The organism is Luteimonas sp. 3794 (genome assembly GCF_031456825.1).
In the GTDB taxonomy this organism is placed as follows: Bacteria; Pseudomonadota; Gammaproteobacteria; order Xanthomonadales; family Xanthomonadaceae; genus Luteimonas.
Genome location: NZ_JAVDVJ010000007.1, coordinates 115344 through 158180, shown reverse-complemented (window position 1 = coordinate 158180; position 42837 = coordinate 115344). Strand labels below are relative to the sequence as shown.

Below are 42837 nucleotides of genomic sequence, written 5' to 3'. Positions count from 1 at the left end.
CTGCGCGTGCGAGTCCCTTTTGGATGGACCCAAAAGGAACCAAAAGGTCCCTTCGCCGGACGCGAGCCGATGCGATGAAGCCGCATCGGTGCCCTGTGCTCCTCGCCTGACGCGGCACGCAGCCCAAACTCGCTACGCTCAGACATGGGCTGCTCTTCGGCCACGCCAGGCTCCGGTGCTCGGCTCGCTCTACGGCTCGATTCAAGTCAAAAGCTGAGTGCCAAGCCAAAAGCCAAAGCCAGGAGCAAGAGCAAAGGCAAGGCAAGGCAAAGAGTAACGGCAAGGGCAAAAGTCAAAGCCAACGGCAAAGGCAAAGCGGAAGCAGAAACTGAAGCCGTCACTCAGATCTTGAAACCCCAGTCCACGCCAGTCCCAGGCAGCGCGCTGCAACACCCATCGAATCGAATCAAAGAAAAGGCCGCGTGCAAACACGCGGCCTTTTCCGATCAAATCAACCGACGCGTGAGATCACCACGCCAGCACAGCCCCGCACATCCGCCCCGGGGCCATGCGCCCTCAGCGCACCACGCTGAGGAAGTGCATGTGGCGCTGGTACTGGTCGAGCACGTCGTGGATCAGTTCGTCCTTGCGCCAGCCCATGACGTCGTAGTCCTGCCCACCTTCGCGCAGATGCACCTCCGCGCGATAGAAGCGGTCGTCGTCGCGACGCTTGCGGCGCGGATCCTGCAGCATGAAGGTCGGCGGCTCGTACGGGATCGGGCGGACCGAATAGAAGAAGTCCATTTCTGCGCCATGTCCCACTTCCACCCAGACACGGCCGTCCTCGCCCTCCTCGACACGGACTTCGAGGCCCTGCTTGCGCAGCTCCGCGGCCACATCCTCCAGTGCGGGCTTCACCTGGCCGGACAGGAACGCGAGCACTTCCTTCTGTGGCGGGTTGTGCGACAGCGCGCGCAGTCGCACCTTCCAGTCGCCGCCACCACCGATACCGACCGGCGCGATGCGCGCATCCCGCATGCTGTTGCGCTTGACCATTTCGAGCCGCATCGCCCGCACCATGCCCCAGCACATCAGGATCATGACCACGGTGAATGGCAATGCCGAGGCGATCGTGCCGGCCTGCAGCGCACTCAACCCGCCTGCGATCAGCAGCGCGATCGCGATCGCGCCGACCAGCAGCGCCCAGAAGATCCGCTGCCATACCGGGGACTCTTCTTCGCCCTTCGACGACAGCATGTCGATGACCAGCGCGCCCGAGTCGGCCGAGGTCACGAAGAAGATCACCACCAGCAGCGTCGCGATACCCGAGGTCAGCGTCGACAGCGGGTAGTCTTCGAGGAACTGGAAGATCGCCACCGAGCTGTCGGCCGACACCGCGGCCACCAGTTCCGTCGAGCCCTCGACCATGACCTGGTACAGCGCGCTGTTGCCGTAGATCGTCATCCACAGGAACGTGAAGCCCAGCGGCACCAGCAGCACGCCGACCACGAACTCACGGATCGTGCGGCCACGCGAGATGCGCGCGATGAACATGCCCACGAACGGCGACCAGGCGATCCACCAGCCCCAGTAGAACAGCGTCCAGCCACCCAGCCATGTCGGGCGCTGATCGTAGGCGTAGAGGTTGAACGTCATCGAGAACACGTTGGAGATGTACATGCCGGTGTTCTGCACGAAGGCCTGCAGCAGATACACCGTCGGTCCCATGACCAGCACGAACGCCAGCAGGGCGACCGCCATGATCATGTTGAACTCCGACAGCCGGCGCACGCCGCGGTCGAGGCCGGTGAATACCGATCCGGTGGCGATCAGGATGATGCCGGCGATCAGCACAACCTGGACATTGGTGCTCACCGTGACGCCGAACAGGTAATTCAGACCGGAATTGATCTGGATCACGCCCAGACCCAGCGACGTCGCCAGGCCGAAGATCGTGCCGAGCACCGCGAACGTGTCGACCGCATGGCCGATCGGGCCGTAGATGCGATCACCGATCAGCGGATACAGCGACGAGCGGATGCGCAGCGGCAGGCCGTGGCGGTAGGAGAAGTAGGCCAGCGACAGCGCGACCACCGCATAGATCGCCCATGCGTGTACGCCCCAGTGGAAGAAGGTGATGCGCATTGCCTGGCGCGCCGCCATCACCGTTTCCGCATCCCCGACCGGCGGATCGGCGTAATGCATGATCGGCTCGGCCACACCGAAGAACATCAGTCCGATGCCCATGCCGGCCGCGAACAGCATCGCGAACCACGTGGGATAGCTGTAATCGGGCGTGCTGTGATCCGGGCCCAGCTTCAGCCGACCGAAGCCGCTGACCGCCATGCCGATGATGAAGACCAGGAAGCCGGCGACCGCGAGGATCGTGAACCAGCCCGCGTCCACGGCCACCCATTCCTTGGCGGCGTTGAATGCGGTCTCCGACGCATCCGGGGCGATAAACGACAACGCGACCAGGATCAGGATGATCAACGCGGACGGATAGAACACGGGTCCGAGGATCCGCGCGTGCCAGGCTTCAGGCGGCGGGACGGAGTCGGGAGCAGTGCCGGGGCGCTGCGTGGGATCGTTCATGGAATTTCCTCATGACGGAACGACGATGCCGTGACAGAAGCTGCCGCAGCCCCGGAAATGTCCGGGTGATGCAACGCCGCACACGCGACGCGTGGCAGCCAAGGCGCGGACGCCCCGGCCGCGGATCAGAAATAGAACCCGATGTTGACGTTGAGCCGCGAGTGCCAGCCATCGTTGGCCGGGTCGCGCACGCCGATGCCGGGACCACCGGCGAACCACATGTTCTTGCCGGCAATCCAGTCGACGTAGGTCAGCATCACGCCCTTGCCGAAACTGCAGCCGGTGACGTTCTGGATCGAATCACGCAGACCGGGATCGTGGCCGACCGGCAGCGTCGCGCTGGCGTTGTTGTAGCAGGTGATGCTGTCGAACCAGCCGGTGCGCTGCACCTCATATGCAACGTTGAAGGTCGGCACATCGGCCTGTGACGCGATCTCGAACGGAAACATGAAGGCCGACATCGCGATGCGCGATTCCGGATTGTCGTAGCGGTAGCGCGCCCACTGCGCCTGCAGCGTCAGCGGACCGCGGACCCATTGCCCGTGGACGGCACCGCCGGTGTGATCATGCTTGCCGCCGTCGACGCGGTTTTCGATGCGCCCGGCGAATGCCGATGCACCCCAGGTCGTTTCCCATCCGCCCGCCTCGCTGCTGTGCTCGTAGCGCACGATGCCGCGCTCGCGTTCGCGATAGGGCAGATCGTCGGTGGTCGCGACGTCGAAAGAATAGCGGTCGAAATTCGCACCGGTGCCGTATTCGTCGCCCGCGAACACGCCCGCGTGCCACTGGTGCGCGCCGGACTGGCGCTGCCAGACCACGCCGAGGTCGTAATCGTCCTCGAGCCCCAGGTAATAGCCCGAGCCGAACCAGAAGCTGTGCGAGGCGGTCGGCAGCAGACCGAACGGCACCTGCTGGATGCCGGCGCGGATGTCCGAAGTGGCGCCGTCGCTGCCGTCTTCAAGCTTCCAGCCCGCGTAGGCGTGGTGCACGGCGTCGAAACCGTCGTACCAGCGGTACTGCAGCGAGAAGAACGCGGGACCGGCGTTGCCGCGTGCGTCGATGCGGGCGAGCTCGGGCTCGAAGCCGCTGCTGGGCCCGTAATCGAGCCACCCGTAATTGAAGCGGACCGCGCCGCCGAGTTCGAAACCGGGTGTTTCGTCGGCGCTGTCCTCAGCCGACACTGCAGGCGCCGCAGTCGCAAAAACACCACACAACAACCATTTGAAACCGCGCGAAATCACGACGGGTCGGCCCTCCTCGATTAACTCGTATATGCGATGCAGACCGGCCATCTTAACGATTTCTGCACGAACCCCCAAATTGACGAAGTTTCGAAACGGCAGAAATTGGCTTGAAAACAGGGGTTTCCACGCGTCCATAGAAATGCAACGCGCACGCGCCTGCACTCGCCGGACGCAGTATCTGCAGGCGAAGGTGCAGCGGTGACCAGAATTCGATGGCAGGCGCAAAGCCCAATGCATGCGTCGCCACATGCGCCGGTTATCATCCGTGCACGGCGATGATGCCGATGTGCAGGCGCGGTCATGACCGTATATGTCGACGATGCGGTCCACCCTTGGCGCGGCGAGCGCTGGGCGCATCTGCTCGCCGACACGCTCGACGAACTGCATGCCTTCGCCGCACTGCTGGGCATACCGCGACGCGCCTTCCAGGACCGGACCAGCGGTGCGCATTACGATGTGACCGCGGCGATGCGCGAACGCGCGATCGCGCTGGGCGCGCTGCCGATCTCGCGTCACCACGATCGCGCGCTGGTACGCGCGGTGATCGCGAACGCGCGTCGGCAGGGGCGCGGCGAAGCGCCCTAGGTGAAGCCTGCTCGCGCGGGCGGTATCCTGCGCGCAGTTTCCATACGCATCCCGACGCCATGACCGACGCACCGCCCGACCGCCTGTCCAATGATCCACGCAGCCCGCACTACAACGAGGCGGCGATGAATCGCGGCATCGGTATCCGCTTCAACGGCAATGAGCGTCGCGACGTCGAGGAGTATTGCGTCAGCGAAGGCTGGATCCGCGTCGCCGCCGGCCGTGCGCTCGATCGCCGTGGCCAGCCGCTGACCGTCAAGTTGCGCGGCACCGTGGAGCCCTACTTCCACCTGGAAGCCTGACCCGCCCATCCGAGGACGCGCCCGATGCAGTATCTGCTGCTGATCTACACCGACGACACCCTGCTCGACGGTCTGGCCGAGGGCGAGTACGACACGATGATGCGCGGCTGCCTGCAGCATGCCGATGCGCTGCAGGCCGAGGGCACGTTGCTGGGTTTCCAGCAGCTGGAACATGCGTCCACCGCGAAGACCGTGCGCACGCGCGGCGGTCGCACGCAGGTGTTCGACGGCCCGTTCTCCGAGACCAAGGAAATGCTCGCCGGCTTCAACCTGATCGAAGCCGACAGCGAGGAAGAGGCGCTGCGCATCGCCCGCGAGTTCCCGTGGGCCCGCACCGGCAGCATCGAAGTTCGGCCGGTGCGTGATGTCGGCGCAGTGCGCGCCCGCGTCGGCGCCTGAGACGGCGCGCAACCACACAGCGCGCAGCGACGCCGCCTGCCGCGATCAGCCGCCGCGCGCCTCCGCGACAATCTGGTCAGTGATCGCCTGCACCTGCTTGACCGTCATCGGCGCAAAGATGCCCTGCCACGCACTCGATGTGGTGTCGTAGGTCCGCGTGGCCGCGACCTTGCCGCCGGGCACTTCGATGAACTGCGCGTTGGCCTTGATGTGCGCGTTGCCGGTCATTACGCCGAGGCCGTAGCGGGCGCCGGTGGAGACGTAACGATAGCTGTCGACGCGCACGACCACGACCACACCCGACGGGTCCAGCGACGCAGGCCGGCTGTCGCGCACGCTGCCCTGGATGCCGGCCGCGGTGGCCGAAGCGCGGATCGCGTCGTTCCACAGCGCGCGAAATTCGGCCCAGTCTTCCTGCGCGCGCGCGGTGTCGCTGCCCTCCACCACCAGCACGACCTGGCCCACATCGCCATTGATCGCGACCGGATCGACCGGCGCGGCATTGGGCCGCTGCACCGTTGCCGCGCAAGCGGACAGCAGCGCTGCGGCGGAGAGCAGGGCGAGCGAACGGAAGATGCGCGGCAGACGCGCCGCGGACGGAACCACCGGGGTACGGATATGCATGGCAAGGCCTCATCAATGGATGGCATTGCGCGACCCTGGGACGCTCCCCCTGCGCGGCGTCCGTTGCGCGCTGTTCGGTTCTAGCCTTCACATCATTCAGTTCCGGTGAAAGCGTCAGGCACTTGGCGCGCCTGCCGAGACTGTGGAGACTCGACGCTTCGATCACCGACACAGGACGTCGTCATGGATCCAGACTGGCTCAACGGCGTCATCCGTAATTTTCGCGATTCCGGCGCCGTTTTGCCGGCATTCGACCGGCGTCTGGATGCCCTCACCGGCGACACGGATCAGCACGAATCCGTTCCTGACGACAGCTCCGATCACGAGATCCGTGCCGAGGCAGCGAGCTTTGTTCTTCATGCCATTCGCGACTCGCTTCATGACCACATCCTCTCCGAAACGGAGGCGGATGCGATCGAGGCGCTGAAGTACGGTCTTGGCCTTGACGAAGGTGACTTGCAGGCGCTGCAGCACGTGCGGACGCGTGATTTCCTGTCGTCGGAGATCGAATCGATGCTCGCCGATGGCGCGATCGACGATTCGGAATCCTTGCGGAAATCTGGTCTACAGCGCGCACTTGGCTTGGGCTACGACCAGTTCCTGTTTCTGGCGCAGGACGGAATGCGACCTGCGGTCGAGCGGATTCTGGAAGACGCGCGACACGAGCGTCGACATGGCGGCGGCAGTCCTTCGCTCGATCGCCTCAAACGCTTGCGCACGTTCGTGCGGATTGATTTCGACGCGCTCGAAGCAATCTGGCCGAATGCACCCAGAGGCTGAGCCTCTTCATTTCGCAACTCGCGCGCTGGCGCCTTCCCCGCGTGCGGTGGAAGGGCCATTCGACGCCCGGCTACGCTGACCCCTCAGAGCAATCCGTCGCGCTTCACCGCCAGGTAGCGCTCGACCAGCGCCGACGGCAGTTCCGCACCCGTGACATCCAGCACGGCGACGCGATGATTGCGCAGTGCATCGTGGGCGGCCTTGCGCTGGGCGAGGTAGCGTGCGGTGGCGCCGGCGCGGACCGCGTCGTCGTGGTCGAGGACGTCGCTCGAGAGCACGTCGTCGAGTGCGCGTTCGCGCAGGGACGCGACGACGACCAGATGCCGCTTCTGCAGCATGCGCACCGCAGCCAGCACGTCCTCGATGTCCTCGTCGCGCAGGTTGGTCACCAGCATCAGCAAGCCGCGGCGGCGCTGGCGCAGCGACAGTTCGGTCGCCGCAGCGAGATAGTCGGTGGCGACGGGCTGCGGCTGCAGGTCGTGGCTGATGCGCAGCAATGTGTCGACCGCGCCCATGCCGCGCTGGGGCGCCATCCAGCGGCTCTCGCCGCCGGTCGCGAACAGGCCCACCGCATCGCCCTGGCGCAGCGCGAGATAGGACACCACCAGCGCCGCATCGAGCGCGTGGTCGAAGTGCGACAGCGCGCCATCCTGGGCGAGCATGCGGCGGCCGGTGTCGAGCACGACGACGAGCTGCTGGTTCTTCTCGTCCTGGTACTCGCGCGAGATGAGCTTGCGGGCGCGCGAACTCGCCTTCCAGTCGATCTGGCGCAGGCTGTCGCCGACGCGATACTCGCGCATCTGGTGGAAATCGGTGCCCTCGCCGCGACGGCGCTTGATGTGCGCGCCGACCAGACGCGAGGCGCGGTCAGCGCTGAGCAGGGCGAAGCGGGTCAGCGGTGCAAAATTCGGAAACACGCGCACCTGGTGGCGGGTGCCGGCCTCGCGCCGCTGCCGCCATAGCGCGAGCGGTGAGCGCAGCCGCAGTTGCACGCCTTCGAACACCGCCGCGCCACGCATGTCGGGCTGCAGGGTGTAGTCGACGCGCGACACGGTATCCGGCGTCAGCCGCAGACGTCGCGGCAGGCCGTCGACGCGCCAGCCCGGCGGGTGCAGATCGAACACCTCGACGTGCTGGACCTGGCGGCTGCCTTCGATCTGCAGCGACACGGGCCGCGCGATGCCGATCGGCCAGGCTTCGGCCATCGTGCGCACCACGTCCGGCGTCGGGCGCCGCAGCAGCAGCACGAGATCGACGATCGACAGCAGCAGCAGCGCCGTGCCGAACGCATTCCACGGCAGCACTGCCGCAGGCCACAGCGACGCCGCCACACCGCCCAGGCCCCAGACGACCAGCAGCACGACGAGGACGATCGTCGGCCTCATGCGCGGCGGCTCGCGTGCGGGCGTCGCGACGGACTCACTTGCGCGGCGCTTCCACGCGCGCGAGCAGCGCCTGCAGCACCTGGTCGGCATCCTGACCTTCGATCTGCAGTTCCGGCGCCAGCGCGATGCGATGGCGCAGCGCCGGGGTCGCGATCTCGCGGATGTCGTCGGGCGTGACGAAGTCGCGACCCGACAGCACCGCCTGCGCCCGCGCCGCGCGCACCAGCGCGAGGCTGCCGCGCGGCCCGGCGCCGAGTGCGATGCCCGGCCATTTGCGCGTGGCCGCAGCGATGCGCACCGCGTAGTCGATCACCGCCGCATCGACGACGGTCGCGGCGGTGCCCTGCTGCAACGCGACGATCTCGCCCGGCTGCAGCACGGTCTCAAGTTGCGACAGGTCGAAATCGGCCGCGACCTTGCCGCTGCTGATCGCGGTCACCATCGCGACTTCGTCCGCGTGCTCGGGATAGTCGATCAGCACCTTCAGCAGGAAGCGGTCGAGCTGCGCTTCCGGCAGCGGATACGTGCCTTCCTGCTCCACAGGATTCTGCGTCGCGAGGGTCATGAAGGGCGGCGGCAATTCGAAACTGTGGCCTTCGATCGTGACCTGCTGTTCCTGCATGGCTTCCAGCAGAGCGGACTGGGTCTTGGCCGGCGCGCGGTTGATCTCGTCGGCGAGCAGCAGGTTGGTGAAGATCGGACCGCGACGGACCACGAAGGTCTCGCTCTTGGTGTCCCAGACCGCATGACCGCTGACATCGCTGGGCATCAGGTCGGGCGTGAACTGCACGCGCGCGAAGTTGCAGCCGAGCACCGCCGACAGCGCGCGCACCAGCAGCGTCTTGCCGAGGCCGGGCACGCCTTCGATCAGCACGTGACCGCCCGCGAGCAGCGCGACCAGGATCTGGTCGAGCACTTCGGGCTGGCCGATGAAGGCCTTGGAAACTTCGTCGCGCACGGCGGCGACACGCGCAGCAAGGGCGTCGCCGGTGAGCGGTGCGGACGGGGGCGCGGGCAGCTCGGTCATGTTCCAGCTCTCATGGGATGGGTCTCACAGTTGGTTTCGCATCTGGACGAGTCGGGCGATGCGCTGGCGGAAGGCCTTCGCATCCTCGGGCCGGGGCGCCTGCAGCGCGTGGCGGACCTCGTGCGGCGACAGGCCGGTGCTGGCGGCGATGGCCTCGATGCCGGCCTCGCCTTCGAGCGCGGCGGCGAGCGGATCGCGCCGGCGCAGTCGGTCGAGGAAGGCGGCGCGCACCGCGTCGTAGAGCAGGGGCGCGCGACCGTAACGCACGAGATGTTCGCCGCTCGCGGTCACGTGTTCGAGCAGCGCGCGACGCGCGACGGGGGGCGCCGGCAGCACCGGGCCGAGTCGCTGGGTGCGCATCCACAGCCATGCGAGCAGCGCCAGCAGCAGGGGGCCCCATGCCATCCAGCCGCGGGTGAGGATCTGGTACCACAGCGGCGGCACGCTGGCGGCATAGACCAGGTGCACGGTGCCCGCGCCCCAGTTCGGCGCCAGCAGTTGCCGGGTCAGCAGCGCGTGCGGCACTTCGCGCAGATCGGCGTTGCGCATGAAGTCGAAGTCGGCAAGCACGTCGATGGTGCCCGCGCCATGCGCCAGACGTGCGAACACCAGTCCCTCTTCATCCCCATCACCCCATTCCAGCAGCGGTTCGTCATCGACCAAGAACCGGCGCCCGTTGCAGAACTCGACATGGCCACCCTGCCCGGTCACCAGCAGGGGCTCGCAGCGCGTACGACCGTCGACGACATGCACACCGACACGTTCGAGCAGGTCTTGCGCGCGCACGGCCTGCTCCGTGCGCTTGCGCGGCAGCGGCGTGCGCACCAGCAGATGTCCGCCGCCATCGACCCAGCCCAACAGGGTCTCGACCTCGGAAGGCAGCAGGGTCCGCGGTTCGTTGTAGAGCAGTACGGTATCGCGCGGACCCAGCGCGACACTGGACAGCTGCAGGCGTTGGCGCGAGACCGCCTCGACGCCATCGGCGCGCAACGTTTCGCGCAACGCGTAGAGCGGGTTGTAGGCGGCCTCGCCGCGCGGCGGCAGGTCGACGGTTTCCGGTACGCGCTCGTGCGTGTGCAGGAACCAGCCGACGCCCAGCGCGATGACCAGCGCGCCCAGTGCGGCGAGTGCGATGCGGACAGGCCAGCGCATCAGGCCGACCATCCGAAACGCGGCGCCAGGCGCGTCAGCAGCGCGTCGAGGCCGGCGTCGTCCGGTAGCCGCTGCCCGTATGCGGCGCGCTGCCACACACGCACCATCTCGGCGAACGCATCGCGGTCTTCGACCTCGGGCAGGCGACGCGAGGCGCGCAGGACCTGTGCCTCGGTCGCACCCGGCACCAGCGTCACGCCGGCGCGCGCGACCATGGCCTCGACGCAGCCGCGATACAGCAGCGCCAGTGCCCGGCGATGCCGGCCCTCGGCCCACAGGCGGCGGACTTCCGACACCAGATCCTCGGGCAGCGCCTCGGGCGGCGGCGGCGCGGCTTCGACCACGATCTCGCTGGGCGCGCGCACCGGGCGCAGCGTGTCGCGCATCCACGGCCACCAGTGACGCGCGGTCCAGGCCAGCACGCCGACCACGATCGCAAGCACGATCCACATCCCGTACTCGGCGATCAGGGCGAAGGCCTGGGCGATGCCTGCGAGTAAGCCCGAGTTCGATTTGGCCCGGCTCTTCGCGTCTTCCTTCTTTTTCTCGTCGACGTTCTTCCGCTGCCAGCGCATGACCTCGCGCTTGTTGTCGAGCAGCGGATCCGCATAGGCACGTTCGATCGCCCGCTCGAAGGATGCCCCGCCCTCGACCTGTCCGAACACCTGCGGCAGGGTGGCGACCTGCGCCTGCCCGGCCGGATCGTCCCTGCGCGCGTCGGGACGCCAGGTCTTGGTCGGATTGATCTCCCGCGTGCCGTCATCGCTGGCGGTCGCCGGATCCTGCGCATGCCCGGATACCGGCGCCAGCATCAGTCCGGCGAGCAGCAGGCCGAGCATCAGCGTCGCCGCCGGCGCCAGACGCGTGCGCAGGCGCCGGAACGCGATCTCCAGATCCCAGGCTTCCAGCTGCGTGCGGCGGTTGAGATACAAACCGAAGCCTGCGCCGATGTAGAACGGCTCAACCAGTCCGATCGCCATCCAGAACGCGAGATTGCCCAGCACCTGCACCCAGCGCGGCGGCTGTTCGGAGACCAGCGCCCACATCGCGCGCGCCGATTCGGACAGCAACTCGGTCGGCACGAACATCAGCACCAGGGTGCTCAGCGACAGCAGCAGTGCGGTGACGAACAACTGGCAGGTGACGGTGAGCAGCAGCGCATGCCCGCCGATGCCGTCGGCCAGCAACCGACGCCGCTGCGCGAGCGGCGCGCCGGACAGGCCTTCGAGCAGATCCACCGGCAGCGTGGCCGCGCGCCAGGGACTGAAGCGGCGCCAGGTCAGATGGCCGATCAGCGGCCGCCAGCCCCAGCGCCACTGCGCCGCGAGCGTGGCCCGCACGCCAGGCGCCGCCCCGAACACTGCGCGCGACAGCACGAACAGCGGCACCCGGTCGAACACCGGCTTGAGCCACCACAGCGCGAGCGCCGCGAGCCACAGCTGGTCGATCGCCCAACCCAGCGCGTTGAGCGCCACGAACACCGGCAGGCCGAGCAGCAGCGAGGGCACCCAGATCGCACGCGCATGCCGGCGCACCAGCGCATTGCCGAGCTCCATCGCTTCCCAGGCCGAGCGTGGTCGCAGTTCCACCTGCACCGTCTCAACGCGCATCGACCACCCCGCGACCGCCGCGCCACAGCCACAATCCGGTCAGCAGCCACAGCCCGCCGCCGACGCCGAACTTGATCGGATCTGGAATCGCGCCGGTCGACGACCAGAACGCCTCGACGAACGCCGCGAACACCAGCATGAAGAGGATGCCCAGGCACAGCCGGCCACCGTCGCGTCCGGCCTGCACCAGCGCATCGATCCGGCGCAGCTGGCCCGGTGCCACCAGTGCCAGTCCCAGGCGCAGCCCGCCGGCCCCGGCGATGACGATCGCGGTGAGCTCCGGCGCTGAATGGCCGACGACGAAGCGCCAGAACGGACCGCCATGGCCGATCGCCTGCAGATGGCCGGCGACGGTGCCGATGAACACCCCGTTGAGGAGCAGCACGAAGATCGTGCCGATGCCCGCCAGCAGGCCGCTGGCGAAGGTGCGGAAGCCGATGCTGACGTTGTTCCAGATGTAATAGCCGAACATCTCCATGTCGCTCTGGCTCTCGCGCGTGAAGCGCTCGGCTGCGCGCGCCGGGTCGTACATGGCTTCCATCTGCGCCAGCTGGGCGGGCGACATCACCCCGTATGCGAGCTCGGGCCAGAACTGGATCAAGGTGTACATCAGCACCAGCGGCAGCGCGAACAGCACCAGCGAGGCCCATAGGCAGCCGCGTTGCGCACGCACGAGATGCGGGAAATCGGCAAGTAAAAAGCGCAGCACACGCCGCCATGGCGGCGGTGGCGGGCGATAGAGCACGTTGTGGCCGCGCTGCATCAACGCCTGCAGCCGCGCGGTGACCTGCGGGCTGTACCCGCGACGGCGCGCGAGTGCCTGTTGCTGGCACAGGCGGCGATAACGCGAGGGCAGATCCTCGTCGCCCAGGCCGTCCCATTCGCGACGCGAGGCGCGCGCGCGTCGCGGACTGCCTGCGCGGGCATCAAGCCAGCGCTCGAACGCATCCCACTCGGGCTCATGGCGGGCGACGAAGGCGTCCTGCCTCATGCGCGCCGTCCCAGCAGCCAGTTCGCCACGCCCAGCAGCCGCAGCACGCCGGTCTCGCCAGCCGCGCCGGTGACCGGGGTGACGATATCGGCCAGTTCCCGCTGGCGCTCGCCGGTCAGTGCATGTGCGCGTTCGGCGAACGCGATCACTGCGAGCTGTTCGTGCGCCTGCAACGGCGCTGCCGGCACCTGCGGCGCGATCTGCAGCGCGTCGATGCGCGTGCGCTCGCGCGATGCGTGGATCACCAGCGTGCCGGCGACCATGTCACCCAGGCGCCGGCTCCAGGGATCGGCGAGGCTTGCGACCAGACCGGCGCCATAGCCGAACGGCAGCATGTCGACGGTGCGCATCAGGTTGCGCACGAAGCTCGCCATCCAGCCGATCGGCGCACCGTCGGCCGACACCACGCGCAGGCCCAGCGCACGCTTGCCCGGGGTCTGCCCGCCGTACAGCGCCTCGAAGACCACCGGATAGGCCCAGAACACGACGAACAGCACGATCATGTAGACGCCCGAGCCGAACTTGCCGAGCACGCCGAGCACGACCGCGATCGCAAACAGCAGCGCGCCGCGGATCGCGAGATCGATCAACCACGCCACCGCACGCGGCACCGGACCGGCGGCCGGCAGACGCAGCGCGACGCCTTCGGGCGTGTGGACCTCGCGCACGGTATCGAGCATCAGGCGCCGCGGCCCCGTGCGGTGATGCGCCTGCGCGCGTTGTCGCTGTACGTCATGTGTCGTCTGCGTCCCTGCTCTGCTCAGCCCGCCAGCGCGGCGAGGTATTCGTCCTTGAGGCGCACATAGTGCGCGGCGCTGTAGTACAGGCCTTCGATCTGCGCATCGTCGAGCGTGCGCACGCAGCGCGCCGGATTGCCGACCCACAGTTCGCCTGCGCCCACCACCTTGCCCGGCGACACCACGGCGCCGGCGGCGACGAAGGCGTGCTTCATCACCACGGCGCCATCGAGCACCAGCGCGCCCATGCCGATCAACGCCGCGTCCTCGATCGTGCAGGCGTGGATCACCGCCTTGTGACCGATGGTGACGTCGCTGCCGATCAGGGTTGGAAACCCGCCGCGCTTGGCATGCGGGCCGGCATGGCTGACGTGGATCACGGTGCCGTCCTGCACGCTGGTGCGCGAACCGATGCGCACGTGGTTGACGTCGCCACGGATCACCGTCGCCGGCCACACGGACACATCGTCGCCAAGCGCGACATCGCCGATCACGGTCGCCGCCGGATCCACGTAGACGCGTGCGCCGAGCGTCGGTGCAATGTTCCGGTAGGGTCTGAGGTCCATCGCCGAAGTTTACCTGCGGCTCCACAGGATTGCCGCGGCACCCGCGGCTACACTGCGGCGATGGATGCCGCCTTGCCCGCTTCGACGCCCCTCGCCGACCTGCAACCGACGCTCGATGCGCTGCGCGCGGTCTGGCGCAGCCATCGCCCCGATGCCGCGCAGCGCCGCGACGATCTCGCCCGTCTGCGCGCTGCATTTGCGCGTCGTCTCGACGAGATGGCCGATGCGATCTCGGCCGATTTCGGTCACCGCGCGCGCGCCGAATCGCTGATCGCCGACGGCATGACCGTGCTGTCGGAGATCGATGCGCTGCGCGGCCATCTGCGCGGCTGGATGCGCCCGCGCCGGGTCGGCGCCGGCTGGAAGCTGTGGCCGGCGCGCGCCGAAGTACGGCCGGTGCCGCTGGGCGTGGTCGGCGTGATCGCGCCATGGAACTACCCGGTGAATCTGGCGTTGATTCCGCTGGCGACCGCGATCGCCGCCGGTAATCACGTCTATCTCAAGCCGTCCGAACATACGCCGCGCAGCAGCGCGTTCCTGCGTTCGCTGCTGGCCGAAGTGTTTCCGCCTGACCGCGTCGCCGTCGCACTGGGCGATGCCGACATCGGCGCTGCGTTCGCGGGTCTGCCGTTCGACCATCTGGTGTTCACCGGCTCGACCGCCGTAGGCCGCAAGGTCATGGCCGCGGCGGCGCCCAACCTCACCCCGCTGACACTCGAACTCGGCGGCAAGTCACCGGCGATCGTCTGCCCCGGCTATCCGCTCGACAAGGCCGCGTCGCGTCTGGTCACCGGCAAGCTGTTCAATGCCGGCCAGACCTGCATCGCGCCGGACTACGTGCTCGTCGATGCCGCGCGCCGTGATGCGCTGCTCGAGGCGCTGCGTTTCGAAGTGCAGGGCCGCTATGCCGATGCCGGTGCGCGGGCGGCGGACTACACGCACATCGTCAGCGACGCGCAGCACGCGCGACTGACCGGCCTGATCGACGATGCGCGTGCACGCGGCCTGACCGTGCTGCCGCTGCTCGAGGTCGAAGGCACGCGCGCACTCGCGCCGACGCTGATCGTCGAACCCGGCGACGACGCCGAGGTGATGGGCGAGGAGATCTTCGGGCCGATCCTGCCGGTGCTGTCCTACCGCACGCTCGACGAGGCCATCGCCTTCGTCGAAGCACGCGACCGGCCTCTGGCGCTGTATCCCTTCGGCGACCGCGCCCAGGCGGAAGTCATCCTCGCCCGCGCCGTCGCCGGCGGCGTAACCGTCAACGACACCCTGCTGCACTTCGCCGCGAATCGCCTGCCGTTCGGCGGCGTCGGTCCCAGCGGCATGGGCGCGTATCACGGGCGCGCGGGCTTCGATGCAATGACCAAGGCGCTGCCGGTGCTGTGGCAGTCTCGCTTCGCGGTGAGCGACTGGCTGCGCCCGCCCTATGCGCGGATCGCGACGCTCATCGACCGCCTGGTACGGTGAGCCACGCGCTCAGCGCGGCGACGCACGCTGCAGCAGGTCGCGTGCGGATTGCTGCGCGGCCTCGCGCAGTTGCGGCAGGTCGACATCGCGCAGTGCGCCCTCCGTCTTCACCAGCACGCCGTCGACGATGACCGTGCGCACGTCCGACGGCGACGCCGAATAGACCAGCAGCGCCGCGGGGTCGCCGCCGCCGAACCCGGCCATCTGCAGCGAATCGGCTGCGATCACCTGCAGGTCGGCGCGCTTGCCGGGCACCAACGTGCCGGTGATCGCGCCCAGGCCCAGCGCGTCGGCACCGCGGCATGTCGCCAGCTCGAGCAGCGCGCGCGGGTCGACGACAGTTTCGTCGCGCGCCTCGCCACTCCAGGTCAGCGCCGCGAGGCGCATCGTCGCGAACATGTCGCCGCGGCCGGCCAGTGCATTGCCATCAATGCCGAGCCCCTGCCGGCGCACGGCGGCGAAGTGATCGATCCGGGTCGGGCCGTAGCCGACGCGGTGCTCGCTGATCGGCGTCAGCGACAGCGCGCCGCCCGCCGCCTCCAGCGCCCGCAACTGCGTCGGTGTCGCATCGGTCGCATGGACCAGGCTGAGGTCCGGTGCGAGCAGGTCGCGCGCGATCAGCGCATCGAAGATCGGCCCGGGTTCGACGCTGACGTGCACCTGGATCGGCAGACCCAGTGACTGCGCGGTGGCGCGCTCGTGCATGCGCATCGCCCAGTTGTCCGCGTCGGCGCGATCGCGCGGCAATCGCCAGGCCAGACCCATCCGCACACGTGCATCCTCGCCGCGCGCGGCCGCGAGTTCCGACAGATGGGCGACGTCGATGGGATGCCGCGTGCTCTTGTCCGGCCCGCCGTAATACAGCACTGCGCGGATGCCGGCCGCGTCCAGCGCCTGCAGGCCGGCCTCGCCGTGCGCCGGCGAGCGCACGTTGTCGAAGAAGTCGCCGGTCGTGGTGATGCCGCCGTCGAGCAGTTCCAGCGCGCCGATGTGCATCGCGATGCGCACATCGTGGGGCGTCATCGACGGCGCCAGCGATTCGGCCGTGTCGAAATAGGCGCCGTCGGCGTTGCGGAACTGACCGCGCATCGTGGTCGTATACAAATGCGAATGGGTGTCGACGAAGCCGGGCAGCACGTAGGCGCCTTCGGCATCGATCACGCGCGCATCGCCCGGTTCGAGATCCGGGCCGACCGCGACGATGCGACCATCGCGCACCAGCACATCCGCGCGCGGCAGATCGCCGACCTCGGGATCCATCGTCAGCACGTGGCCGTTGCGCACCAGCAGCGCGCCGGTCTCGCTGGCCGGGCTCGCTGCAGCGGGCATCGCCAGTGCCAGCAGCGTGGCTGCCAGGGGAATCGTCGGGAATCGCATCGGAGATCGCTCGGCTCGCCGGGGTCGACAGCGTCGCGCACCGCCCGTGCACGCGGGGTGCCGATGCCGGTGACGTCGTGAACGGCCCGCGTACAATCGCCGGCCACACCGGAACGCGAACCGCGCCGATGAAGATCGCCAGCTGGAACGTCAACTCGCTCAACGTGCGCCTGCCGCATCTCGAACAGTGGCTGCGCGATGCGCAACCCGACGTGGTCGGCATCCAGGAAACCAAGCTCGAGGACGCGCGCTTTCCCGACACCGCGCTGGCCGCGCTCGGCTACCGCAGCGTGTTCGCCGGGCAGAAGACCTACAACGGCGTCGCGTTGCTCGCCCGTGATCGCGCGCTCGACGACGTGCAGATCGGCATTCCCGGCTTCGAAGACGAACAGAAGCGCGTGATCGCCGCGACCATCGACGGCGTGCGCGTGATCAATCTCTACGTGGTCAACGGCCAAGACGTGGGCACCGACAAGTACGCCTACAAGCTGCGCTGGCTCGAAGCGGTGCACGCCTGGATCGCGCGCGAACGCGACGCGCATGCCGAACTCGTGGTGCTCGGCGACTTCAACATCGCCCCCGACGACCGCGACGTGCACGACCCGGCGGTCTGGAACGACGGCCACATTCTGACCTCGGCCGCCGAGCGCCTCGCGCTGCAACGGTTGCTGGATCTGGGCCTGCACGACGCGTTCCGCCTGCACACCGATGAGGGTGGTGTCTTCAGCTGGTGGGATTACCGCCAGGCCGGGTTCCGCCGCGATCTCGGTCTGCGCATCGACCTGACGCTGGTGTCCGATGCGCTGCGCGAGCACGCCGTCGCCTCGGGCATCGACCGCGAACCGCGGACCTGGGAGCGCCCCAGCGACCACGCACCGGCCTGGGTGCAGCTGCAGCGCGACTGAGGCGCGACGGCGTACCGCCCGTCATGTAGGAGCGGCCTTGGCCGCGATCGCGAAACACCCGGAATTCACCGACATCCCGCAGCGCGGAGGATCGCGCGCAAGCGCGCTCCTACAAGGGCGCGCCGCCACGTCCGGACGAGGCAGCGCAGATCGCTTCTGTAGGAGCGGCCTCGGCCGCGATCGCGTGTCACCCAGAATTCGCTGACATCCCTCAGCGCCCAGGATCGCGCGCGAGCGCCCGCCCACAAAGGCGCCAGTCAGCGCCGGAACAGGTTGACGATCGCCAGCAGGATCACCGCGCCGATGAAGGCGGTCACGAGAAAGCCGAGCCAACCGCCGCCCACGCTGAGCCCGATCATCGGCAGCAGCCATCCGCCGATGAAGCCGCCGACGATCCCCACCACGATGTTGAGCAGGATGCCCTGCCGGTGCGCGGTGCGCATCAGCAGGCTGGCGAGCCAGCCGGCGATGCCGCCGACGACCAGATACACGACCCACTGCCCGAGCGATGACGGCTCCATTTCGATTCCTCTTGGTATGACTGCGGCCCGGATCATCGCAGGCGTGCGTGATCGCGGCGTACCGGTTCAGTCCGGCGCGGACCCCAGCAGCGCGTCGAGCGCGGCGCGCGGCAGTTTCCCGGTCTCGTTCCGCGGCAAGGACACCACCCGCCGCAACCGCCGCGGCAGGAACACAGGATCCAGGCTCTGGCGCAGCGCATCCAGCAGCGCGGCGTCGGTGAGCGCGTCGTCCGCAACGACCACCGCTTCGATCCGGCGTACACCATAGGCGTCGGCGAGCTGCGACTGCAGCACCACGCCATCGCGCACGCCTTCAATGGCGAGCAGGCGGCGGCTGAGATCGGCGAGCGACGCGCGTTTGCCGGCGATCTCGATCATGTCGGCCTGGCGGCCCCGCAATTCGAAGCGGCCGGCCGCGTCGAGTTCGACGATGTCGGCCAGCAGGCGCGGCTCGGGCAGGTGCGGCGCATGTACAAGGGTGCCGTCGGGCACGGGCTGCAGGCGCACGCCGTCGAAGGGGGTCCAGCCCTGTTCGTGCGCGGTGCGGCGACGGGCGAAGATGCAGGTCTCGGTGGAGCCGAACAGTTCGCGCACCTCACATTCGAAACGCGCTTCGGCGGCGGCGGCAAGGGCCTGCGGCAGCGGCGCAGTCGCAGTGACGATCGCGGCCAGCGGCGGCAGGCTGACGCCGGATTCGACCAGCGAGCGCAGATGCACCGGCGTGGTCACCAACAGCGGCGGGCGCGGTGCATCGCGCAGGGCCGCGGCGATGTCTTCGGGAAAGAACGGTCGCGCGCCGTGCACGGCGACATTGCCCAGCAATGGCAGCAGTACCGACAGTTCCATGCCGTACATGTGCTGCGGCGGCACGGTGGCGACGACCGGCAGCGTGGCTTCGCCATGCAGGTCGACGAGCGCGGCGAGGTTCTGCAGCGTGCCGGTGTGGAATGTCGCCCAGGTCTTGGGATTGGCGCCAGGGACGCCGGTGCTGCCGGAGGTGAAACCGATCGCCACCAACGCATCGAGCGCGACATCGGGCACGCCCCCATCGCGCGTGGGCAGCAGGTCCGGCAGGCGCACGTAATGCGGCGGTGCGGGTGCATGCGTCACCGCATGCCCGGCATCGCAGCCGCAGTCGTCGCGATCACCGATGCAATAGCTGTGCGCATGACGCGCACGCACGTCGTCGATCGCGCCGCGCGTCCGCGCCGGCGGCAGCAGGGTGGTCTGGCCGCGCAACGCGACCGCGCAGAACGCGACGAGAAAGCGGTAGCGGTCTTCGCACAGATTCAACGCGAACGGCGCCTCCGGCAGCAGCGCAGCGACGCCATGCACATGGGCGAGGAATGTCGCGAGCGTCACCACGCCATTGCCGTCGAACGCGATCACGCGCGACGGATTGCCCTCGACCAGCGGTCGGCTCTCGCTTGCGCCATGCGAGCCTTCGATGCGCATCGCGCCCTGTTCCACACCCACTGCCGACATCGTGCTGCCACTCCAAAAAGATGTTCCGTATGCCGTGTCCGGCCCGCGGAACAGCTGTTTTAGCTTACGCTGGACAGCCTGCGGGATGCCAAAGTGCGGATGTTCAGCGAGGGATGTTCAGCAAAACCATGAGCCTGGCCGCCGGGGCCGTGCGCGTCGCGTGGCGGGACTACCGCCGCGGCCAGTCCGCCGAAGCACTGGTGCGCCCCTGGCTGGCCGGGACACTCGGCCGCCCCGACACCGAGATCGTCCTCGCGCGTGATGCCCGCGGCCGTCCGCAATTGCAGGTGCCCGGCGATTCCGGGCTCGACAGCAACTGGAGCCACAGCGGCGATGCGCTGCTGGTCGCCCTGGGCGACGGCGTGGCCGTGGGCGTGGACATCGAATGGATGCGCCCCAGGCCACAGGCGATGGCGCTGGCGCAGCGCTTCTTCGCTGCGAGCGAGGCCACCGCGCTTGCGAAGCGAACGCCCGAAGATGCCGAAGCCGCCTTCGTGCAGCTGTGGTGCGCCAAGGAAGCCGTGCTCAAGGCGCATGGACATGGCCTCTCGTTCGGGCTCGATCGACTGGAGTTCGCCGCGCGCGAAGATGGCTGGGCGCTGGTCGCCTGCGATCCGGCGCTGGGAACGCCGGGGGACTGGCATCTGCATGCGTTCGCGCCATTGCCGGGGTATCTGGCGACGGTGGCCTGGCGGCGGGTGGATTGAGCGGGCGTTCGGGTTGCTGATTCGCGGGTTGATCGGCGATCAGCACTGCCTCCCGGCCTGCCATGGAATCCTGCACCTCTCCCATTGGGAGAGGTCGGCGCGCGCAGCGCGTCGGGTGAGGGCCGAAGCTTTACGGGGAACACCCTAAAAGCACCCTCATCCGCCCTCCGGGCACCTTCCCCCATAGGGGGAAGGGCAAGGCGCCCCGCAATTTAGACGTTCAAACCCACTGGAAAACCGGAGCTGATCAGGCGCATGCGAGAAAGCGGCGCCGGTCATCCCTCTCGATCCACGGACCACGCGCCGCACCAGCTTCTACAATGCGCCACATGGAACTCTCCGACGACACCGCACTGCGCGCCGAGCTCGAAGCCGGACTGCGCACGCTGGGCCTCGCGCCGACGCTGGCCGATCCGCTGCTCGCCTATCTCGCGCTGCTGCTGCGCTGGAACAAGACCTACAACCTCACCGCCGTGCGCGATCCGCGCGAGATGGTGGTGCGGCACCTGCTCGATTCGCTGGCGATGGTGCCGCACGTCGAAGGCCTGGCGACGCTTGCCGATCTGGGCACCGGTCCAGGCTTGCCTGGCATTCCATTGGCGATCGCCCTGCCTAGCCTGCACGTCACCCTGGTCGAGTCGAACGGCAAGAAGGCGCGCTTCCTGCGCGAGGCCGTGCGCCAGCTGAAACTGACCAATGCGGACGTCGCCGAATCGCGCATCGAAGCCGTCGACAGGTCCGGGGCGTTCGACGCGATCACCGCGCGTGCGCTGGCCACGCTGGCCGACATCCTGGCCGTCGGTGGTCACCTGCCGAAGACTGACGGCGGGCGCCTGCTGGCGATGAAGGGCGTGAATCCGGTCGACGAGATCGCCGCGCTGCCCGCCGGCTGGCGGCTCGACGCGGTGACGCCGCTCAAGGTGCCCGGCCTCGACGCCGAGCGGCATCTGGTGGTCGTCACACGCGCCTGAGCGTTTGTCCCGCTGCGAGGGCGGGACATTGCCGACATCCGGCCGCGCATCACCGGTTCAGCTGCAACTGGGTCGGCGATGCACGACCGGACCGGTGTCCCCAAGCGACGCTTGGGGGGCATAATCCCCGGTCCGGCCGCCGCCCGCGGTGGCCGGCTCCCTTCCTGAACCTCGCACGGAGCCCATGGCCCGCATCATCGCCATCGCCAACCAGAAGGGCGGCGTCGGAAAGACGACGACGGCCGTGAACCTGGCCGCGGCGCTCGCGCGCACGCCATTGCGTGTGCTGCTGGTCGACCTCGATTCGCAGGGCAACGCGACCATGGGCTGCGGCATCGACAAGGGTGCGGTGCCGGTCTCGACCTGCGACGTGCTGCTGGGCGAAGTGGAAGCGGGCGATGCGATCGTGCAGACCGAGGAAGAGGTCGACCTGATTCCCGGCAACACCGATCTCACCGCCGCCGAACTCGAACTGATGGGCGCCGAGGATCGCGAGCAGCGCCTCAAGCGCGCGCTCGAACCGCTGCGTCCGCGGTACGACTACATCCTGATCGACTGTCCGCCGGCGCTGTCGCTGCTGACGCTCAACGCGCTGACCGCCGCCGACTCGGTGCTCGTGCCGATGCAGTGCGAGTACTACGCGCTCGAAGGCCTGACCGCGCTGCTGCAGACGATCGATGCGATCAAGCAGAACCTCAATCCGAAGCTCGAGGTCGAGGGTGTGCTGCGCACGATGTTCGACGTACGCAACAACCTCGCCAATGCCGTGTCGGGCGAGCTGACCAATCATTTCGGCGACAAGGTGTTCCGCACCATCGTGCCGCGCAACGTGCGCGTGGCCGAAGCGCCCAGCCACGGCCAGAGCATCGTCGGGTACGACAAGGGCTCGCGCGGCGCGATCGCCTATCTCGGGCTCGCAGGTGAGGTCATCCGCCGCCAGCGCGAGCGCGACGCCAAACGCACCCAGGACCCCACCGCCATGGAAACCCCGGCATGACCGCTGCGAAGACGCCCGCCAAGAAGCGCGGTCTGGGCCGCGGCCTCGAAGCCCTGCTCGGCCCCAAGGCCGCAGCCGAGGCGCCGAGCCTGGAGGCGACCGAACAGGACACGCTGCGCGTGCTGCCGATCGATGCGCTGAGCGCCGGCAAGTACCAGCCACGCAAGCACTGGGACGCCGACAAGCTCACCGAGCTGGCCGAGTCGATCAAGGCGCAGGGCGTGATCCAGCCGCTGGTCGTGCGCGAGCGGGCCGACCGCACCTTCGAGATCATCGCCGGCGAACGCCGCTGGCGCGCGTCCAAGCAGGCTGGCCTCACCGAAGTGCCGGCGGTCGTGCGCAATGTCGAGGACCGCACGGTCGTCGCGATGGCGCTGATCGAGAACATCCAGCGCGAAGACCTCAACCCGCTGGAAGAAGCGCAGGCGCTGCAGCGGCTGATCGACGAATTCGACCTCACCCACGCCCAGGCCGCCGAGGCCGTGGGCCGTTCGCGCGCCGCGGTGTCCAACCTGCTGCGTCTGCTGGAACTGCCGCCGGCGATCCGCATTCTGGTTGAATCCAAGCAGCTGGAAATGGGCCATGCCCGCGCCCTGCTGACGCTGTCGCCGGAACTCGCCAGCAAGCTCGCCAGCGACGCGGTCGAGCACGGCTGGTCGGTACGCGAAGTCGAACACCGCGCGCAGCAGTTCGCCGCCGGCCGCGTGCCGGGCGGCGATACCCGCACCGCTGCGCGCAACAAGGCACGCCCGCAGGCCGACATCGTCTCGCTGGAGAACGAGCTGTCGGAGACCCTGGGCACGCGCGTGTCGATCGCCAACGGTCGCGGCAACAAGGGCCGGCTGGTGATCCATTACGGCAACCTCGAAGCCCTCGACGGCGTGCTGGAACGGCTGCGCGCGCAGCGCCCATAACGCGCTGCACACCACGGTGGCGCGCAGCGACTACCGCAAGCGGCCTGTTTGAAACCACTCGGGTCGCGTCGGCGTCTCAGTTGATCGCGCACTGCGCCGATCCAGGACATCCATCGCGTCGCACGCGGCCGCTGGAATTGTGTAACGCGGCACGCACCGCATAGGCTGCGCCGATGCATCGCACCCCCACTCTGCTGCCCTGGCCGCGCCGTCTGCTGATGGCGCTGCTGGTACTGGGCCTGATGGCGGCGCCGGTGCTGGTGGCGATGGGCAACAGCTACGAAGCCGCGCACGGCGAGACCGCCGAGCAGCACGACCACGCCGCAGAGGCCCACGACAACGGCGGCGATCTGCTGCATGCGGTCGCGCACTGCGCCACCTGTGGCGCGCATACCCCAGCCCCTCCCCCGGTCGCACCGCTGATCGCACCGCTGGCGATGTCGCATCCCGCATTGCCCGCGTTCGAGGCTGCGCCCGCGCGCGAAACCGATTCCCTGCTGCGACCGCCGATTTCCGCATGACGCCCGCGCCGGCCTGAGGCCGGCTTTTCGTCATCCCGAAACTGGAGCGTTCCCATGTTCTTGCGACTGGCGGCCCTGGCCGCCCTCGCCGCTGCGCCGTGCCTTGTGGCCGCGCAGTCGGCGCCCGTGCCCGTGCGCGCAAGCGCGCAGGCGTTGACCCTCGATGACGCGTTCGCGCGTGTCGCGCAGGCCCATCCCGATCTGCGCCTGTTCGAAGGCCAGCGCGCGGTGTTCGATGCCGAACGCGAGGTTGCAGCGCTGCGACCGCCGCTGGAGGCCGGCATCGAGGTCGAGAATCTCGCCCTCGACGCGCCCATGCGCGCACTCGACACCACGCTGACGCTGGCCGGCGTGTTCGAACGCGGCGGCAAACCCGATGCACGACGCGCGCTCGCGCAGACCCGCATCGATGCGCTCGCCCTGCAACGCGAAACCGCGCGTGTCGATCTGCTGGCCGAAACCGCGCGCCGCCATCTGGCCATCGTCATCGCGACGCGTCGCCTGGCGATCGCCCAGGCCGATGTCGCGCAGCGCACGCGCTTCGTTGCATCCGCGCGTCAGCGCTTCGCGGCAGGCGCATCGCCCGAAGCGGTCGTACTGACCGCGCAGGCGGCGCAGGCGCAGGCCGAACTGCAGGCCGCCAACGCGCGACTGGAGATCGAGACCGCGCGTCGCAGCCTGTCGATGCTGTGGGGCGATCCGGACGGTGCCTTCGACATCGTCGAAGGCGACCCGCTGGCACTGCCCGACATCGCCGACTTCAGCACCCTGCGCGCCCTGCTCGCGCGGTCGCCCGAGCTGCTGCAGTTCAACGATCGTGAACGCATCGCCGAAGCGCGGCTGCAACTCGCGCGCAGCGACGCGACGCCCGACATCGGATGGCAGGCCGGCATTCGCCATCAGCGCGAGAACGGCGACACCTCGCTGGTCGGCGGCATCGTCGTGCCGCTCGGCAGGCGCACGCGCGCGCAGCCCGGCATTCGTGCGGCGGCGGCGGAACTGGCCCTGGTCTCGATCGAACGCGACACCGGTGATCGTGCGCTTCAGGCCACGCTGGCCGAAGCACATGGTCGGTATCGCGTCGCGCAGTCGGCCGTCTCGCTGCTGGCGCGCGATGTCCTGCCGCGTCTGACCCGTGCCGCCAGCGCCACCAAGCGCGCCTGGCGCGCGGGCGCCGTGTCGTATCTCGAATGGTCGCAACTGCAGGACGCGCGCAGTGACGCACTGCGCCAGCAACTCGACGCCGCCGAAGCCGCGCAGATCGCCCTGATCGAACTGCAGCGCCTGACCGGCCAGTCCCTCATCGTCGCCAACGCGACGCCCGCACCCTTTGAAGGAGACGCCCGATGAGGATGTTCGCGACCACAGCCTCATCGATTGCACTCGCGTTGCTGCTTTCCGCATGCAGCGCGCCCTCGCCCGCGCCGGTCGCCGATGCCACCGGCACATCCGCAGACGAACACGCCGATGACACACATGCGGACGAGGGCGATGCGGACGATGACCACGCCGACGACGCCACGACCATCGCGGCCGACATCGCCAACGACGTCGGCATTCGCGTGGCGCCTGCCGCGGCCGGCACCATCGCCGACCAGCACGAAGTGCAGGGCCTGCTGACCACGCTGGAAAGCGGCAACGCCCGCGTGACCGCACGCTTCCCCGGACCGATCCGCCGCCTGCATGCCGAGGTCGGCGACCGCGTGCGCGCCGGCCAGGTGCTGGCGACGATCGACAGCAACCTCAGCCTGTCCAGCTACACCGTCACTGCGCCGATCGCGGGCACCGTGCTCGCGCGCAACGCCTCCGTCGGCCAGAGCGCCGGCGAAGGCGCGGTGCTGTACGAGATCGCCGACCTGTCGGTGCTGTGGGTGGACCTGCACGTGTTCGGCCGCGATGCCGAACATCTCGCCGCCGGTTCGCCGGTGACGATCAGCCGCCTCGGCGACGGTGCCACGGCGGACACGCGTATCGACCGCGTGCTGCCGGGCACCGCGACCGCCAGCCAGAGCACCATCGCCCGCGCCACGCTCGACAACGCCGACGGCCAATGGCGTCCGGGCTCGGCCGTGCGCGCGATGGTCACCGTGTCGACGCAAGCGGCGGATCTCGTCGTGCCGCTGACGGCCCTGCAACAGATGGACGGCCGCGACGTGGTGTTCGTGCGCGAGGGCGATCGCTACGAGAAGCGTGTGGTGACGCTCGGGCGGCGCGATGCGCGGCGGGTGGAGATCGTCGATGGCGTGACGGTAGGTGAGGACGTGGTGATCGAGCAGAGCTACACGATCAAGGCGGATCTGGAGAAGGCGGGGGCGGGTCATGCGCATTGATGCTGAGATCAGCGCATCGCGCGCGCGCCTGACAGATTTCGCGGCGACTAATCCCCGTCATTCCCGCGAGGGCGGGAATCCATTTTCGCTTGTCGCTCGCGCTTGCAGTTCCGTCGAACATTTCTCCAGGATCAAGATGGATTCCCGCTTTCGCGGGAATGACGGTGAGGGAAACTGTCGACGCAAAGGGGACTCGAAATTTTCTGTGCAGCTGCTACGAGCCGCACTAGCGCTCACTGCAGGCGTGACGCCCCCAAGCATCGGAGCCCCCCATGCTTGAGTCCGTCATCCACGCCGCCATCCGCCACCGCTGGCTGGTCCTGGCCGCCACGCTGTTGCTCGTCGCCGTCGGCGGCTGGAGTTTCACCAAACTCCCGATCGATGCGACACCCGACATCACCAACGTGCAGGTGCAGGTCAACACGTCGGCGCCCGGCTATTCGCCGCTGGAGACGGAACAGCGCGTCACCTTCCCGATCGAAACCGCGCTCGCGGGATTGCCGCGGCTCGACTACACGCGTTCGCTGTCGGCGTACGGTTTGTCGCAGGTCACGGTTGTGTTCGAAGACGGCACCGATCTGTATTTCGCGCGCCAGCAGGTCGCCGAGCGCGTGCAGCAGGTGCAGGGGCAGCTGCCGGACGATGTCGACCCGATGCTCGGCCCGGTCGCGACCGGGCTCGGCGAGATTTTCATGTACACCGTCGAGGCCGCACCCGACGCACGCAAGCCGGATGGCACGCCGTACACCGCGACCGATCTGCGCACGCTGCAGGACTGGGTGGTGCGGCCGCAGATGCGCAATGTGCGCGGCGTGACCGAGGTCGACACCATCGGCGGCTTCGCGCGGCAGGTGCACATCACGCCGGATCCGGCGTTGCTGGTCGCGCTCGACTTCACGTTCGAGGATGTCGTCACTGCGGTCGCCAACAACAACCGCAACGTCGGTGCCGGCTACATCGAGCGCAACGGCCAGCAGTTGCTGGTGCGCGTACCGGGCCAGGTCGCCGATATAGAAGCGATCGGCAACATCGTGATGGCGCGGCGCGATGGCGTGCCGATACACGTGCACGATGTCGCGAGCGTCGGCGAGGGCCGGGAGCTGCGCACCGGCGCGGCCACGCAGAACGGCGCAGAAGTCGTGCTCGGCACGGTGCTGATGCTGTACGGCGAGAACAGCCGCACCGTGGCGCAGGCCGCCGCGCAGCGCCTGGAGGCGACGAATGCGAGCCTGCCCGATGGCGTGCGCGCGGTTGCGGTCTACGACCGCACCGCGCTGGTCGACCGCACCATCCGCACCGTCGCCAAAAACCTGATCGAAGGCGCGCTGCTGGTGATCGTGGTCCTGTTCCTGCTGCTCGGCAACGTGCGCGCCGCGTTGCTCACGGCGCTGGTGATTCCATTGACGATGCTGTTCACCGTGATCGGCATGCGACAGGGTGGCGTGTCCGGCAACCTGATGAGCATGGGCGCGCTGGACTTCGGCCTGATCGTCGACGGCGCGGTGATCATCGTCGAGAACTGCCTGCGCCGTTTCGGCGAAGCGCAGCAGCGACTCGGCCGCCTGCTCGATACGCGCGAACGCCACGCCGTCGCGGCCTCGGCCAGCGCCGAGGTGATCCGGCCCAGCCTGTTCGGCCTGGGCATCATCGCGGCGGTGTATCTGCCGGTGTTCGCGCTCGAAGGCGTGGAAGGCAAGATGTTCCATCCGATGGCGATCACCGTGGTGCTGGCGTTGACCGGCGCGATGCTCCTGTCACTGACCTTCGTACCGGCGACAATCGCCTTGCTGTTGCGCGGCCGCGTGGCCGAACACGACAACCGGGTGATGCGCGCGGCACGTCGCGGCTATGCGCCGACGCTCGACTGGGCGCTGCGGCACGGGCGCTGGCTGGTCGGCGGCGCGCTGGTGCTGGTGCTGGCCTGCGGCTGGCTGGCGACACGGATGGGCAGCGAGTTCATCCCCAGCCTGGATGAGGGCGATATTGCGATGCACGCGATGCGCGTGCCCGGCACCGGCATCGAACAGTCGGTCGCCATGCAGCTCGCGCTGGAACGTCGCCTGCAGCAGGTTCCGGAAGTCGCACGCGTGTTCTCGAAGATCGGCACCGCCGAGGTCGCCAGCGATCCGATGCCGCCATCGGTCGCCGATACCTTCCTGATCCTCGCGCCACGCGCCGACTGGCCCGATCCGCGCAAGCCGCGCACCGCGCTGGTCGGCGAACTCGAAGCGATCGCCGAGACCATGCCCGGCAACAACTACGAGTTCACCCAGCCGATCCAGATGCGTTTCAACGAACTGATCTCCGGCGTGCGCAGCGACGTGGCGGTGAAGATCCAGGGCGACGATCTCGAAACCCTTCAAGCCGTGGCGACCGAGGTCGAACGTGTGCTGCAGGGCATCGGCGGCGCCGCCGACGTGCGCATCGAAGCCGTCGACGGTCTGCCGCTGCTCGAGATCGCGCCCGACCCGCGCGCGATGGCGCGCTACGGGCTCAATCCGGGCGACGTGCAACGTGTGGTCGCGGCGGCGATCGGCGGCGAAACGGCCGGCCAACTGTTCGATGGCGACCGGCGATTCGACATCGTGGTGCGTCTGCCCGAATCGCTGCGCGGCGATCCTGCAGCGCTCGCCGACCTGCCGATTCCGCTCGCGGGCACGGCCGGCGACAGCGCCGACGAGTCCGACCGCAGCGGCACCTGGGCCAGCGGCACGCCACGCACCGTGCCGCTGCGCGAGGTGGCGACGATCGGCACGCAACTCGCACCGAACCAGATCAATCGCGAGAGCGGCAAACGCCGCATCGTCGTCACCGCCAACGTGCGCGGGCGCGATCTGGGAGGCTTCGTCGGTGAGCTGCAGACCGCTGTGGCCGAATCGGTGACGCTGCCGACCGGATACTGGATCGACTACGGCGGCACGTTCGAACAACTGGCCTCGGCCAGCCGGCGTCTGTCGCTGGTCGTGCCGCTGACGCTGGCGGTGATCCTCGCCCTGCTGTTCATGGCCTTCGGCTCGCTGCGCGACGCGCTGGTGGTCTTCAGCGGCGTGCCGCTGGCGCTGACAGGCGGCGTACTGGCGTTGGCGGCGCGCGGCATTCCGTTGTCGATCTCGGCCGGCGTCGGCTTCATCGCGCTGTCGGGCGTCGCCGTGCTCAACGGTCTGGTGATGCTGACCTTCATCCGCAAGCTGCGCGAGGACGGCCTCGACCTGCAGACCGCGATCGTCGATGGCGCATTGGGACGCCTGCGTCCGGTGCTGATGACCGCACTGGTCGCGTCGCTCGGTTTCGTGCCGATGGCATTCAACGTCGGTGCCGGCGCCGAGGTGCAGCGACCGCTGGCCACGGTGGTCATCGGTGGAATCGTCTCGTCGACGCTGCTGACGCTGCTGGTCTTGCCGGTGCTGTATCGGTGGGTGCATCGGCGGGACCTGCGTTGACTGCGAGCCCGAGTTGATGTTCGCCGAACACCACGAACACTCAAGTGTCCCGGCCATCGGCCGATGACGCATGACAGGCCCTTGGGTGTGTCGGTACTGACGCCGCACCCGGCGCGTCCCGATGGCCTCCGCCGCCACCGACTGACGAAGTGATCCAGGACTCCTCCAAGCGCTCTCCGATTGGACCGCCCCCTGCCGGCAGCTTGCCGGCATTCGAGCGCGCGCTGCTGGATGCAAACAGTCCCGAGCCGGTGTTGCGCCTACTGCAGGCGATGACGCCGCAACCGGTGGCGATGGTCGCCTGGTCCCAGTGGCCGCACGACCCGCAGTGCTGGGCAGTGAATGGCGAACGCGCTCCAGCTGTCGAGCTGGCGACGCGGGCAGTCGACGCACGACGCGGCGGCGGACAGGCACCCGCCGGCACACGTGTGCTGTGCCACGACGGCGACAGTGCGGCGGTATTGCTCAGCGATGGGCTCGAGGCACTGGACACCGCCCGGCTCGATGTCATCGCACAGCGCATGGCGGAGCTGCTGACCGCCCAGCGGTTGCGCGGCGCTGTCGCCCGGCTCGCCCATGCGGAGAAGCTGCAGCACGCGCTGTTCGCGATCGCCGACATGGCCGGCTCCAATCGGGACATGCCCACCCTGCTGCGCGGCCTGCACGGAATCATCGGTGGGCTGATGTATGCCGAGAACTTCTACATCGCACTGCTCGACCACACCCGGCAGTCGGTCCGCTTCATCTATTTTGCCGATGCGTACAACGACGAAAAGTATTCGCCGACCGAAGATATGCCCATCGCGAGGCTCGAACGCGGGCTCACCTGGTATGTACTTCACGATTGCATTCCGCTGTGGGGGCCGCTGGAACGCCTACGCGAGCAGGTCTCAGGGCCACTGCAGGCGCTGGGAGCGCCCTCGCTCGACTGGCTGGGCGTGCCGATGCTGCGCGATGGCCTCGCGGTCGGTGCGCTGGTGGTGCAGAGCTACCGCGACGATGTGGCGCCCTACAGCGCTTCGGACAGCGCGGTGCTGGCGTTCGTCGCCGAGCACGTGCTCAACGCGGTCGAGCGCAAGCAATCCCAGGAGACGCTTGAGCGCCACGTCGCCGAACGCACGCACCAGCTCGCCCTGGCCAACGCGGACCTGCAGCAGCAGGTCAGCGAACGCCTGCGCGCCGAGCATCTGCAGGCGGCGCTCTATCGCATCGCGGCGTTGGCGATGTCCGATGATGACGACAGCTTCCGCTTCTATCAGCAGGTGCACCAGACCGTCGGCGAACTGATCAATACCGACAACTTCTACATCGCGCTGCTCGACGACACGCGCACCCACCTGCATTTTCCCTACTCGGTCGACGACAAGGACGCCGGCCGCAAGCCGCGCCGGCTGGGGCGAGGTCTGTCCGAGTACATCATCCGCCACGGCAAGCCGCTGCTGGCGGACGCGCGCGATGTCGAGGCGCTGGTGGCGTCCGGCGAACTCGAACGCGCCGGCTCGACGGGTGCGGAGTCGGTGTCGTGGCTCGGCGCGCCGCTCTACGTCGACGACGAAATCATCGGTCTGGTGGCGGTGCAGAGCTACCGGTCCGATGTGATCTACGACACCGGCGACGCCGAGCTGCTGAACTTCGTCAGCTCGCAGATCGCCAACTCGCTGCAACGGCGACGCGCCGCCGAGAGGCTGCGAACCCTCAATGCCGAGCTCGAGGCACGCGTGGAGGCCCGCACGCGCGAACTGAGCGAACAGATCGCCGTGCGCGAACATGTCGAGGCCCAGCTCAAGCACCAGGTCATGCATGACCCGTTGACCGGCCTGCCGAACCGACTCTACCTGCGCGAACGACTGGAATCCGCGCTGGCCCAGCTGCAGCGCAATCCGACACGCCGCGTGTCGCTGCTGTACCTGGATGTCGACCGCTTCAAGCTGTTCAACGACAGTCTGGGCCACCTGGCCGGCGACGATGTCCTGCGGGAGGTCGCGCGACGCCTGGCGACATGCGTGCGTGCGCCGGATCTCGTGGCGCGCCTGTCGGGCGACGAATTCGCAATCCTGCTGGAAGACACGTCCGGGCCTCGGGCCGCCTGCAAGGTGGCGCAGCGCGTTCTGGACCTGTTCGTGGAACCGATGCAGATCGCCGGCCGCCTGTTGCAGGGGTCGACCAGCATCGGCATCGCCATCGCCGATGCGCGCTATCAGCACATCGACGCGTTGCTGCATGACGCGGACGTCGCGCTGTACCGGGCCAAGCGTGCGGGCCGCGCGCGATACGTCATGTTCGACGAAACCCTGCAGCGCGCGGCGATGGATGTACTCGAACTCGAACACGAGCTGCGCGCGGCGCTGATCCGCAACGAGTTCGAGCCGTTCTTCCAGCCGCTGGTGCGCCTGGAGGATGGGCAGATCGTCGGCTACGAGGCCCTGATCCGCTGGCGTCACCCGACCCGCGGCGTGCTGACGCCCGGCGAGTTCCTGGGTGTCGCCGAGGAGAGCGGGCTGATCGAAGCCATCGATTGGCAGATGTACCGCCTGGCCTGCGCGGCGGCGGTCGGCTTCGTACGCGGCGACGAGTTCATCACGCTCAACATCTCGCCGCGCCACTTCCAGAACGAGGATTTCGATACGCGTCTGCTGACGATGGTGGAGGCGTCCGGCTTCGAGCCGTCACGGCTGCACATCGAGGTCACCGAAGGCACTCTGCTCGGCGAGCCGGACGCGGTGGCGCGGATTCTCGAGCGCCTGCGCGTTGCGGGCGTCGAGGCCGCACTCGACGACTTCGGCACCGGCTATTCCTCGTTGAGCTATGTGCACCGGTTTCCACTGAAGATGATCAAGATCGACCGCTCCTTCATCGATCCACTGGGCAGCGACGCGGCCCAACGCAGCTCGGTGATCATCGGCGCGATCCTCGCGCTGTCGCATTCGCTTGGCCTGGATGTGCTGGCCGAGGGCATCGAAACCGAGGCCCAGTCCACGCACCTGCAACGCATGGGCTGCCTGTATGGCCAGGGCTACCATTTCGGCCGACCGCAGCCGGCTGCGCATTGGGGCCGGCACGCGCTGACGCGTGCGTGATCCGCGCTGGCCGCGCCCGACCTGTCCGCAACAGGTCTGGGGTTGCGACACCAGTCGCCCGTCAGCGCCCGCCGCCGCCTCCACCACCGCCACCGCCACCCGAGGAGCCCCCGCCGCCGCCGCCGAACGAACTGCCCGACGAGCTGCCTGGCGGCGTCGATGACGACGCGATATGCGAGGCGAAGCTGCTGCCGATGGCGGTGCTGAAACCAGCGACATCGCCGATGCCCGCGCTGCCGCCGCCGGTGGCGTGATACCAGGCGATCGACGAGGTCGCTGCAACGGCAGCGGCGCTGCCGACGGCTGTGGTGAACTTCGTCGTCCACGCGTCCTCCACGTCCAGCGCCACCGCGTAGGGCAGCAGGAACTCGAATCGCTCGGCATCAAGCGCAGGCTCGCCCTCGCCCTCGCCCGGGCCCTGCAGGCGTTGCAGATCCTGCTGTTCCGCAACGGTCAGATAGCGGCGGAAGCCTTCGATGCGGTCCCACATCGCACGGGTTTCCGGCCAGATGGCCGAGATCAGGAAGGCGAACGCGAAGAACGTCACGAGCATCGCGACAAGAACCGGCACCAGCAACGGCAGCACCAGGCCGGTGCTGGTGAAGACGCCGAACAGCACCGCGACACCCGCGAAAACGACGCCGATCAGCGCCATGACGCCGACGCTGCCGCCGTTGAACCTTGCCAGCCCCCGGGGGAAACGCACGGCCATCGCCTGTTCGATGCGGCGCTGGTGCGCCGACTGGATCCTCTGCATCTGGCGCGCCTTCGTCTTGTCCAATTCCAGCGTGTCGCCGGCCTTGAACAGGTCGGCCAGCAGCGCCTGTTGCGCGTCAGTGACCGCGCCACCACCGGACGCGCGCACGACGCGCCAGACCTCGTCCCGCGACGTCCCTTCGCGATGGATGGTGACGTGGCCGGCGACCGCCAGCGCCAGCACATCCGCCGAGAACGCGCGTGCGTCGACGTGGTTCCTGCGGATGTAGCGCAGCGTCGCGGGCGACAGATCGTCGGGCGGGTCGTAGGTCACGACGATCGGACCGGGCTTCGGGTCGCGTCCGACCTTGTGCCAGCGCGTCACGCCGTAGAGCAGCATGAGGATCAGCCCGGTCAGCGCGATCAGCGGCGCGCGGTTGTCGCTGAGCAGCCACAGCACGCGCTGCTGCCTGGACGGCTCGGGCAGCAGACCTTTCGGAAAGGCCAGCACGGTCGTCAGGCCCTCGGCCGGACCGAGCGGCGCGGTCAACGTCCAGCGTGCCTCGCCGGGCCCGGTGATCTCTGCGGTGCAGGCCTGCGCCCGCGAGCCCTGCACGCCGGTCCAGCATTCGGGCAACAGATCGGCGGCGGGCACGTCCTGCGGCAACCGCAGCGTCGTAGTGCCGGTGTCGATCGCGAAGTCCCAGCCGGTGCCGATCGCATTCCAGTACAGCTCGTCATGCGTCTCGAAGAAACCGACCTGGCGTGTCGTGCGATAGCGCAGCGTGTAGGTGAACTCACCCGGCAACGGCAGGAAATTGTCGTTGCCGGTGTTGATGCGCACGCCATTCGCGCGGTTCTCGATGAAGAACGGCTCGGGCCTGCCGTCGCGCTGCAGGCCGAGCATTTCGAATGCGACCGCGATGCGGTTGCCGTGGCGGTCCGTATAGCGCGTGGGGAAATCGCGATAGATGCCGCGGCGCACCCGGTTCCCCTCACCGCGCACGCGGATACGCTCGGTCACTTCAAGACTGCCATCGGCGTTGAGCTGCAGATCGCTGTCGTAGGACAGAATGCGTTCCTGCGCCAACAGGGGCGCGGTGCACAGCAACAACAGACACGACAGCAACAGACGGATCATCGTAGGGTTCCGGAGAGGGGGGCGCGCGAAGGCGCCACGATGCTACCCGACACGTGATCGGTATTTGCAGTCCGCCATTGGGGCAGCCGACGTACGCCTTCATCTGAAATCGATACAGTCAAACGCATGACGTTCCTCGAACTGCTCAAGGATGGCGGTCGCGCATCGCTCGACGCGCTGTTCCCCCGTCGCCAGGTGCTGACGAACCTGCGTGCAAAATGGGGGCAACCAGGCGACAAGGTGCACAGCGGCATCAGCCGTTACTTCGATCTGACACGGGACGCATCGGCAGGCGACTTCGTGGACGACCAGACCTGGACCGACCTCGAGTTCCCGCGTCTGTTCGTCGATCTGGACACGACGGAGAGTCCACTCGGCAGCCAATACCTCTATCGCCAGCTCCGGCGCTACGTCGAACCGTCGCAGGCCGCCGCGCACTACGCCAGCTGCCAGGCGCTGCGTTGCGCGAACGCCTGCAACTCGCACTGGCGGCTCTGGACACGGCATCGAACTGGCAGCTGGCCCGCTTCATCTTCGGCGCGCCACCCGAAGTCGGTCCACTGCACCGCCTGTTGCCATGGTGGAGCCTCGTCTGTGTTGCAGTTCTGGTGCTCGTGGTCGCAACGCCGCTGCCGATCTGGGCGCTGCTGCTCACGGTCAGCGTCAATCTCCTGTTGATCGTCTGGCTCTCGGCGCCGCTGTTCCGCGACATCGAACTGCTCAAGGGCTGCAGCCAGCTGCTGCGTGTCGCCGACGGCCTGGCCCGGGTTCGCAGCGGCGCATCCGACTTGCCGCAACTCGACCGCCTGCGCGCCGAAGCGCCGCTGCGGCGCAAGGTCCGCGGTTCGCTCGGCTGGATCGCCGTCCTGTATTCGCCGTGGGTCCAGAGCATCGCCATCTGGTTGAATCTCTTGTGTCTGCTCGAACTCGCTGCCTACGGCCGCACCGCCACGCGCTTCGTTCGCGTGCGTACGGAGCTCGCGGCGACCTTCGAGAGCGTGGGCGCGGCGGATGCCGCCATCGCGGTCGCCTCGTTCCTCGAACAACGGCCGCAGCATTGCGAGCCCGTGATCTCGAAAGGATCGCTGCTCGACCTCGTCGACGGTACGCACCCGCTGACGAAGCGACCGGTTCCGAATTCGATCCGGCTCGACAGGCGCTCAGCCCTGATCACCGGCTCCAACATGGCCGGCAAGACCACCTTCATCAAACTGGTCGGCATCAACCTCATCCTCGGCCGCACGCTCGGCTTCTGCTTCGCCAGCAAGGCGACGCTGCCTCACACGAGCGTCATGGCGGTGATCCGTGGCGAACACTCGGTCGAATCCGGCAAGAGTCACTATTTCGCTGAGATGAGCGCGATCCAGACCTTCATCGAACGCGCGGACCGCGGCACCTGCCGTCTGTTCCTGATCGACGAACTGTTCAACGGCACCAACACCGTTGAGCGACTGGCCGCCGGCCGAGCGGTCCTGGAACGGCTCGGTCGCAATGCGCAGGTGCTGGTGACCACACACGACGTCGAGCTGCAGGACGACGTCACCGGCCCGTACGAGCTCTACTACTTCCAGGAAGATCCGGATGTCGACGGCTGGTTCGACTATCGGTTGCGCGCCGGACGTACTGATCGGCGCAATGCGATCCAGCTGCTGGCGCGCAACGGTGTTCCGGCGGATCTGGTTGCCGATGCGTTGGAATACGCGGGTACTTATGCCTTGAAGCAACCGGGCGCTCTAAGAGAGCCTCGCAATCGTCGAGCACACGACGGAGAAAGCGGCGTCATCGGCTCTGAATAGCAATTCTTCAAAGCTCATGCAGCGAGGGCTAGATCACCACCGTCGTAGACGATCACGTCCGCCTTATCTGCAAAATAGCGGCGCGCATGAGCGGCGTCCTTCGCATCTTCCATCACTGCAACCAGTCGAACATCCGAGCGCGCCCCACGTACATCAGCGAATTTTCCGCCTGCCTCATAAACGTTCTTCCAAGCAATTCGGCCATCACCATCACCTGCAACGGGCTGAATCAGAACAGGCCTAGCCGTGTCCATATCCAGACCATAAGGAAACTGCAGCTGATGCCCGCTGATACCGGTAATGAAAGGCTTGCGTTGAATGCGACCAACATAGCTCGATTCCAGCGCGACACCCACTAGCCGCTCAAATCTAGTGGTGTCCTTAGGACGATGCTTCACGCCGAGCACGGCGATTTCGTGTGCTGCCTGAACGAAGTTCGCCAGGATGTATGCCAACTGATCCGCGTCACATCGGGCGCGCATCGTTCCGTCGGGAGCCATCTCCAATCCGTGCGCCGCAGCGATCGCTGCATAGCGCTTCGCACGATTGCGAGTGATCTCCGCGCCACTGACTGCGGCCCTAAAGGTTACATCGCCGTCGTCAGTCAAAAGGAACTGACCATCTCCTAGATCACGGACATAAGCCCCAATTAACGCGCCGTCATCGGGCATCGTCAGATTGCTTTCGAGATAACCCGCGCCGTCAGCGAGCTTTACATACCGACCACACAGCGCTTTTGCGACAAGATCATGATTCATAGATCCATCTCCATCTGCCCTTCCGGCAACGAAAAGCTAGGAGCACCTTCAATATTTGCGAGTTCTAAGAAGAGTTCCCAGAACGCGAGGGGAGTTCCCGGCTCGAGAGGCTCTGCATACCCATAGATCGAATCGTCGGCGATAAGATGCAACTGGGGATGCCCCACTCGAGCTTGGAAATAGGGAAGTCCACGACCAACCTCGTTGTAGTGACAACTGGGACCACCATCATCGATGCCAACGACACGCTTCGAAGAGCAGAAAAGGCTTATCGAAAACTTGGGAGGAACTCCCGGGACATTGGAATCCTTGTAGTACCCGCTGACAAAGAGGTCAGCGCTCTGGATCTCCGGATCTTCCGCGTACGCCAACGGGGCTCTGAACTTATGCCCGGGCGGGGGCCCGGCGCCATTCAATACCCATCCCATCTCAACACCTGCGACCCAAACTTTGGGCGCTGCCACAGCGCGCCGCAGCCTTCTGATCTCTTCCACGCTTGGCATTCCCGCCATAGCACTGTCCTTACACAATCATGCTCTGATTCTGCCAGTTGACAGCCCTGCATGTCCTGAGCACCCCTTCGGGAACCAAATTTCGCAGAAGGGCTAAGGAGAGGGCTGCCGTCTACTAGGGTGTAGTCAGTGACCTGACTTCCCCAACCTCGGCAAGCCCAGCACTGTAAAATCGCCGTCTTTTGCGCGCACCCTCCTTGGATTCCCCGCCCCGCCCTGCCTTTCGCGGCCCGACCTTCATCCGGCTGCTGGCCCGCCTGACCGACGACACCCTGCCGCAAGGCGGCACGGCGCCGGCCGAGCGTCTGAGCCAGTGGCTCGACTGGACGCGGGCGGTGGTGTTGTCGAAGGTGCTGGACGCGAAGGCGTCGGAGGCTGAACAAGCCACGCAAGTGGTTGATCGCGATGACGACGCCGTCTGCGCGAAAGCGCGGGCGACATTGCTGGCATCGATCGCCGAGGCGCCGGAGCTGGCGATCCCGCAACCGCAGGCAGACGTGGCGTCGCACGACGACGCAGCCGCACCGGAGGCCCCGAGCGACTTCGCGCCGTTCCGCCAGCGTCACTTGGCGCTGCAGCGCTCGATGCTGATCGCGACGGGCCGGTTGCGCGGCGATCTGCGCGACCGGCTGGCACAGCGTTCGCCCGACATGGCGCGGCTGGCAGAGGTGGATGCGGTGATGGAGGGCGCGCTGAGCCCGCGCGAGCACGCGCTGCTCGGCGCGGTGCCGGCACTGCTCGAAACGCATTTCGAGCGGCTGCGGGCCGCCGCAGATACATCGGCCACGGATCCATCCGCGGCCTGGCTCGATGGTTTTCGCAGGGACATGCAGGGCGTGCTGATCGCCGAGCTGGATGTCCGTTTCCAACCGGTCGAGGGGCTGCTCGCAGCGCTTCGCACCCACTGACGCAGTGCTTATGTCCTCACGCAGTCCCACCACCGCTCTCCTTCCCGCGTTCGCGTTCGCCCTCGGCCTGGCCGTGGTCGGCTGGATCGCCATCGGCTACATCGGCTCGAACACGCTGGCGCTCGCCGTCTCGCTGTTGATCGGCGCCTGTTATCTCGCCGGTGGTCTGGAGCTGCTGCGCTATCGGCAGGCGACAAAAACGCTGACCGATGGCGTCGCGCAATTGAGCGATCCGCCGTCGTCGCTGGGCGACTGGCTGGGTGGGCTGGATGCCGGTTTGCGCAACGCGGTGCGCCTGCGCATCGAAGGCGAGCGCGTCGCGCTGCCGGTGCCGGCACTCACGCCGTACCTGGTCGGCATGCTGGTGCTGCTGGGCATGCTGGGCACGCTGCTGGGCATGATGGTGATGCTGCGCGGCACCGGCATGGCGCTGGAGACGGCGACCGATCTGCAGGCGATGCGCGATTCGCTGGCCGCGCCGATCCAGGGCCTGGGCGTCGCGTTCGGCACGTCGATCGCGGGCATCGCGGCCTCGGCGATGCTGGGCCTGGCCTCGGCGCTTCTGCGCCGCGAACGTGCGCACACCGTGCAGCTGCTGGATGTGGCCGCGGCGACAACGCTGCGCGTGCATTCGCAGGCGCACCAGCGCGAGGAAACCCTGCGTCTGCTGCAGCAGCAGACCGAGGTGATGCCGGCGCTGGTCGAGCGGCTGGGCGCGATGATGGCGACGATCGAGCAGCAGAGCGCCGCCACCGGCGAACGTCATGCCGCAAGCCAGGACGCGTTCCACGGCCGCACCGAGGCGGTCTACGCACAGCTGGCCGCATCGGTCGAGCGTTCGCTGCAGACCAGCGTGGCCGAGGGCGCGCGCGCGGCGACGGCCGCACTGCAGCCGGTGTTCGAAACCACGATGGCGGCGCTGGCACGCGAGACAGCAGCGCTGCAGGCGACGGTATCCGATGCGGTGGAGCGGCAGCTGCAGGCACTCAACACAAGCTTCGACGCGTCGACCGCAGCCGTGACCGAGCGCTGGCAACAGGCGGTGGACGGCCAGCAGGCGGCGAACGAAACCCTGGCGCGCGATCTGCGTGGCGCGCTCGACGGCTTCAATTCAACATTCGACCAGCGCGCGAACGGCCTGCTCGGCGAAGTCACCACGCGTCTCGATGCGACGACCGCGCAGACCGCCGCGCTGCACGACACCGTGACTGACGCCGTCGACCGCCAGCTGCAGGCGCTCAACACAGGCTTCGACGCATCCACGGCCAGCATCGCCGAGCGCTGGCAGGACGCGCTGACCGCGCAGCAGGCCGCGCATGCCGCGCTGACCTCCGATCTGCGCAGCACACTCGACGGCATCGGCGAGACCTTCGCGCAGCGCGCGACCGCACTGGTGGACGGTGTCGCCACGCGTCTTGATGCGACCGCCGGCAGCGTCAGCGCCGCATGGAACGACGCGCTGGCGAAGCAGGTCGCAACCAATGAAACCATGAGCGCGCAGCATCAGCAGGCGCTGACTGCAGCCGCGGCGACATTTGAAACGCACTCGGCCACGCTGCTGCAGAAGGTCGACAGCTCGCACGCCGACCTGCAGACCGCGCTCGCGGCGCAGGACGCCCAGCGCCTTGCCGCGTGGACCGACAGCCTCAACGCGATAGGCACCGCGCTGCGCGAGGACTGGGCCCAGGCCGGCGCAGAGACCACGCGTCAGCAGCAGGCGATCTGCGACACGCTGGCGACCACCGCGGACACCATCGGTGCGCAGACACAGGCGCATGCCAGCGCGACCATCGCCGAGATCTCGCGCCTGATCGACACCGCGTCTGAAGCGCCGCGCGCGGCTGCGGAAGTCATCGCGGAACTGCGCCAGTCGCTGTCGGAAAGCATGGTGCGCGACACCGCGATGCTGGAAGAACGCACGCAGATGCTGTCGACGCTCGACACATTGCTGAGCGCGGTGAATCACGCCTCGACCGAACAGCGCGCGGCGATCGATGCACTGGTCGCAACCTCGGCCGATCTGCTGGAACGCGTGGGCACGCGCTTCACCGATCACATCATTGCCGAGACCGGCAAGCTCGATGGCGTGGCGACGACGCTCAGCGTCGGCGCGGCCGAAGTCGCGAGTCTCGGCGAAGCGTTTGGCGCGGCGGTCGAGGTCTTCGGCGAATCGAACCAGCAGTTGGCGACGCGCCTGCAGGGCATCGAGGACGCACTGGAGAAATCGCTGGCGCGCAGCGACGAGCAGCTGGCGTACTACGTAGCGCAGGCGCGTGAGGTCGTGGATCTCAGCGTGCTGGCGCAGAAGCAGATCATCGAAGACCTGCAGCAGCTCGGCGCATCGCGCGCCGCGTCCGCATGAGCGTCGAACTGGACGGCGATCACGAATCGTCCGCGCCCATCTGGGCCGCGTTCGGCGATCTGATGTCGGTGCTGCTGGGCGTGTTCGTGCTGATCCTGGTCGGCGTGATCGGCGTGCAGCTGCAGCTGGAAATGAAGCTGGACGCGGAGATCGCACAGCGCGAAGCGGAAACGCAGCGCCGGCAGACGCTGGAGCAGGCCCTGGCCGCGCCCCTGGCTGCCGGACGCATCACCCTGGTCGACGGCCGCATCGGCATCCGCGGCAGCGTGCTGTTCGCGGATGCGTCCGACCAATTGCAGCCCGAAGGCCGCGAACTGCTGCAGAGTCTGGCTGGCCCACTGACCGAGTATCTGGCGTCGCGCGACGAGATCCTGATGGTCAGCGGCTTCACCGACGACCGACTGGTGCGCGACGGCAACCGGTTCTCGGACAATCTGGAGCTCTCGGCGCAGCGCGCTTTGAACGTGACCCGCGGCCTGATCGCCGCGGGTGTCCCGGCCGAATCGGTGTTCGCCGCCGCGTTCGGCGCGCAGCAGCCGGTGGGGTCCAACGATGACGCCGAAGGTCGCGCGCAGAACCGTCGCGTGGAGATGGCGCCGGTGCCCCGCCTGCAGGCCGCCGCCAGTCCTGATGGCCGCTGATCGCCTCGACATCGACGCGGTGCTCGACGGGTGGCGTGCCACCGGGGCCGATCGCCTGGATCCGTTGCGCTTCCATCGCATCGCGGCCTTGCATCGCCGCGCAGCGGTGCTGGACGGTGCGGCGCGACACGCGCTCGATGCGAAGCTGGCCGCCCTGGTAGACGCGTACACACGCGATGTCGAAGGCTGGCCGCGCGAGGCGATCGATGGCACGCCGGTACGCGGCGTGCTGGGCACCCTGGTCGACGGCATGACCGCGCGCACGCAGCACGCGTCAGCGAACGCGGCCTATCCCGAGTTACCCGCCGTCGACGAGTTCCGCACGCTGTGGTCGACGCTGCGCACCGGCAGCCAGGTCCGCAAATCCCTAGCTGAAGTGCCGACCGGCGCCGGTCCGCTGAACTCCGCCGCCCTCGCCCATCGCTCGCTGACCCTGATGGGCGGGCTGTCGCCGGAATACCTGCGCCAGTTCCTCGCCTACGTCGACACGCTGTCGTGGCTGGAGACGCTGCAGGACGCCGGCGTGCTGACCGGCAAGGACACCGCGCCACCGGTGGGCGCGAAGCCGCGCAAGCCGCGGGCACGCAAGCGGGGCTGAGTGCGTTTCATCGCATCCCTGTAGGAGCGCCCTTGGGCGCGATGGGGCTTTCCCTGCACCGTCGATCGCGCCCAAGGGCGCTCCTACAGGGGCAATTCGAGGCCTTGTTGCCCCAAGGCCTTGCGCGGCAAAGGGAATTTCAGCATAATGGCCGGCTCGTTGCGTCCAGCCCATGGAAACATGGCCTGACCTGCCTTCCGGAAGCGCGATTCCCCGGCAGTGGTGCAGCGAGACTCCTTCCCGTACCGCGCGATGGCCACGCCATCGGGGCCGCCATCTCCCTGGCTAAGGGCGATATCAAATACTTCGAGGTGCGTAATGTCCCGAGTCTGCCAAGTCACTGGCAAGCGTACGACGCATGGCAACAACGTGTCGCATGCCATGAACAAGACCCGTCGCCGCTTCATGCCGAACCTGCATGAGCGTCGTTTCTGGGTTGCCAGCGAAAACCGCTGGATCAAGCTGCGTGTATCCACCAAGGCCCTGCGCACCATCGACAAGAACGGCATCGACGTCGTCCTCGCCGAGCTTCGTGCCCGCGGCGAAAAGGTCTGAGGAGTTAGAACATGGCAGGCAAGCGCGACAAGATCCGTCTGATTTCCTCGGCCAACACCGGGCATTTCTACACCACGGACAAGAACAAGAAGAACACCCCCGGCAAGATGGAGTTCAAGAAGTACGACCCCGTCGTCCGGAAGCACGTGATCTACAAGGAAGGCAAGATCAAGTGACCTGACGGCCCGCGCGCGCAGCGCGTGGCTGCCGGAAGGTCA

Annotated in this window: 37 protein-coding genes; 22 read left to right on the top strand and 15 right to left on the bottom strand. The window is 67.8% G+C overall.

Annotated elements, in window-relative coordinates; translation table 11 throughout:
* Positions 1 to 516: 516 nt before the first annotated feature.
* Positions 517 to 2535, bottom strand: coding sequence for a choline BCCT transporter BetT (gene betT, locus J2X52_RS11720; RefSeq protein ID WP_310153337.1), 2019 nt, complete (start codon positions 2533 to 2535; stop codon positions 517 to 519).
* 125 nt (positions 2536 to 2660) lie between these two features.
* Complete coding sequence (locus J2X52_RS11715; protein WP_310153335.1) at positions 2661 to 3716, bottom strand: hypothetical protein; 1056 nt, start codon at positions 3714 to 3716, stop codon at positions 2661 to 2663.
* A 363-nt stretch (positions 3717 to 4079) separates the two neighbouring features.
* Here J2X52_RS11715 and J2X52_RS11710 point away from each other — a divergent pair, with 363 nt between their 5' ends.
* The 3 genes from J2X52_RS11710 to J2X52_RS11700 are packed head-to-tail and all read left to right on the top strand — an operon-like array spanning position 4080 to position 5065.
* A complete protein-coding gene (locus J2X52_RS11710) occupies positions 4080 to 4364 on the top strand; it encodes a DUF4031 domain-containing protein (RefSeq protein ID WP_310153332.1) in 285 nt (94 codons plus the stop codon).
* Positions 4365 to 4423: 59 nt separating this feature from the next.
* Complete coding sequence (locus J2X52_RS11705; protein ID WP_310153329.1) at positions 4424 to 4666, top strand: DUF3297 family protein; 243 nt, start codon at positions 4424 to 4426, stop codon at positions 4664 to 4666.
* 24 nt (positions 4667 to 4690) lie between these two features.
* Entirely contained in the window at positions 4691 to 5065 is a 375-nt protein-coding gene (locus J2X52_RS11700; RefSeq protein ID WP_310153326.1) for a YciI family protein, read from the top strand.
* Between the two features lie 45 nt (positions 5066 to 5110).
* On the opposite strand, the gene J2X52_RS11695 is transcribed toward J2X52_RS11700, so the two are convergent.
* Positions 5111 to 5689 carry a DUF4410 domain-containing protein gene (locus J2X52_RS11695; protein ID WP_310153323.1) on the bottom strand — a complete coding sequence of 193 codons (579 nt, stop codon included), beginning with the start codon at positions 5687 to 5689 and terminating at the stop codon, positions 5111 to 5113.
* Between the two features lie 183 nt (positions 5690 to 5872).
* On the opposite strand from J2X52_RS11695, the gene J2X52_RS11690 reads away from it, so the two are divergent.
* Entirely contained in the window at positions 5873 to 6469 is a 597-nt protein-coding gene (locus J2X52_RS11690; RefSeq protein ID WP_310153321.1) for a hypothetical protein, read from the top strand.
* An 83-nt stretch (positions 6470 to 6552) separates the two neighbouring features.
* On the opposite strand, the gene J2X52_RS11685 is transcribed toward J2X52_RS11690, so the two are convergent.
* The 7 genes from J2X52_RS11685 to J2X52_RS11655 all read right to left on the bottom strand — a co-directional run bounded on the left by J2X52_RS11685 (position 6553) and on the right by J2X52_RS11655 (position 13937).
* Positions 6553 to 7854 carry a DUF58 domain-containing protein gene (locus J2X52_RS11685; RefSeq protein WP_310153318.1) on the bottom strand — a complete coding sequence of 434 codons (1302 nt, stop codon included), beginning with the start codon at positions 7852 to 7854 and terminating at the stop codon, positions 6553 to 6555.
* Between the two features lie 34 nt (positions 7855 to 7888).
* Positions 7889 to 8881: a MoxR family ATPase gene (locus J2X52_RS11680; RefSeq protein ID WP_310153316.1), complete on the bottom strand. Its 993-nt coding sequence runs from the start codon at positions 8879 to 8881 to the stop codon at positions 7889 to 7891.
* 24 nt (positions 8882 to 8905) lie between these two features.
* Entirely contained in the window at positions 8906 to 10033 is a 1128-nt protein-coding gene (locus J2X52_RS11675; RefSeq protein ID WP_310153314.1) for a DUF4350 domain-containing protein, read from the bottom strand.
* A complete protein-coding gene (locus J2X52_RS11670; protein ID WP_310153311.1) occupies positions 10033 to 11643 on the bottom strand; it encodes a DUF4129 domain-containing protein in 1611 nt (536 codons plus the stop codon). Before J2X52_RS11670 ends, J2X52_RS11675 begins: the two co-directional genes overlap by 1 nt.
* Positions 11633 to 12634, bottom strand: coding sequence for a stage II sporulation protein M (locus J2X52_RS11665; protein ID WP_310153308.1), 1002 nt, complete (start codon positions 12632 to 12634; stop codon positions 11633 to 11635). The genes J2X52_RS11670 and J2X52_RS11665 overlap by 11 nt, the downstream gene beginning before the upstream one ends.
* Positions 12631 to 13314 (bottom strand): RDD family protein, encoded by a 684-nt coding sequence (locus tag J2X52_RS11660; protein WP_310153305.1) that lies wholly within the window; start codon positions 13312 to 13314, stop codon positions 12631 to 12633. Before J2X52_RS11660 ends, J2X52_RS11665 begins: the two co-directional genes overlap by 4 nt.
* An 80-nt stretch (positions 13315 to 13394) precedes the next feature.
* Entirely contained in the window at positions 13395 to 13937 is a 543-nt protein-coding gene (locus J2X52_RS11655) for a gamma carbonic anhydrase family protein (protein WP_310153303.1), read from the bottom strand.
* Positions 13938 to 13997: 60 nt separating this feature from the next.
* Here J2X52_RS11655 and J2X52_RS11650 point away from each other — a divergent pair, with 60 nt between their 5' ends.
* The gene (locus J2X52_RS11650) at positions 13998 to 15407 is read left to right on the top strand and encodes a coniferyl aldehyde dehydrogenase (protein ID WP_310153300.1); all 1410 of its coding nucleotides are present in this window, start codon (positions 13998 to 14000) and stop codon (positions 15405 to 15407) included.
* A gap of 9 nt (positions 15408 to 15416) precedes the next feature.
* On the opposite strand, the gene J2X52_RS11645 is transcribed toward J2X52_RS11650, so the two are convergent.
* Positions 15417 to 16784: an amidohydrolase family protein gene (locus J2X52_RS11645; RefSeq protein ID WP_310153297.1), complete on the bottom strand. Its 1368-nt coding sequence runs from the start codon at positions 16782 to 16784 to the stop codon at positions 15417 to 15419.
* 128 nt (positions 16785 to 16912) lie between these two features.
* On the opposite strand from J2X52_RS11645, the gene xth reads away from it, so the two are divergent.
* Positions 16913 to 17689 (top strand): exodeoxyribonuclease III, encoded by a 777-nt coding sequence (gene xth / locus J2X52_RS11640; RefSeq protein ID WP_310153294.1) that lies wholly within the window; start codon positions 16913 to 16915, stop codon positions 17687 to 17689.
* Between the two features lie 257 nt (positions 17690 to 17946).
* On the opposite strand, the gene J2X52_RS11635 is transcribed toward xth, so the two are convergent.
* Together J2X52_RS11635 and J2X52_RS11630 are read right to left on the bottom strand one after the other, a co-directional pair.
* Positions 17947 to 18210: a GlsB/YeaQ/YmgE family stress response membrane protein gene (locus J2X52_RS11635; RefSeq protein WP_310153292.1), complete on the bottom strand. Its 264-nt coding sequence runs from the start codon at positions 18208 to 18210 to the stop codon at positions 17947 to 17949.
* Between the two features lie 66 nt (positions 18211 to 18276).
* Positions 18277 to 19665 carry an AMP-binding protein gene (locus J2X52_RS11630; protein WP_310153351.1) on the bottom strand — a complete coding sequence of 463 codons (1389 nt, stop codon included), beginning with the start codon at positions 19663 to 19665 and terminating at the stop codon, positions 18277 to 18279.
* A gap of 143 nt (positions 19666 to 19808) precedes the next feature.
* Between J2X52_RS11630 and J2X52_RS11625 the strand changes: the two genes are divergently transcribed.
* The 9 genes from J2X52_RS11625 to J2X52_RS11585 all read left to right on the top strand — a co-directional run bounded on the left by J2X52_RS11625 (position 19809) and on the right by J2X52_RS11585 (position 32652).
* Entirely contained in the window at positions 19809 to 20402 is a 594-nt protein-coding gene (locus J2X52_RS11625; RefSeq protein ID WP_310153289.1) for a 4'-phosphopantetheinyl transferase superfamily protein, read from the top strand.
* A gap of 329 nt (positions 20403 to 20731) precedes the next feature.
* The gene (rsmG, locus tag J2X52_RS11620) at positions 20732 to 21373 is read left to right on the top strand and encodes a 16S rRNA (guanine(527)-N(7))-methyltransferase RsmG (RefSeq protein WP_310153286.1); all 642 of its coding nucleotides are present in this window, start codon (positions 20732 to 20734) and stop codon (positions 21371 to 21373) included.
* A gap of 184 nt (positions 21374 to 21557) precedes the next feature.
* Positions 21558 to 22370 (top strand): AAA family ATPase, encoded by an 813-nt coding sequence (locus J2X52_RS11615; protein WP_310153283.1) that lies wholly within the window; start codon positions 21558 to 21560, stop codon positions 22368 to 22370.
* On the top strand, positions 22367 to 23284 hold the full coding sequence (locus J2X52_RS11610; protein ID WP_310153280.1) for a ParB/RepB/Spo0J family partition protein: 918 nt from the start codon (positions 22367 to 22369) through the stop codon (positions 23282 to 23284). The genes J2X52_RS11615 and J2X52_RS11610 overlap by 4 nt, the downstream gene beginning before the upstream one ends.
* 173 nt (positions 23285 to 23457) lie before the next feature.
* Positions 23458 to 23805 (top strand): hypothetical protein, encoded by a 348-nt coding sequence (locus J2X52_RS11605; RefSeq protein ID WP_310153277.1) that lies wholly within the window; start codon positions 23458 to 23460, stop codon positions 23803 to 23805.
* Positions 23806 to 23859: 54 nt separating this feature from the next.
* Positions 23860 to 25155, top strand: a complete 1296-nt coding sequence (locus J2X52_RS11600) for a TolC family protein (protein WP_310153275.1) — start codon at positions 23860 to 23862, stop codon at positions 25153 to 25155.
* Positions 25152 to 26135, top strand: coding sequence for an efflux RND transporter periplasmic adaptor subunit (locus J2X52_RS11595; RefSeq protein ID WP_310153272.1), 984 nt, complete (start codon positions 25152 to 25154; stop codon positions 26133 to 26135). Before J2X52_RS11600 ends, J2X52_RS11595 begins: the two co-directional genes overlap by 4 nt.
* A 272-nt stretch (positions 26136 to 26407) precedes the next feature.
* Entirely contained in the window at positions 26408 to 29575 is a 3168-nt protein-coding gene (locus J2X52_RS11590) for a CusA/CzcA family heavy metal efflux RND transporter (RefSeq protein WP_310153269.1), read from the top strand.
* Between the two features lie 203 nt (positions 29576 to 29778).
* Positions 29779 to 32652 (top strand): EAL domain-containing protein, encoded by a 2874-nt coding sequence (locus J2X52_RS11585; RefSeq protein ID WP_310153266.1) that lies wholly within the window; start codon positions 29779 to 29781, stop codon positions 32650 to 32652.
* 61 nt (positions 32653 to 32713) lie between these two features.
* On the opposite strand, the gene J2X52_RS11580 is transcribed toward J2X52_RS11585, so the two are convergent.
* Positions 32714 to 34489 (bottom strand): DUF2207 domain-containing protein, encoded by a 1776-nt coding sequence (locus J2X52_RS11580; protein WP_310153262.1) that lies wholly within the window; start codon positions 34487 to 34489, stop codon positions 32714 to 32716.
* 461 nt (positions 34490 to 34950) lie between these two features.
* Here J2X52_RS11580 and J2X52_RS11575 point away from each other — a divergent pair, with 461 nt between their 5' ends.
* A complete protein-coding gene (locus tag J2X52_RS11575) occupies positions 34951 to 36285 on the top strand; it encodes a hypothetical protein (protein WP_310153260.1) in 1335 nt (444 codons plus the stop codon).
* 14 nt (positions 36286 to 36299) lie between these two features.
* Here J2X52_RS11575 and J2X52_RS11570 read toward each other — a convergent pair whose 3' ends face one another.
* Positions 36300 to 37043 carry a DUF1828 domain-containing protein gene (locus J2X52_RS11570; protein ID WP_310153257.1) on the bottom strand — a complete coding sequence of 248 codons (744 nt, stop codon included), beginning with the start codon at positions 37041 to 37043 and terminating at the stop codon, positions 36300 to 36302.
* Between the two features lie 694 nt (positions 37044 to 37737).
* On the opposite strand from J2X52_RS11570, the gene J2X52_RS11565 reads away from it, so the two are divergent.
* The 6 genes from J2X52_RS11565 (at position 37738) to rpmG (ending at position 42795) form a co-directional block, all read left to right on the top strand.
* Entirely contained in the window at positions 37738 to 38463 is a 726-nt protein-coding gene (locus J2X52_RS11565) for a DUF3348 domain-containing protein (RefSeq protein WP_310153254.1), read from the top strand.
* A gap of 10 nt (positions 38464 to 38473) precedes the next feature.
* Positions 38474 to 40825 carry a DUF802 domain-containing protein gene (locus J2X52_RS11560; protein ID WP_310153251.1) on the top strand — a complete coding sequence of 784 codons (2352 nt, stop codon included), beginning with the start codon at positions 38474 to 38476 and terminating at the stop codon, positions 40823 to 40825.
* The gene (locus tag J2X52_RS11555) at positions 40822 to 41466 is read left to right on the top strand and encodes an OmpA family protein (protein WP_310153248.1); all 645 of its coding nucleotides are present in this window, start codon (positions 40822 to 40824) and stop codon (positions 41464 to 41466) included. The genes J2X52_RS11560 and J2X52_RS11555 overlap by 4 nt, the downstream gene beginning before the upstream one ends.
* Complete coding sequence (locus J2X52_RS11550) at positions 41456 to 42064, top strand: DUF2894 domain-containing protein (RefSeq protein ID WP_310153245.1); 609 nt, start codon at positions 41456 to 41458, stop codon at positions 42062 to 42064. Before J2X52_RS11555 ends, J2X52_RS11550 begins: the two co-directional genes overlap by 11 nt.
* A gap of 318 nt (positions 42065 to 42382) precedes the next feature.
* Complete coding sequence (rpmB, locus tag J2X52_RS11545; protein WP_096209782.1) at positions 42383 to 42619, top strand: 50S ribosomal protein L28; 237 nt, start codon at positions 42383 to 42385, stop codon at positions 42617 to 42619.
* 11 nt (positions 42620 to 42630) lie between these two features.
* Positions 42631 to 42795 carry a 50S ribosomal protein L33 gene (rpmG, locus tag J2X52_RS11540; RefSeq protein WP_096296520.1) on the top strand — a complete coding sequence of 55 codons (165 nt, stop codon included), beginning with the start codon at positions 42631 to 42633 and terminating at the stop codon, positions 42793 to 42795.
* The last annotated feature ends 42 nt before the right edge of the window (positions 42796 to 42837 follow it).

Coding starts and splice junctions, on each gene's coding strand:
- betT (WP_310153337.1), bottom strand. CDS start 2,535: ATGAACGATCCCACGCAGCGCCCCGGCACTGCTCCCGACTCCGTCCCG.
- J2X52_RS11710 (WP_310153332.1), top strand. CDS start 4,080: ATGACCGTATATGTCGACGATGCGGTCCACCCTTGGCGCGGCGAGCGC.
- J2X52_RS11705 (WP_310153329.1), top strand. CDS start 4,424: ATGACCGACGCACCGCCCGACCGCCTGTCCAATGATCCACGCAGCCCG.
- J2X52_RS11700 (WP_310153326.1), top strand. CDS start 4,691: ATGCAGTATCTGCTGCTGATCTACACCGACGACACCCTGCTCGACGGT.
- J2X52_RS11695 (WP_310153323.1), bottom strand. CDS start 5,689: ATGCATATCCGTACCCCGGTGGTTCCGTCCGCGGCGCGTCTGCCGCGC.
- J2X52_RS11690 (WP_310153321.1), top strand. CDS start 5,873: ATGGATCCAGACTGGCTCAACGGCGTCATCCGTAATTTTCGCGATTCC.
- J2X52_RS11685 (WP_310153318.1), bottom strand. CDS start 7,854: ATGAGGCCGACGATCGTCCTCGTCGTGCTGCTGGTCGTCTGGGGCCTG.
- J2X52_RS11680 (WP_310153316.1), bottom strand. CDS start 8,881: ATGACCGAGCTGCCCGCGCCCCCGTCCGCACCGCTCACCGGCGACGCC.
- J2X52_RS11675 (WP_310153314.1), bottom strand. CDS start 10,033: ATGCGCTGGCCTGTCCGCATCGCACTCGCCGCACTGGGCGCGCTGGTC.
- J2X52_RS11670 (WP_310153311.1), bottom strand. CDS start 11,643: ATGCGCGTTGAGACGGTGCAGGTGGAACTGCGACCACGCTCGGCCTGG.
- J2X52_RS11665 (WP_310153308.1), bottom strand. CDS start 12,634: ATGAGGCAGGACGCCTTCGTCGCCCGCCATGAGCCCGAGTGGGATGCG.
- J2X52_RS11660 (WP_310153305.1), bottom strand. CDS start 13,314: ATGCTCGATACCGTGCGCGAGGTCCACACGCCCGAAGGCGTCGCGCTG.
- J2X52_RS11655 (WP_310153303.1), bottom strand. CDS start 13,937: ATGGACCTCAGACCCTACCGGAACATTGCACCGACGCTCGGCGCACGC.
- J2X52_RS11650 (WP_310153300.1), top strand. CDS start 13,998: ATGGATGCCGCCTTGCCCGCTTCGACGCCCCTCGCCGACCTGCAACCG.
- J2X52_RS11645 (WP_310153297.1), bottom strand. CDS start 16,784: ATGCGATTCCCGACGATTCCCCTGGCAGCCACGCTGCTGGCACTGGCG.
- xth (WP_310153294.1), top strand. CDS start 16,913: ATGAAGATCGCCAGCTGGAACGTCAACTCGCTCAACGTGCGCCTGCCG.
- J2X52_RS11635 (WP_310153292.1), bottom strand. CDS start 18,210: ATGGAGCCGTCATCGCTCGGGCAGTGGGTCGTGTATCTGGTCGTCGGC.
- J2X52_RS11630 (WP_310153351.1), bottom strand. CDS start 19,665: ATGCGCATCGAAGGCTCGCATGGCGCAAGCGAGAGCCGACCGCTGGTC.
- J2X52_RS11625 (WP_310153289.1), top strand. CDS start 19,809: ATGTTCAGCAAAACCATGAGCCTGGCCGCCGGGGCCGTGCGCGTCGCG.
- rsmG (WP_310153286.1), top strand. CDS start 20,732: ATGGAACTCTCCGACGACACCGCACTGCGCGCCGAGCTCGAAGCCGGA.
- J2X52_RS11615 (WP_310153283.1), top strand. CDS start 21,558: ATGGCCCGCATCATCGCCATCGCCAACCAGAAGGGCGGCGTCGGAAAG.
- J2X52_RS11610 (WP_310153280.1), top strand. CDS start 22,367: ATGACCGCTGCGAAGACGCCCGCCAAGAAGCGCGGTCTGGGCCGCGGC.
- J2X52_RS11605 (WP_310153277.1), top strand. CDS start 23,458: ATGCATCGCACCCCCACTCTGCTGCCCTGGCCGCGCCGTCTGCTGATG.
- J2X52_RS11600 (WP_310153275.1), top strand. CDS start 23,860: ATGTTCTTGCGACTGGCGGCCCTGGCCGCCCTCGCCGCTGCGCCGTGC.
- J2X52_RS11595 (WP_310153272.1), top strand. CDS start 25,152: ATGAGGATGTTCGCGACCACAGCCTCATCGATTGCACTCGCGTTGCTG.
- J2X52_RS11590 (WP_310153269.1), top strand. CDS start 26,408: ATGCTTGAGTCCGTCATCCACGCCGCCATCCGCCACCGCTGGCTGGTC.
- J2X52_RS11580 (WP_310153262.1), bottom strand. CDS start 34,489: ATGATCCGTCTGTTGCTGTCGTGTCTGTTGTTGCTGTGCACCGCGCCC.
- J2X52_RS11570 (WP_310153257.1), bottom strand. CDS start 37,043: ATGAATCATGATCTTGTCGCAAAAGCGCTGTGTGGTCGGTATGTAAAG.
- J2X52_RS11560 (WP_310153251.1), top strand. CDS start 38,474: ATGTCCTCACGCAGTCCCACCACCGCTCTCCTTCCCGCGTTCGCGTTC.
- J2X52_RS11555 (WP_310153248.1), top strand. CDS start 40,822: ATGAGCGTCGAACTGGACGGCGATCACGAATCGTCCGCGCCCATCTGG.
- J2X52_RS11550 (WP_310153245.1), top strand. CDS start 41,456: ATGGCCGCTGATCGCCTCGACATCGACGCGGTGCTCGACGGGTGGCGT.
- rpmB (WP_096209782.1), top strand. CDS start 42,383: ATGTCCCGAGTCTGCCAAGTCACTGGCAAGCGTACGACGCATGGCAAC.
- rpmG (WP_096296520.1), top strand. CDS start 42,631: ATGGCAGGCAAGCGCGACAAGATCCGTCTGATTTCCTCGGCCAACACC.